Origin of the sequence: Streptomyces sulfonofaciens (assembly GCF_014656295.1) — a bacterium.
Taxonomy (GTDB): domain Bacteria; phylum Actinomycetota; class Actinomycetes; order Streptomycetales; family Streptomycetaceae; genus Streptomyces; species Streptomyces sulfonofaciens.
Window position 1 is genome coordinate 228,896 of record NZ_BNCD01000006.1, and the last position, 57,671, is coordinate 286,566.

General features: G+C 73.7%; 44 protein-coding genes and 3 pseudogenes (2 of these 47 running past the window's edge). 26 read left to right on the forward strand and 21 right to left on the reverse strand.

From position 1 onward, the window contains the following. Positions 1-124: the 3' portion of a nucleoside triphosphate pyrophosphatase gene (locus IE313_RS12715; RefSeq protein WP_189931377.1), read on the forward strand. The gene continues 488 nt to the left of window position 1, outside the view; only the last 124 of its 612 coding nucleotides appear in the window; its start codon lies off the left edge, out of view; its stop codon occupies positions 122-124. On the opposite strand, the gene IE313_RS12720 is transcribed toward IE313_RS12715, so the two are convergent. Beyond that, positions 105-581 carry a hypothetical protein gene (locus IE313_RS12720; RefSeq protein WP_189931379.1) on the reverse strand — a complete coding sequence of 159 codons (477 nt, stop codon included), beginning with the start codon at positions 579-581 and terminating at the stop codon, positions 105-107. The genes IE313_RS12715 and IE313_RS12720 overlap by 20 nt on opposite strands. A 618-nt stretch (positions 582-1,199) precedes the next feature. Here IE313_RS12720 and IE313_RS12725 point away from each other — a divergent pair. Next, positions 1,200-2,975 carry an acetyl/propionyl/methylcrotonyl-CoA carboxylase subunit alpha gene (locus IE313_RS12725; protein ID WP_189931381.1) on the forward strand — a complete coding sequence of 592 codons (1,776 nt, stop codon included), beginning with the start codon at positions 1,200-1,202 and terminating at the stop codon, positions 2,973-2,975. Between the two features lie 447 nt (positions 2,976-3,422). Then, complete coding sequence (locus tag IE313_RS12730; RefSeq protein ID WP_189931608.1) at positions 3,423-3,977, forward strand: TetR/AcrR family transcriptional regulator; 555 nt, start codon at positions 3,423-3,425, stop codon at positions 3,975-3,977. A gap of 289 nt (positions 3,978-4,266) precedes the next feature. On the opposite strand, the gene IE313_RS12735 is transcribed toward IE313_RS12730, so the two are convergent. Further along, positions 4,267-5,235: a DeoR/GlpR family DNA-binding transcription regulator gene (locus tag IE313_RS12735; protein WP_189931382.1), complete on the reverse strand. Its 969-nt coding sequence runs from the start codon at positions 5,233-5,235 to the stop codon at positions 4,267-4,269. 192 nt (positions 5,236-5,427) lie between these two features. Beyond that, positions 5,428-6,876, reverse strand: a complete 1,449-nt coding sequence (locus IE313_RS12740; protein ID WP_189931384.1) for an NAD(P)H-quinone dehydrogenase — start codon at positions 6,874-6,876, stop codon at positions 5,428-5,430. A gap of 122 nt (positions 6,877-6,998) precedes the next feature. Here IE313_RS12740 and IE313_RS12745 point away from each other — a divergent pair, with 122 nt between their 5' ends. The 4 genes from IE313_RS12745 (at position 6,999) to IE313_RS36205 (ending at position 13,207) form a co-directional block, all read left to right on the forward strand. Beyond that, positions 6,999-7,436: a gamma-glutamylcyclotransferase family protein gene (locus IE313_RS12745; RefSeq protein WP_189931386.1), complete on the forward strand. Its 438-nt coding sequence runs from the start codon at positions 6,999-7,001 to the stop codon at positions 7,434-7,436. Positions 7,437-7,853: 417 nt separating this feature from the next. Then, positions 7,854-8,678, forward strand: a complete 825-nt coding sequence (locus tag IE313_RS12750; RefSeq protein WP_189931388.1) for a purine-nucleoside phosphorylase — start codon at positions 7,854-7,856, stop codon at positions 8,676-8,678. A gap of 368 nt (positions 8,679-9,046) precedes the next feature. Beyond that, the gene (locus IE313_RS12755; RefSeq protein ID WP_189931390.1) at positions 9,047-10,804 is read left to right on the forward strand and encodes a phospho-sugar mutase; all 1,758 of its coding nucleotides are present in this window, start codon (positions 9,047-9,049) and stop codon (positions 10,802-10,804) included. A gap of 795 nt (positions 10,805-11,599) precedes the next feature. Further along, entirely contained in the window at positions 11,600-13,207 is a 1,608-nt protein-coding gene (locus tag IE313_RS36205) for a putative hexosyltransferase (RefSeq protein ID WP_308439168.1), read from the forward strand. Positions 13,208-13,677: 470 nt separating this feature from the next. Here IE313_RS36205 and IE313_RS35145 read toward each other — a convergent pair whose 3' ends face one another. Continuing rightward, positions 13,678-14,445, reverse strand: a complete 768-nt coding sequence (locus IE313_RS35145) for a PH domain-containing protein (RefSeq protein WP_373316979.1) — start codon at positions 14,443-14,445, stop codon at positions 13,678-13,680. A 461-nt stretch (positions 14,446-14,906) separates the two neighbouring features. Here IE313_RS35145 and deoC point away from each other — a divergent pair, with 461 nt between their 5' ends. The 4 genes from deoC to IE313_RS12785 all read left to right on the forward strand — a co-directional run bounded on the left by deoC (position 14,907) and on the right by IE313_RS12785 (position 19,171). Continuing rightward, on the forward strand, positions 14,907-15,911 hold the full coding sequence (deoC, locus tag IE313_RS12770) for a deoxyribose-phosphate aldolase (RefSeq protein WP_189931610.1): 1,005 nt from the start codon (positions 14,907-14,909) through the stop codon (positions 15,909-15,911). Between the two features lie 7 nt (positions 15,912-15,918). Continuing rightward, positions 15,919-17,448, forward strand: coding sequence for an aldehyde dehydrogenase family protein (locus IE313_RS12775; RefSeq protein ID WP_229924578.1), 1,530 nt, complete (start codon positions 15,919-15,921; stop codon positions 17,446-17,448). Further along, complete coding sequence (locus IE313_RS12780) at positions 17,441-18,358, forward strand: aldehyde dehydrogenase family protein (protein ID WP_189931394.1); 918 nt, start codon at positions 17,441-17,443, stop codon at positions 18,356-18,358. The genes IE313_RS12775 and IE313_RS12780 overlap by 8 nt, the downstream gene beginning before the upstream one ends. 183 nt (positions 18,359-18,541) lie before the next feature. Then, positions 18,542-19,171: a uridine kinase family protein gene (locus IE313_RS12785; RefSeq protein WP_229924579.1), complete on the forward strand. Its 630-nt coding sequence runs from the start codon at positions 18,542-18,544 to the stop codon at positions 19,169-19,171. Positions 19,172-19,630: 459 nt separating this feature from the next. Here the strand turns inward: IE313_RS12785 and IE313_RS12790 are convergent, their stop codons facing one another. Then, a complete protein-coding gene (locus IE313_RS12790; protein ID WP_189931398.1) occupies positions 19,631-20,434 on the reverse strand; it encodes a SigE family RNA polymerase sigma factor in 804 nt (267 codons plus the stop codon). 104 nt (positions 20,435-20,538) lie between these two features. Between IE313_RS12790 and IE313_RS12795 the strand changes: the two genes are divergently transcribed. The 6 genes from IE313_RS12795 to IE313_RS12820 all read left to right on the forward strand — a co-directional run bounded on the left by IE313_RS12795 (position 20,539) and on the right by IE313_RS12820 (position 24,966). Further along, positions 20,539-20,694: a hypothetical protein gene (locus tag IE313_RS12795; RefSeq protein WP_189931400.1), complete on the forward strand. Its 156-nt coding sequence runs from the start codon at positions 20,539-20,541 to the stop codon at positions 20,692-20,694. 199 nt (positions 20,695-20,893) lie between these two features. Beyond that, a complete protein-coding gene (afsQ1, locus tag IE313_RS12800) occupies positions 20,894-21,571 on the forward strand; it encodes a two-component system response regulator AfsQ1 (protein WP_189931402.1) in 678 nt (225 codons plus the stop codon). A gap of 5 nt (positions 21,572-21,576) precedes the next feature. After that, entirely contained in the window at positions 21,577-23,340 is a 1,764-nt protein-coding gene (locus IE313_RS12805; RefSeq protein ID WP_189931614.1) for a sensor histidine kinase, read from the forward strand. Further along, entirely contained in the window at positions 23,337-23,972 is a 636-nt protein-coding gene (locus IE313_RS12810) for a hypothetical protein (protein WP_189931404.1), read from the forward strand. Before IE313_RS12805 ends, IE313_RS12810 begins: the two co-directional genes overlap by 4 nt. A gap of 106 nt (positions 23,973-24,078) precedes the next feature. Continuing rightward, positions 24,079-24,672 carry a VanZ family protein gene (locus IE313_RS12815; RefSeq protein ID WP_189931406.1) on the forward strand — a complete coding sequence of 198 codons (594 nt, stop codon included), beginning with the start codon at positions 24,079-24,081 and terminating at the stop codon, positions 24,670-24,672. A 93-nt stretch (positions 24,673-24,765) separates the two neighbouring features. After that, positions 24,766-24,966 (forward strand): PspC domain-containing protein, encoded by a 201-nt coding sequence (locus IE313_RS12820; protein WP_189931408.1) that lies wholly within the window; start codon positions 24,766-24,768, stop codon positions 24,964-24,966. A gap of 86 nt (positions 24,967-25,052) precedes the next feature. On the opposite strand, the gene IE313_RS35150 is transcribed toward IE313_RS12820, so the two are convergent. Both IE313_RS35150 and IE313_RS12830 read right to left on the reverse strand, forming a co-directional pair. Beyond that, entirely contained in the window at positions 25,053-25,352 is a 300-nt protein-coding gene (locus IE313_RS35150) for an ATP-binding protein (RefSeq protein ID WP_229924580.1), read from the reverse strand. Positions 25,353-25,484: 132 nt separating this feature from the next. Next, positions 25,485-26,648: an adenosine deaminase gene (locus tag IE313_RS12830; RefSeq protein ID WP_189931410.1), complete on the reverse strand. Its 1,164-nt coding sequence runs from the start codon at positions 26,646-26,648 to the stop codon at positions 25,485-25,487. A gap of 110 nt (positions 26,649-26,758) precedes the next feature. Between IE313_RS12830 and IE313_RS12835 the strand changes: the two genes are divergently transcribed. Next, positions 26,759-27,547 carry a prolyl oligopeptidase family serine peptidase gene (locus tag IE313_RS12835; RefSeq protein WP_189931412.1) on the forward strand — a complete coding sequence of 263 codons (789 nt, stop codon included), beginning with the start codon at positions 26,759-26,761 and terminating at the stop codon, positions 27,545-27,547. Between the two features lie 183 nt (positions 27,548-27,730). Here the strand turns inward: IE313_RS12835 and IE313_RS12840 are convergent, their stop codons facing one another. Then, positions 27,731-28,684: a LysR family transcriptional regulator gene (locus tag IE313_RS12840; protein WP_229924581.1), complete on the reverse strand. Its 954-nt coding sequence runs from the start codon at positions 28,682-28,684 to the stop codon at positions 27,731-27,733. A gap of 63 nt (positions 28,685-28,747) precedes the next feature. Here IE313_RS12840 and IE313_RS12845 point away from each other — a divergent pair. Continuing rightward, positions 28,748-30,154 (forward strand): annotated as a pseudogene (locus IE313_RS12845) (MFS transporter); the annotation flags it as partial. A gap of 378 nt (positions 30,155-30,532) precedes the next feature. Then, positions 30,533-31,537, forward strand: a pseudogene (locus tag IE313_RS12850) (sigma-70 family RNA polymerase sigma factor); the annotation flags it as partial. Between the two features lie 314 nt (positions 31,538-31,851). On the opposite strand, the gene IE313_RS12855 reads toward IE313_RS12850, so the two are convergent. The 8 genes from IE313_RS12855 to IE313_RS12890 form a co-directional block, all read right to left on the reverse strand. Next, a complete protein-coding gene (locus IE313_RS12855) occupies positions 31,852-32,448 on the reverse strand; it encodes a Uma2 family endonuclease (RefSeq protein ID WP_189931417.1) in 597 nt (198 codons plus the stop codon). A 106-nt stretch (positions 32,449-32,554) separates the two neighbouring features. Next, the gene (locus IE313_RS12860) at positions 32,555-33,853 is read right to left on the reverse strand and encodes a thymidine phosphorylase (protein ID WP_189931419.1); all 1,299 of its coding nucleotides are present in this window, start codon (positions 33,851-33,853) and stop codon (positions 32,555-32,557) included. 333 nt (positions 33,854-34,186) lie between these two features. Next, positions 34,187-34,669 carry a cytidine deaminase gene (locus IE313_RS12865; RefSeq protein WP_189931421.1) on the reverse strand — a complete coding sequence of 161 codons (483 nt, stop codon included), beginning with the start codon at positions 34,667-34,669 and terminating at the stop codon, positions 34,187-34,189. Beyond that, the gene (locus IE313_RS12870; RefSeq protein WP_189931423.1) at positions 34,666-35,958 is read right to left on the reverse strand and encodes an ABC transporter permease; all 1,293 of its coding nucleotides are present in this window, start codon (positions 35,956-35,958) and stop codon (positions 34,666-34,668) included. The genes IE313_RS12865 and IE313_RS12870 overlap by 4 nt, the downstream gene beginning before the upstream one ends. Next, complete coding sequence (locus IE313_RS12875) at positions 35,955-37,115, reverse strand: ABC transporter permease (protein ID WP_189931424.1); 1,161 nt, start codon at positions 37,113-37,115, stop codon at positions 35,955-35,957. The genes IE313_RS12870 and IE313_RS12875 overlap by 4 nt, the downstream gene beginning before the upstream one ends. Continuing rightward, positions 37,112-38,758, reverse strand: coding sequence for an ABC transporter ATP-binding protein (locus IE313_RS12880; protein WP_189931426.1), 1,647 nt, complete (start codon positions 38,756-38,758; stop codon positions 37,112-37,114). Before IE313_RS12880 ends, IE313_RS12875 begins: the two co-directional genes overlap by 4 nt. Before the next feature lie 285 nt (positions 38,759-39,043). Further along, a complete protein-coding gene (locus IE313_RS12885; RefSeq protein ID WP_189931428.1) occupies positions 39,044-40,102 on the reverse strand; it encodes a BMP family lipoprotein in 1,059 nt (352 codons plus the stop codon). A 373-nt stretch (positions 40,103-40,475) separates the two neighbouring features. After that, positions 40,476-41,756: an amidohydrolase gene (locus IE313_RS12890; RefSeq protein ID WP_189931430.1), complete on the reverse strand. Its 1,281-nt coding sequence runs from the start codon at positions 41,754-41,756 to the stop codon at positions 40,476-40,478. 283 nt (positions 41,757-42,039) lie between these two features. Between IE313_RS12890 and IE313_RS12895 the strand changes: the two genes are divergently transcribed. Together IE313_RS12895 and IE313_RS12900 are read left to right on the forward strand one after the other, a co-directional pair. Beyond that, the gene (locus tag IE313_RS12895) at positions 42,040-42,783 is read left to right on the forward strand and encodes a hypothetical protein (RefSeq protein ID WP_189931432.1); all 744 of its coding nucleotides are present in this window, start codon (positions 42,040-42,042) and stop codon (positions 42,781-42,783) included. 1,327 nt (positions 42,784-44,110) lie between these two features. After that, on the forward strand, positions 44,111-45,175 hold the full coding sequence (locus IE313_RS12900; RefSeq protein WP_229924582.1) for a nucleotide-binding protein: 1,065 nt from the start codon (positions 44,111-44,113) through the stop codon (positions 45,173-45,175). Between the two features lie 352 nt (positions 45,176-45,527). Here the strand turns inward: IE313_RS12900 and IE313_RS12905 are convergent. From IE313_RS12905 to IE313_RS12920, 4 genes and pseudogenes are all read right to left on the reverse strand, one after another. After that, positions 45,528-46,697: pseudogene (locus IE313_RS12905) on the reverse strand (hypothetical protein); the annotation flags it as partial. Positions 46,698-46,722: 25 nt separating this feature from the next. After that, positions 46,723-47,667: an N-acetylneuraminate synthase family protein gene (locus tag IE313_RS12910; RefSeq protein WP_189931435.1), complete on the reverse strand. Its 945-nt coding sequence runs from the start codon at positions 47,665-47,667 to the stop codon at positions 46,723-46,725. A 14-nt stretch (positions 47,668-47,681) separates the two neighbouring features. Further along, on the reverse strand, positions 47,682-49,061 hold the full coding sequence (locus tag IE313_RS12915; RefSeq protein ID WP_189931437.1) for an acylneuraminate cytidylyltransferase: 1,380 nt from the start codon (positions 49,059-49,061) through the stop codon (positions 47,682-47,684). Positions 49,062-49,205: 144 nt separating this feature from the next. Continuing rightward, positions 49,206-50,525, reverse strand: a complete 1,320-nt coding sequence (locus IE313_RS12920; protein WP_189931439.1) for a DUF6716 putative glycosyltransferase — start codon at positions 50,523-50,525, stop codon at positions 49,206-49,208. A 198-nt stretch (positions 50,526-50,723) separates the two neighbouring features. On the opposite strand from IE313_RS12920, the gene IE313_RS12925 reads away from it, so the two are divergent. The 4 genes from IE313_RS12925 (at position 50,724) to IE313_RS12940 (ending at position 56,210) form a co-directional block, all read left to right on the forward strand. Next, the gene (locus tag IE313_RS12925; RefSeq protein WP_189931440.1) at positions 50,724-51,704 is read left to right on the forward strand and encodes a glycosyltransferase family 2 protein; all 981 of its coding nucleotides are present in this window, start codon (positions 50,724-50,726) and stop codon (positions 51,702-51,704) included. Beyond that, positions 51,701-53,074 carry a polysialyltransferase family glycosyltransferase gene (locus IE313_RS12930; RefSeq protein WP_229924583.1) on the forward strand — a complete coding sequence of 458 codons (1,374 nt, stop codon included), beginning with the start codon at positions 51,701-51,703 and terminating at the stop codon, positions 53,072-53,074. Before IE313_RS12925 ends, IE313_RS12930 begins: the two co-directional genes overlap by 4 nt. Positions 53,075-53,508: 434 nt before the next feature. After that, the gene (locus tag IE313_RS12935) at positions 53,509-54,609 is read left to right on the forward strand and encodes an acyltransferase family protein (protein ID WP_229924610.1); all 1,101 of its coding nucleotides are present in this window, start codon (positions 53,509-53,511) and stop codon (positions 54,607-54,609) included. 668 nt (positions 54,610-55,277) lie between these two features. After that, positions 55,278-56,210: a class I SAM-dependent methyltransferase gene (locus IE313_RS12940; protein WP_189931442.1), complete on the forward strand. Its 933-nt coding sequence runs from the start codon at positions 55,278-55,280 to the stop codon at positions 56,208-56,210. A gap of 220 nt (positions 56,211-56,430) precedes the next feature. Here IE313_RS12940 and IE313_RS12945 read toward each other — a convergent pair whose 3' ends face one another. Next, positions 56,431-57,671: the 3' portion of an acyl-CoA mutase large subunit family protein gene (locus IE313_RS12945; protein ID WP_189931444.1), read on the reverse strand. The gene runs 343 nt beyond the window's last position; the window shows 1,241 of its 1,584 coding nt (coding positions 344-1,584); the start codon falls outside the window, past its right edge; it ends in the stop codon at positions 56,431-56,433.

Below are 57,671 nucleotides of genomic sequence, written 5' to 3' on the forward strand. Positions count from 1 at the left end.
CCGCTCGGCACCGTTCATCGAGCGCATCGAGGGCGACCACGGCAACGTCATCGGCATCAGCCTCCCGCTGTTGCGCCGGCTGCTGGGCGAACTGGGCGTGGCGATCACGGACTTGTGGGCGTAGCGCCGCCGGTCTGCTTCTGCCGGCCGGTCCACCTGGGCCGGCCGGGCCACCACGGCCGGTCGGCACCCCGCTCGTCGTAGGCGACGAGGCTGAGCACGATCAGGCCGAGGACCACCATCATGCACAGGAACGCGAACCAGCCGACCAGGCCGATCGCGAAGGCGCCCAGCAGCCCGTGCACCACGGCGGCGCTGATCAGCAGGATCCGCCAGAAGCCGGCCGGGCCGCGGTCGCGCACCGCCGCACGCAGCAGGACGGCGGCGTTCAGCAGCAGGTAGAGGCCGACGACCCCGCCGGCGATCCAGGTCGACACGGTCATCGCGTGGGGGGCCAGGCCCGCCAGGGACATGTCCTGCCGGTCCACGACCAGACCGAGGAACCAGTTCAGCAGCGCCATGCCGAGCGCCTCGAGAACGAGCACGATCGCCGCCACCAGCGCCACCGGTCTACGTGCCACGGCGCCCACCCACTTTCGCTGCCGTCACCACGTCGGAGGTACCTTCCAGGCCGCCTGGGCACGGGGAAGGTCCGGAACACCGCGCAGGCTACTTCCGGGTACACCCCTGGGCAAGGTCCGGGCACCGAGCCATGGCCAACGCTTCGCGCCACGCCCGGGGTGCACCCGGGGCACACCCGGGCCGAGGCACCGTCCGCCGGGCACCGCGCACGATCCCGCCGGCGGCTTCCCGTACGAAGACGCACGACACGCCGCCGGGCGGGCTGGAGGCTACGCACAGAAAACCGCAGCGTCGTAGTAGGGACCCCACAAAGAAACCCGATCAGCCGCAGCACGCTCTCACAGAGACCCCGGCCCCGTCAGACGGCTAAGGTTCCCCACAGGGAGCCTCGATACCAGGCGGGACAAGGGATTTCACGGCTGGAACGAGAGGCGCTTCACGCTCCGTGTGGGAAACCTCACCCTTGGGGACGGGTCGAAAGCCCGTGTCGGCAGTCCCTAAAATCAGTGTGTTGCAGCGACGTCTTCGGCACGATGATCCGCCGGGCACCCGCTCGGGTGCACCGAGCCGGGGGCCTGGGGGTGTACCCCGGAATACAGAGCAAGGAGGGAGCCATCGTGCGCAAGGTGCTCATCGCCAACCGTGGCGAAATCGCGGTCCGCGTGGCCCGGGCATGCCGGGACGCGGGCATTGCGAGCGTGGCCGTGTACGCGGAGCCGGACCGGGACGCTCTGCATGTCCGGGCCGCGGACGAGGCGTTCGCCCTGGGCGGTGACACCCCGGCGAGCAGCTACCTGGACATCGCGAAGGTGCTCCAGGCGGCGAAGGACTCCGGCGCGGACGCCGTCCACCCCGGCTACGGCTTCCTCTCGGAGAACGCGGAGTTCGCGCAGGCCGTGCTGGACGCCGGCCTGACCTGGATCGGCCCGCCCCCCGCGGCGATCCGGGACCTCGGCGACAAGGTGGCCGCCCGGCACATCGCCCAGCGCGCCGGTGCGCCGCTGGTCGCCGGCACGCCCGACCCGGTGAGCGGTGCCGAGGAGGTCGTGGCCTTCGCCAAGGAGCACGGCCTGCCCATCGCCATCAAGGCCGCCTTCGGCGGCGGCGGCCGGGGCCTGAAGGTGGCCCGCACCCTGGACGAGGTCCCGCACCTCTACGAGTCGGCGGTCCGCGAGGCGGTGGCGGCCTTCGGCCGCGGCGAGTGCTTCGTCGAGCGCTACCTGGACCGGCCGCGGCACGTGGAGACCCAGTGCCTGGCCGACCGGCACGGCAACGTCGTCGTCGTCTCGACGCGCGACTGCTCGCTCCAGCGCCGCCACCAGAAGCTCGTCGAGGAGGCCCCGGCGCCGTTCCTCACCCCGCAGCAGGAGGAGCAGCTCTACACCGCCTCCAAGGCGATCCTCAAGGAGGCCGGCTACGTCGGTGCCGGCACCGTGGAGTTCCTGGTCGGCAATGACGGCACCATCTCCTTCCTGGAGGTCAACACGCGCCTCCAGGTGGAGCACCCGGTCACCGAGGAGGTCACCGGCATCGACCTGGTCCGCGAGATGTTCCGCATCGCGGACGGCGAGGAGCTGGGATACGACGACCCGCCGATGCGCGGCCACTCCTTCGAGTTCCGCATCAACGGCGAGGACCCGGGCCGGGGCTTCCTCCCGGCCCCCGGTACCGTCACCGCCTTCGTCCCGCCGTCCGGCCCGGGCGTCCGGCTGGACGCGGGCGTCGAGTCCGGCAGTGTGATCGGCCCGGCGTGGGACTCCCTGCTGGCCAAGCTGATCGTCACCGGTGCCACGCGCCGGCAGGCCCTCGAACGGGCGGCCCGCGCGCTGGACGAGTTCCGGGTCGAGGGCATGGCGACGGCCCTGCCCTTCCACCGGGCCGTCGTCAGGGACCCGGCGTTCGGACCCGAACTGACCGGCTCGAAGGATCCGTTCACCGTGCACACCCGGTGGATCGAGACCGGCTTCGTCAACGAGATCAAGCCCTTCGCCGCCGCTGTGGACACCGCCGAGGCCGATGAGGACACGGGCCGCGAGACGGTGGTCGTGGAGGTCGGCGGCAAGCGCCTCGAAGTGTCGCTGCCGGCCAGCCTCGGCATGTCGCTGGCCAGGACGGGCCTGGCGGCCGGCGCCCGGCCCAAGCGGCGCGCGGTCCGCAAGTCCGGCCCCGCGGCGTCCGGTGACACCCTGGCCTCGCCGATGCAGGGCACCATCGTCAAGGTCGCGGTGGAGGAGGGCCAGGAGGTCAAGGAGGGCGACCTCGTGGTGGTGCTGGAGGCCATGAAGATGGAGCAGCCGCTGAACGCGCACCGCTCGGGCACCGTCAAGGGCCTGACGGCCGAGGTCGGCGCCTCGCTCACGTCCGGCGCCGTGATCTGCGAGATCAAGGACTGACACCGGGCGGCCCCGTCCCCCTCCGCCTCGGCGGCGCGCGCTGCGGCGCACGCCGCCGGTGGTGTCGCGCCCCACGGGCACGGGCCCGGCACCGCCCGGAGACGGTCCTCCCCGCGGTGGACGGGGAGGAGGGGCCTTTCGCCCACGAGGGCCGCTCGGGAGAGCCGCCCACGAAGTCGGCCCGGGACGGCCGTTCGGGGCGGCTCGCGGACCTACCGGACCGGCTACCGTGGAGGGCGCACGCGCCGGGGCGCCGGGTGGAACCGGCGAGCCCCGCGCCCCTGTCTCCCGACCACCGATGAGGACCCCGCGGTGAGCAACCAGGTCCGCGAGCAGAACGCCGATCACGGCGCCGCCCCGCGCATCCCCCCGGGCACCGGCATCCCCGCCGGCCGTCCCGCCGGTGCCGCCCGTGCCCTGGACCCCGGTCCCGCGCGGCGCGGGCCGATGCGCGCCGACGCGCGCCGCAACTACCAGCGGCTGCTGGCCGCGGCGCGCGCCGCGTTCGCCGAGCACGGCACGGACACACCACTGGAGGACGTCGCGCGCCGTGCCGGTGTGGGCATCGGCACGCTGTACCGGCACTTCCCGAACCGCCATGCGCTGATGAGCGCGGTCTTCGAGGACGCCGTCGCCGACCTCCTGGCCCGCTCCCGTGCGCTGCTCGACGACCCGCGGCCGTGCCAGGCGCTGGTCACCTGGCTGCGCGCCATCATCACCCATGCGAGCGAGTACCGCGGCCTGTCGCACGCGCTCATGTCGGCCTCGCACGACGACAGTTGCGCGCTGCGGCAGTGCAGCAACCCGATGCGGTCGGCGGGCCAGGCACTGCTCGCCCGGGCCCAGCGGGCGGGAGCGGTGCGCGAGGAGGTCTCCATCGGCGACCTGCTCCAGCTCACCAACGCGATAGCGCTCGCCGCGGAGGAGACCCCGGACGACCCCGCCCTGGCCGACCGCCTGCTGACCCTCACCCTGCGCGGTCTGACCACCGAATCCTGCTGACCCGTCCCTGCCCGGGGGCCGCGGGGGCGCGGGGCACGGCTGGCACGACGCACCGCGGGGGCGCAGGGTACGGCTGGCACGACGCACCGCAGGGGCGCGGGGCACGGTTGGCACGGCGCCCGGTCGGCACGACGCACCGCAGGGGCGCGGGGAACAGCGCGAGCAGCCCGCGGCGCGCTCGCGCCCACCCACCGGCCGCGGCCCAGCGGCTCCCCGGCCCGCCCGGGGGCCCCGGAAACCCGTAGGGCCACGGATCCGGCAAAGGGCCGGGGCGCAGGGCCCCGGCCGCTCAGCGACGCCGCAGATCCGCCACCCGGGCCCGCTCACCACCCGGCGGCTCGCCACCGATGACCGGCGGGGCGCTGCGCAACTGGGCGCCGGTGCCGGGCACCTGGCGGCGCGGGCCGGGCAGCGAGACGTCACGGCGCGGCCGGCGGGCCGCGGTGGCGGACGCGGGCGGCGCCGGGTCGGACTCCGCACTGCCCGCGACGGTGATCTGGACGCCCTGGTCGGCCAGCGCCTGCAACTCGGTGGCGGCGCGGTCGTCGTGCGCCGGCGGGTCGTCGGTGACCAGCCGGGTGATCACATCGGTGGGGACGGTCTGGAACATGGTGTCCGTGCCGAGCTTGGTGTGGTCGGCGAGGACCACGACCTCGCCCGCCGCCTGCACCAGGGCGCGGTCGACACTGGCGGAGAGCATGTTCGAGGTGGACAGTCCGCGCTCGGCGGTCAGACCGCTGCCGGACAGGAACGCGCGGGACACCCGCAGCCCCTGGAGCGACTGCTCGGCCCCGCTGCCGACCAGCGCGTAGTTGGAGCCGCGCAGGGTGCCGCCGGTCATCACGACCTCCACGCGGTTGGCGTGCGCGAGGGCCTGCGCCACCAGCAGGGAGTTGGTGACGACGGTCAGGCCAGGCACCCGGGCGAGTCTGCGGGCGAGCTCCTGGGTGGTGGTGCCGGCGCCCACCACGATGGCCTCGCCCTCGTCGACCAGGCCGGCGGCGAGATCGGCGATGGCCGTCTTCTCGGCGGTGGCCAGGTGCGACTTCTGGGGGAAGCCGGACTCGCGGGTGAACCCCCCGGGCAGGACCGCACCGCCGTGCCGGCGGTCCAGCAGTCCTTCTGCCTCCAGGGCACGCACGTCCCGCCGTACGGTGACTTCGGAGGTCTGGACGACGCGGGCGAGCTCACGGAGCGACACCGCTCCGTTGGCCCGCACCATTTCAAGGATCAATTGGCGACGTTCTGCAGCGAACACGAAACTGACAGTAACCCCGTCGACCGTCTGGTTTCAGCAGTTTCCGCCGAATAACAGAAATTGTTCGCACGGCATGTCAAGGAATGGTATAAGCCCTCGGCAGGGTGCTGCGCCGCGGCAGGGACCCGGCCGGTACGCGCCGCAACCCGGCGGGCACGAGGCGCCCTTGGCCCCGTCCGGACCGGTGGGCCGTCAGCCGCCGTCCGCCACCTTGCGGGTGTGCAACTGCCGCGCCACCTCCGCGATCGACCCGGACAGCGACGGGTAGACGGTGAAGGCGTTGGCGATCTGCTCGACCGTCAGGTTGTTGTCCACCGCGACCGAGATCGGGTGGATCAGCTCGGAGGCGCGCGGGGCGACCACCACGCCGCCGACCACGATCCCCGTGCCGGGGCGGGAGAAGATCTTGACGAAGCCGTCCCTGATGCCCTGCATCTTCGCACGGGGGTTGCGCAGCAGCGGCAGCTTGACGGACCGGGCGTCGATCCGGCCCTCGTCGACGTCGGCCTGGGTGTAGCCGACGGTGGCGATCTCGGGGTCGGTGAAGACGTTCGACGAGACCGTCTTCAGGTTCAGCGGCGCGACCGCGTCCCCCAGGAAGTGGTACATGGCGATGCGGCCCTGCATCGCGGCCACCGAGGCGAGCGCGAAGACACCGGTGACGTCGCCCGCGGCGTACACGCCTGGCGCGGAGGTGCGGGAGACCTTGTCGGTCCAGATGTGGCCGGACTCCTCCAGGCGGACGCCGGCCTCCTCCAGGCCCATTCCCGAGGTGTTCGGCACCGCGCCGACGGCCATCAGGCAGTGCGTGCCGGAGATGACCCGGCCATCCGCGAGCGTGACCTCCACCCGGTCGCCCGACCGCTTCGCCGACTGGGCGCGGGAGCGGGCCATGACGTTCATGCCGCGGCGCCGGAAGACGTCCTCCAGGACCGCGGCGGCGTCCGGGTCCTCGCCAGGCAGCACCCGGTCGCGGCTGGAGACGAGCGTGACCCGGGAACCGAGGGCCTGGTAGGCGCCGGCGAACTCGGCACCGGTGACGCCGGAGCCGACCACGATCAGCTCCCGGGGGAGCTCGTCCAGGTCGTAGACCTGCGTCCAGTTCAGGATCCGCTCGCCGTCCGGGCGGGCGTCGGGCAGCTCGCGGGGGTGACCGCCGGTGGCGATCAGCACGGCGTCGGCGTGCAGGGTCTCCTCGCCGCCGTCGGCCACCCGCACGATCACCCGGCGCGAGCCGTCCATGGCCTGCTGCCCGTCGAGCCGTGCGCGCCCGCGCTTGACCCGCGCGCCCGCACGGGTGACGGAGGCCGCGATGTCGTGCGACTGGGCGAGCGCGAGGCGCTTGACGCGGCGGTTGACCTTCCCGAGGTCCACGCCCACGACCCGCGCCTTCTGCTCCAGCGGCGCAGTGTCGTCCTCGACGATGATCCCCAGCTCCTCGTAGGAGGAGTCGAAGGTGGTCATCACCTCGGCCGTGGCTATCAGGGTCTTCGAGGGCACGCAGTCCGTGAGCACGGAGGCGCCGCCGAGGCCGTCGCAGTCGACCACGGTCACCTCCGCGCCGAGCTGCGCGGCCACCAGGGCCGCCTCGTATCCGCCGGGTCCGCCACCGATGATCACGATCCGAGTCACGTACCCCATTGTTCCGCACTCCCCCGCGCGGCTCGTCCCGGGGCCCGCTCCCGCCGGGGAGCGGTCGTGCCGGGCGCGACGGCGGCCGTCCGCGCGAGGGGCCCGCCTCCCGGCTGCCGTACTCTCGTCGCATGTCGCTCTACGCCGCCTACGCGGGCAATCTCGATGCGCGGCTGATGTCCCGCCGCGCTCCGCACTCGCCGTTGCGCGCCACCGGCTGGCTGAACGGCTGGCGGCTGACGTTCGGCGGCGAGCACATGGGCTGGGAGGGAGCACTGGCCACCCTCGTGGAGGACCCGCTGTCCCAGGTCTTCGTCGCGCTGTACGACATCGCGCCACCGGACGAGGACTCCATGGACCGCTGGGAGGGCGTCGGGCTCGACATATACCGCAGGACACGCGTGCGCGTGCACACCCTGGAGGGCGAGGAGCCGGCCTGGACGTACGTGCTCAACGGCTATGAGGGCGGACTGCCGTCGGCCCGCTACCTCGGGGAACTGGCGGATGCCGCCGAGTCCGCGGGCGCGCCGTACGACTATGTGATGGAGCTGCGCAAGCGGCCCTGCTGAGGACCGCCCGCGCTGCGGTGCGGCCCGGCTCCTGGCCCGGCTCGGCGTGCCTCGGAGGCGGCTCGACCCGGCCCGGAGGCGGCTCGACCCGGCTCGGCGTGGCTCTGAGGGGGCTCGGTCCGGCTCGGGAAGACGGTGCGGCCCGGACCGGGGAGAGCGGTGCGGCCCGGGGCAGTGCGGCCCGGCTCGGGGTGCGGCCCGGCTCGGGGTGCGGCCCGGCTCGGGGTGCGGCCCGGCTCGGGGTGCGGCCCGGCTCGGGGTGCGGGTCCCGCCGTGGGCGGTCCCGCGGTCCCGCCGCGGCGGGTCGCGCGGGCGGCCGCACGCCGCCGAAGCGGCCGGAAACAGCCTGGAAAACGGAGCAAGCCTCGACTGTCCCGCATCTACGCGCGTAGGCTCCGACCGGCTACCCTCGACCCCGTGAACGCATCTCTTCTCCCAGACGACATCCAGGGCGACCCCCGACAGGCCGCCGGCGCCGCAGCCGCGCGCCTGCGCGAGCTGACCGGTGCCGACACCCATGACGTCGCCCTCGTGATGGGCTCTGGCTGGACCCCGGCGGTCGACGCGCTCGGCACCGCCGAGTGCGATTTCGCCGTCACCGAGCTGCCTGGGTTCCCCCCGCCGACCGTCGCGGGACACGTCGGCACCGTCCGTTCGTACCGCATCGGTGAGAAGCGGGCCATGGTCTTCCTCGGCCGCACCCACTTCTACGAGGGCCACGGCGTGGCGCCCGTAGCGCACGGCGTGCGGACCGCCGCCGCGGCCGGCTGCAAGACCATCGTGCTGACGAACGGCTGCGGCGGGCTGCGCGAGGGCATGTACCCCGGCCAACCCGTGCTGATCAGCGACCACATCAACCTCACGGGCGCCTCGCCCATCGTCGGCGCCAACTTCGTGGACATGACCGACCTCTACTCCCCGCGGTTGCGCACGCTCTGCAAGGAGATCGACCCCTCCCTGGAGGAGGGTGTGTACGCGCAGTTCCCGGGGCCCCAGTACGAGACCCCGGCCGAGGTGCGGATGGCGCGGGCGATGGGCGCGGACCTGGTGGGCATGTCCACGGCCCTGGAGTCGATCGCCGCGCGTGCGGCGGGTGTCGAGGTGCTCGGCATCTCGCTGGTCACCAACCTCGCCGCGGGGATGACCGGGGAGCCGCTGAACCACGAGGAGGTCCTGAGGGCCGGCCGCGAGGCGGCGACCCGGATGGGGGGCCTGCTGGCGCAGGTACTGCCGCGGATCTGAACGCGGCGGATCACGCGCTCGGGCGGATCACGCGGGGGCCCGTGCCCCTGCCGTCCCGGCGGCCTCGGGCAGCGCCCGACGGGGTCCGGGCGGCATCCCGGGCGGCGCCCGGGAGCATCGCCCGGGTCGCGGGCAGCGCTCGGGCCGGGCGGCAGTCGGGCGCGTGCAACGGCAGTCGGGCGCATGGAGCGGCAGTCGGGCGCGCGGCGTCCGGCACGGGCGGCGTCCGGCACGGGCCGCGTCCGGCACGGGCGGCGCCACCCCCGCGGCCGCCGGCTGCCGGGGATACGGCAGTCTGCGTACAACGCCGGAACACGTCGGAACACGTCGGAGCCGGCCGCAGGTTACGGACGAGAGGCTGAGAAGTGGTGCAGGACGAACTCATCGCACGGGCCGAGGCCTGGCTCGCCGAGGATCCCGACCCGGCCACCCGCGAGGAGCTGGCCGCGCTGATCGAGGCCGGCGACCGCGAGGAGCTGGCCGCGCGGTTCGCCGGCACGCTCCAGTTCGGCACCGCCGGACTGCGCGGTGAACTCGGCGCGGGCCCGATGCGGATGAACCGCGCGGTGGTGATCCGGGCGGCCGCCGGCCTGGCCCGCTACCTCACCGCCCGGCGCCCCGGGGGTTCCGGCGACGGCCCCGGCGACCTGGTGGTGATCGGTTACGACGCCCGCCACATGTCCGCCGAGTTCGCGCGGGACACCGCCGCCGTGGTGACCGGTGCGGGGCTGCGCGCCGCGGTCCTGCCCCGCCCGCTGCCGACACCCGTGCTGGCCTTCGCCATCCGGCACCTGGGCGCCGTCGCCGGGGTGGAGGTCACCGCGAGCCACAACCCGCCGCGCGACAACGGCTACAAGGTCTACCTGGGTGACGGCGCGCAGATCGTGCCCCCCGTCGACGGCGAGATCGCGGCCGAGATCGCCGCGGTCGGCCCGCTGGCCCGGGTGCCCCGGCCGGACGGCGGCTGGCTGACGCTCGGCGAGGAGGTCCTGGAGGCGTACCTCACGCGGGCCGGCACGGTCCTCGCCGCCGACTCGCCGCGTACCGCCCGGGTGGTGTACACGCCGATGCACGGTGTCGGCAAGGAGACCCTGCTCGCCGCCTTCGCCCGGGCCGGCTTCCCGGCCCCGCTGCCGGTCGCCGAGCAGGCCGAGCCCGACCCCGACTTCCCCACCGTCGCGTTCCCCAATCCCGAGGAGCCCGGCGCGATGGACCTCGCCTTCGCCACGGCACGCGCCGCGGCGGGCACGGACGCCGGGGCCCCCGACCTGGTCATCGCCAACGACCCCGACGCCGACCGCTGCGCCGTGGCGGTGCCCGACACCTCCGTGGCGGCCGGCTGGCGGATGCTCAGGGGCGACGAGGTGGGCGCCCTGCTCGCGGCCCACCTGGTGCGGCGCGGGGTGGGGGCGCGGGACGGCGCGCAGCAGCGCGGGGCAGAGGGGGCGGCCGAGGGCGGCCGGGACGCCTTCGCCGCCTCCATCGTCTCGTCGTCGCTGCTCGGCAGGATCGCCGCGGCCGCGGGCCTGCGGCACGAGGAGACGCTCACCGGCTTCAAGTGGATCGCCCGCGTCCAGGGCCTGCGCTACGGCTACGAGGAGGCGCTCGGCTACAGCGTGGACCCCGAGGGTGTCCGCGACAAGGACGGCATCACCGCGGCGCTGCTGGTGACGGAGCTGGCCTCACAGCTCAAGGCGGAGGGACGCACCCTCCAGGACCTGCTGGACGACCTGGCGGTCGAGCACGGCCTGCACGCGACCGACCAGCTCTCGGTCCGCGTCGACGACCTGACCGTCATCTCGGACGCGATGCGGCGGCTGCGCACCCGGCCGCCCGCGGCGCTCGCGGGCCTGTCCGTCACCGCGGCCGAGGACCTGGCGGAGGGCGCCTCGGGCCTGCCGCCCACGGACGGACTGCGCTACACCCTCAAGGGCGCCTACCAGGCCCGGGTCATCGTCCGCCCGAGCGGTACGGAACCCAAGCTCAAGTGCTACCTGGAGGTCGTGGTGCCCCTCGCCGCCCGCGCGCATCTCCCGCAGGCGCGCGCCACGGCGGCCGAGCTCCTTGCCGCACTGAAGGCCGACCTGGCGGCCGCGGGCGGCCTGCCAGCACCCGCGCACCACTGACGCGCCACCCGCATGGGCGCCCGGGCGGGCCGCTGGGGCCGGGACCGGCCGGGGCCCGCCCGCCTGCGCACACCCCGGGCCCGTCGGCAACCCGCCGCGGGCGGACCACCGGGCCCGCGCTCGATCGCCGCTCGTCCCGAGCACCCCGGGCCGCCACCGGCCCCGCCCCGCCGCGCGGGGCCGGTGGCGGCCCGCGGCGCGAACCGGCACGGAGCACCGCGCGAACCGGCACGGAGCTCTTCGCGGAACGCCACGGAGCTCTTCACGGAACGGCACAGACCACGGCGCCAACACGCACGGACCGCGATGCGGAACGGCACGGACCACTCCGTGCACCCGCACGGAGCACGGCACGGCACTACCGACCGCGGTGCGGGCCGGCCGCCCCACGGGCGCCTGGTTCCCTCCTGCGGGTGATTTGCGCGCGGCAGTTGACGCAGCGTTCCCATAGGCGGGCGGGGGGCCGAGGAACCGTTCACCGGTAGCCCTCCCCCGCGCCCTGGAGCCGCCGCTGTGTCCACGCCCACGTCCCCGGCGGCTCCCGGTCCTTGCGGCCCGGCCGCCGCGGCTCCGGTATCCGCACCGCGCGCGTCGGCCCGGTCCGGCGCCCCGTCCGCACCCCGCCCACGGCCCCCCGGCCCTGCGGGAACACGTCTGTCGGGGCTCCTGCCGGGCTCGCGGCGCCGTCGTCCGGCCCCGTCCGCCCCACCGCGCTCGTGCCCGCCCCGGCCCGGGCCCACGGCGCCGGCCGCACCGGCAGGAGGCGGGCGCGGCGGGCGCGGCGGGCCCGGGCGGATGGGCAGGAGCCTGCGGCGGGCCCTTCCCGCGCTCTGCTGCTACGCCGCGGTACGCCTGGTGGGGCTCGTGGTGCTGGCGAAGTGGGCGCACCAAAGGCACCTCGACGTGTGGCCGATGCTCAGCAGCGAGTGGGACTCCGCCTGGTACCTGCGGATCGCGGAGCACGGCTACGCGCACGTGGCACACGGCCCCGCGGACCTGGTGCACGGCCACCCGGACGGGCTCGGCAGACAGGCACGGGACCTCGCCTTCTTCCCGTTGTACCCGATGCTGGTGAGGGCCCTGGCCACCGTGCTGCCGGGCCCAGCGGCAGCGGCGGGCGTCGTCCTCGCGGTGCTGGCCTCACTCGTCGCCGCCTGGGGCGTCTTCGCGGTCGGCGACCGGCTGTACGGCCGCCGGGCAGGCGTCCTGCTCACCGTGCTGTGGGCGGCCCTGCCCACCGGCCTGGTGCAGTGGATGGGCTACACGGAGTCGCTCTTCACCGCCCTCGCCGCCTGGTCCCTGCACGCCGTCCTCACCGGCCGCTGGCTGTGGGCCGGCGCGCTCGCGGCCCTGTGCGGCCTCACCCGTCCCACCGGGGTGGCCCTGGCGACCGCGGTGACCGCGGCGGGCCTGGTGACGCTGTGGCGGCAGTGGCGAGCGGGAGCGACGGCGGCCCGGGCAGCCCGGCACGGGGGCAGCCGCGGGGCCGTGTGCCACGTGCGCGTAGCCGTGGCCCACGGCCGCGGCACACCGCGGGGCCCGGCCCTCGTGACGCCCCGGGCACGCCCCCGCGGGACGGCCGGGCGCGGCCGGTGGCGTCCGGCCGAGCCCGGCGCGCCCCGGCCGGAAGCCGCCGCCCGGACCGTTGCGGGCGGCGGTGCGGACGGCACGGGCGCCCACCCGGGCGGCGCCGGTACCGCATCCGGCAGCCGTCACGGCGCCGGCGCCGCGTCAGGCGGCCCTCACGGTGCCGGTGCCCGTCGCGATGCCGGTACGGGCCCGGGTGCCGTTGCCGGAACCGGTGCCCCGGGCATCGGTACCGGTCGCCATGCCGGTGCGGGTGCCAGCGCCAGCGCCGGTGCCGGTGCCGGTCCCGGTCGGGCAGTACGGGTGCGGGCCTGCTCGCCCCGGGTCCTCGCCGGCACCGTGCTGGCACCGGCGGGCTGGCTCGGCTTCCTCGGCTGGGTCGGGGTGCGTACCGGGCGCTGGGACGGCTACTTCGCCGTCCAGCGGCTGTGGCGCAACCAGTGGGACGGCGGGGAGGAGACCTGGCGCCGCGTCCGCGAGCTCTTCTCGCACGATCCGACGCCCCAGTTGCACCTGGTGCTCGTGACGGTCACCCTGCTGGTCTCCACGGTGCTCTTCGTGCTGTCCGCCCTGGACCGCCAGCCGCTGCCGCTGCTGGTCTTCACCGGGGTGCTGCTCGCCATCACGCTGGGCAGCGGCGGTGTCTACCCGCCCCGGGCGAGGTTCCTGCTGCCCGGCTTCCCGCTGCTGCTGCCGGCCGCCCTGGTGCTCGCCCGCGCCAGACCCCGGTGGACGGCCCTCACCGTGACGGCGGCGGTGGCCGTCTCGGCGTACTGGGGCGCCTACATGCTGCTGGTCTGGCGCGGCGCACCGTGACCGGACCGGACCGGCGGCGCGGTCCGAAGGCAGCGGAGTCCGGACGCGACAGAGTTCCGGACCCGACAGAAATCCGGACGCGACAGAAATCCGGACGAGCACGTCCGCACGCGGCGCGTCCGTACGCAGCACACTGCGAACGCGGCGCGGCGCGGCGCGGCCCACCCACCGCGGCACCGGGTCGCGGTTCCGGGGCGGCGCCGGGATCCGGCGCCGTCGGCACCGCGGCGGGCCAGACCTGCGAACCGGACACAGCCGGTCGCAGCCGGACGCACCCGGGCGCAGCCAGCCCCAGCCGTAGGCAGCAGGTCTCACACAGTCCCAGCCGGACAGAGCAGGTCTCAGCCGGACACAGCAGGTCTCACGCGCTCCCAGCCGGACACGGCCGGACAGAGCAGGTCTCAGCCGGACACAACCAGCACCAACCAGCACCAACCAGCCCCAGGGGACACACCCGGTCTCAGCCGGTCTCAGCCGACGGCGAGCAGGACCGCCAGCAGCACCAGTCCGGCGAGGGCCGGGGCCATGACCTCGTAGGACCAGCGGACCTCGGGTTCGCCCTGTGCGAGGGGCTCTTCCGCTCGGGTCTCGGCGAGCTCGCGCAGATCGTCCATGGTCCGGTCGGCCGGCGCACGCACCGGTCCCGAGGCCCCGGGACCGGTGGGGCGGCCCCGCCGGGCGCCCGCGGCCCCGCCGAACGCCCCGGTGAGCCCACGGGGGCGAGGAGCGCCGAAGACGCCCCCGCCGCCCTGCCCCGACTCGGCCGCTGCGGCCCGTACCTGCTCGTGCCCGGCCTTCTTGCGGGCCCGCAGCGAGACGGGTATGGCCCATAGCTGGTACTTGGCGCCCGCCCTGTCCAGCACCTCGTTCGAGTAACCGGACCGCAGCGCGGAGACGGCCGCCCAGGGCAGCGTGATGGTGCGGAAGGGGTTGCGGACCCGCAGCCGTTCGTCGTTGGCGTACACCGCGGGACGCACCGTGAACGCCGATACCAGCGGCACCACCAGCAGCATCGTCGCCAGCGCGAGCCAGGGCGTGCGGCCCTGCCCGCGGATCAGCGCGTCTATCCCGAGCCACGCCACGAGCGCCAGCAGGAGGACGCCGCCGGCGATACCGGCGGCCGACCGGAACACCCGGTCCGGGGAGGAGCTCCGCTCGGGCCCCGCCGCCGGCCGGGCGGGGTCGGGGACGCCCCCGACGGAGGCGTCCTCCCCGGCGTTCGGTTCCCGCTCCGGCACCGTGCGCCCGGCGCCGTCCGGCCCGTCCGGCCCGTCCGCCGCGCCCGGGAGTTCCTCGGACGCGCCCGGGAGCCCCTCGGACGCGCCCGCACCGGACGCCCCGCGCGCCTCGTCCTCCGACTCCGCACGCCCCGCGCCACCGCCCACGTCCCCCTCCGGCACCGCACGCCCCGCGCCAGTGCGCACCCCGCCGCCCGGCGCCCGCGCGCCGGCCTCACGCTCCTCGGGTGCGTCGCCGCCCTGCGCACCGCGCACGTCGTCGCCCTGCGATGGGTCCTGTTCGCGCGGCTCGGGCCGGGGGCCGGGGTCGGAGGTCGTCATACCGCGATTCTGCCTGACACCCGCCACCCGCCTGAATCACGCCCGGGTCACGCCCCCATCACGCCTCATATGCGGCCATCTCCTCCGGACCCGCTCCCCTGTACCGCCGCTACGCGTGTAGATATGCTCCCCTCGTGACCATGTCCACCACCGCACACGACGCACCGGCCGCGCCTCCGCCCGACCCCGCCACCACGCTCCCGTCCGTCCCCGAGCAGTTCGCCGGCGCCACCGCCTCCAACCGCGCCCTGACCCGCTTCCTGCACGGCCTGCCGGGCGTCGACCCGGTCGGCCTCGAAGCACGGGCCGCGGCGCTCGGCACCCGTTCGATCAAGACCACGGCCAAGGCGTACGCCATCGACCTGGCCATCTCGATGATCGACCTGACGACCCTGGAGGGCGCGGACACCCCGGGCAAGGTGCGGTCGCTCGGCGCCAAGGGGGCGCAGCCCGACCCCACCGACCGCACGGCCCCACGGGTGGCCGCGGTCTGCGTGTACCCGGACATGGTGGCCACCGCGAGGCAGGCCGTCGCCGGCACCGGCATCAAGGTCGCGTCCGTGGCCACCGCCTTCCCGGCGGGCCGCGCCGCGCTCGACGTCAAGCTGGCGGACGTGCGCTCCGCGGTCGCCGCGGGTGCCGACGAGGTCGACATGGTCATCGACCGCGGCGCCTTCCTGGCCGGCGACTACCTGAAGGTCTACGACGAGATCCGCGCCGTGAAGGAGGCGAGCGGCACCGCCCGCCTGAAGGTGATCTTCGAGACCGGCGAGCTGTCGACGTACGACAACATCCGCCGCGCCTCCTGGCTCGGCATGATCGCGGGCGCCGACTTCATCAAGACCTCCACCGGCAAGGTCGCGGTGAACGCCACACCGGCCAACACCCTGCTGATGCTGGAGGCGGTGCGCGACTTCCGGGCCCAGACCGGTGTGCAGGTCGGCGTGAAGCCCGCCGGCGGCATCCGCACCTCCAAGGACGCGATCAAGTTCCTGGTGCTGGTGAACGAGACCGCCGGCGAGGACTGGCTGCACCAGGACTGGTTCCGTTTCGGCGCCTCGTCGCTGCTGAACGACCTGCTGATGCAGCGCCAGAAGCTGACGACCGGGCGGTACTCCGGCCCCGACTACGTGACGGTGGACTGACGCTCTCATGACCACGAACCAGACCAAGGGCAAGAAGAAGCAAGAGCCGGCGGCCGAGCGGCCCGGCACGGCGGCGGCCCGTCCGGGGCGCTCCGGCGGCCCTTCGCCCCTGTTCGCCTACGCCCCCGCGCCCGAGTCCCGTACGGTCGTCGACATCGCCCCCTCCTACGGGCTGTTCGTCGACGGGGAGTTCACCGAGGCGGCGGACGGCCGGGTGTTCAAGACCGTCAGCCCGGCCACGGAGGAGGTGCTCTCCGAGGTGGCGCGGGCCGGTGCCGCGGACGTGGACCGCGCGGTGGGGGCGGCCCGCAGGGCCTTCCCCGCGTGGTCCGCGCTGCCGGGCGCCGAGCGCGCCAAGTACCTCTTCCGGATCGCGCGGATCATCCAGGAGCGCTCGCGCGAGCTGGCCGTCCTGGAGACGCTGGACAACGGGAAGCCGATCAGGGAGACCCGCGACGCCGATCTGCCCCTGGTCGCCGCGCACTTCTTCTACTACGCCGGCTGGGCCGACAAGCTGCGGCACGCGGGCTTCGGCCCCGAGCCGCGCCCGCTGGGCGTCGCCGGCCAGGTCATCCCCTGGAACTTCCCGCTGCTGATGCTGGCCTGGAAGGTCGCCCCCGCCCTCGCCACCGGCAACACCGTCGTACTGAAGCCCGCCGAGACCACCCCGCTGTCCGCCCTGTTCTTCGCGGACGTCTGCCGCCAGGCCGGGCTGCCCAGGGGCGTGGTCAACATCCTGCCCGGCTACGGCGACACCGGCGCGGCGCTGGTCGCGCACCCGGACGTGGACAAGGTCGCCTTCACCGGGTCCACGGCGGTCGGCAAGGAGATCGCCCGCACGGTCGCCGGCACCCGCAAGAAGCTCACCCTGGAGCTGGGCGGCAAGGGCGCCAACATCGTCTTCGACGACGCACCGGTCGACCAGGCCGTGGAGGGCATCGTCGGCGGCATCTTCTTCAACCAGGGCCAGGTCTGCTGCGCGGGCTCCCGGCTGCTGGTGCAGGAGTCGATCGCGGACGAGCTGCTCGCCTCCCTCAAGCGCCGCCTGACGACGCTGCGCCTGGGCGACCCGCTGGACAAGAACACCGACATCGGGGCGATCAACTCCGCCGAGCAACTGGCCCGGATCACCGCGCTCGCCGAGACCGGCGAGGCGGAGGGCGCGGAGCGCTGGACGGCGCCCTGCGACCTGCCCTCGTCCGGGTACTGGTTCGCGCCCACGCTCTTCACCAACGTCACCCAGGCGCACACCGTCGCCCGTGACGAGATCTTCGGCCCGGTGCTCTCGGTGCTGACGTTCCGCACCCCGGACGAGGCCGTCGCCAAGGCCAACAACAGCCAGTACGGCCTGTCGGCAGGTGTGTGGACCGAGAAGGGCTCCCGGATCCTGGCCGTCGCGAACAAGCTGCGCGCGGGCGTCGTCTGGTCCAACACGTTCAACAAGTTCGATCCGACCTCGCCGTTCGGCGGCTACAAGGAGTCGGGTTTCGGCCGCGAGGGCGGCCGTCACGGTCTGGAGGCCTACCTCGATGTCTGAGCCGTCCGCCGGGACACGCCTGGGTGTCCTCAAGACCTACAAGCTGTACGTCGGGGGCAGGTTCCCCCGGAGCGAGAGCGGCCGGGTGTACGAGGTGACGGACTCCAAGGGCGCATGGCTGGCGAACGCGCCGCGCGCCTCGCGCAAGGACGCCAGGGACGCGGTGGTAGCCGCCCGGAAGGCGTTCGGCGGCTGGTCGGGCGCGACGGCGTACAACCGCGGCCAGATCCTGTACCGCATCGCCGAGATGCTGGAGGGCCGGCGCGAGCAGTTCGTCCGCGAGGTCGCCGACGCGGAGGGACTGACGAGGCCGAAGGCCGCCGCGCAGGTCGACGCGGCCGTCGACCGGTGGGTCTGGTACGCGGGCTGGACCGACAAGGTGGCCCAGGTGTTCGGCGGCGGCAACCCCGTCGCGGGCCCCTACTTCAACCTCTCCACCCCGGAGCCGACGGGTGTGGTGGCCGTCCTCGCACCGGGGACCCCGGCGTTGCTGGGTCTGGTGTCGGTGCTCGCGCCGGTGATCGCGACCGGCAACACCGCCGTGCTGGTCGCCGGCGAACGCGCACCGCTGCCCGCCCTGACGCTCGGCGAGGTGCTGGCCACCTCCGATCTGCCGGGTGGCGTGGTGAACGTCCTGTCGGGCCGCACCGCGGAGATCGCGGCACCGCTCGCCGCGCACCAGGACGTCAACGCGCTCGACCTGACCGGCGCCGACGCGGACCTCGCGAAGGAGCTGGAGACCGCGGCCGCGGACAACCTCAAGCGGGTGCTGCGTCCACAGCCTGTGGACGGCCCCGGCGCCGCGGACTGGACGGCCGATCCGGGCACCGCCCGGCTGACCGCCTTCCTGGAGACCAAGACGGTGTGGCACCCGACGGGCGCACTGGGCGTGTCCGGCAGCTCGTACTGACCGCGGAAGCGCCCCGCAGCCCGCACCGGTCCCGGAAAGGGCCGGTGCGGGGTCCCGGGCGCCCCGCACCCTCCGTCCCATCCGGCGCGCTCGGCGCACACGGCGCACACGGCACCGCGCCCCGTGCCGAATTGCCGCGCACGGGGTCGGCGCCGCCGCCCGGATACCGCACACTGGACTCTCGTGACCTCGCATCCTCCGATACCCGCCCGGGTCGTGCTGCTGTGCGGCCCCTCGGGCTCAGGAAAGTCGTCGCTCGCCGCGCACGTCGGCCTGCCCGTCCTCTGTCTCGACGACTTCTACAAGGAGGGCGACGACCCGACGCTGCCGCAGGTGGCCGGCACGTCGGACGTCGACTGGGACGCGCCGGCGTCCTGGGACGCCGCGGCGGCCGTCGCCGCGATCGAGGAGCTGAGCCGCACCGGGCGCGCCCGGGTGCCGGTGTACGACATCGCGAGCAACGCGCGGGTCGGCGAGCGGACGCTGGAGCTGCGGGGCGCACCGCTGTTCGTCGCGGAAGGCGTCTTCGCCGCGGAGGTCCTGCGGGAATGCCGGGCGCTCGGGGTGCTCGCGGACGCGCTCTGCCTGCGCGGGCGGCCGTCGACGACGTTCCGGCGGCGGCTGCTGCGGGATCTGAAGGAGGGCCGCAAGTCCGCCGCGTTCCTGCTGCGCCGGGGCTGGCGGCTGATGCGCGCGGAGCACTCCGTGGTGGCCCGCCAGACGGCCCTGGGCGCCCATCCGTGCGACCGGGACGAGGCTCTGGGACGGGTCGCGACGGCGGCGGGCGGACGGGTGGGGACGGCTTCGGCGTAGCGGAAGGAGCGGGGACGGCACGGGGCTCACGGCCGCGAAGGGCCCTTGCCGCACGCACGGCGCGCATCCGGCCGCCGGGCCCGCGCAACACAGGAGGCCCACACATGCGCGCGAGCCCACGCATGCACGCGGAGCCCGCTCAAGACACGTGACCCGCACCACGCACATGATCGGCACAACACACGGGAACCACACCACGCACGGGCACCGCACAGCACGCGGAGCCCGCACAGCACGCGGAGCCCGCGCAGCACGCGGGACCGGACGGGCCCCCCGGCCCTCCGGTCCCACGCTTTCCCCCGGTTGTTACCTGTTCCCCCGTGCTCCCGGACGGTTTCCCCGAACCTTCCGGTCCCCTTCCCCCGTGCTCCCGGACGGCTCCCCCGAGCCCCCGGGCCCCCGTGAGGCCCGCCGCTCCCCCCGGAACGGCGGTCCCCCGTCCACTTTCCCCCCTGACCTTCAGGCGACCAGTTCGCCGAAGGACTCCTCCTGGTCACGGCCGAAGCTGAGGACCTCGTCCTCGCGCAGTCGGCGCAGCGAGCGCCAGATGCTGGACTTCACCGTGCCCACGCTGATGCCGAGGATGTCCGCGATCTCCGGGTCGGTGCGGCCCTCGTAGTAGCGCAGGACCAGCATGGTGCGCTGGAGTTCGGGCAGCCGTGCCAGCGCCTGCCACAGCACCGCACGGAGTTCCGTGCCGCGCATCGCGTCCGTGTCGCCGGCGGTCTCCGGCAGTTCCTCGGTCGGGTACTCGTTGAGCTTGCGCCGCCGCCACGCGCTGATGTGCAGATTGGTCATGGTGCGGCGCAGGTAGCCGCCGACGGCGGCCTTGTCGCTGATCCTGTCCCAGGCCCGGTACGTCGAGAAGAGGGCGCTCTGCAGCAGGTCCTCGGCCTCGAAGCGGTCCCCGGTCAGGTGGTAGGCGGTGGCGTAGAGGGAGGCACGGCGCTCCTGGACGTAGGCGGTGAACGCCGTTTCGGCGTCGGACGCCTTCGCCCCGGTGCCCCGCTCCCCCGGTGCCTCCCCGTTCGCGGCTCCCCCCTGAGCCTCTCCTCCGCGGGCGTCGACCACCGTCATGTACCCGGTGTGCTGACGCCCGGTGCCGCGCGCGCACCCCCGACCCGCCCCGGGCTCGCGGCCCCGGTCGAGCAGGGAGGCGGCCCCGACGGCACCCGGCTTGTCGTGCTTGCCGGTACTCCGCGGCACGGCGTCGTGCAGACGCGTGACAACTGCGCTTGTGGCGGTGCTGTGCAGCGTTTTCATCTCGCGCCCCCCGTCGAGTCCCGGTCCCTTGCGATGTCCAAAAGACTGCCGTCGGGACTTCATGGCGGTGTCCGCCGACTGTCACAGGCCTGTCACAGCGCAGGGTGGGAACCGGAGCACGCGGCGCGGACCCGGTAGTGCGGGAGGGGAGGGAGAGAAAGGGAGAGAAGAAGAGGAAGAAGGAGGACGAGGGGACGGGGAACGACGGGGGAAGGACGAAGAAGGACGGGGAGAAGGACGGGGAGGAGGATATGGAGTGACAAGAACACCCGTCGGCCGACCAATCGAACAATCAGGACCAAAGGGATATAGGGCTGCGGGAAGCGGGCCGGGCACGAGGCCGGGACGAAGGGCCCCCCGGTCGCATCGTGGCAGGTGAGGGGCCTGCCACGTGTGGGTCGGGTGTGGGAGCGCTACAACGGTCGAAACCCCACCGCCCCATAGGCCAGAATGACATCTGTGCCTTCCCTGTTGCTGATCGAAGACGACGACGCCATCCGCACGGCCCTGGAGCTGTCGCTGACGCGCCAGGGGCATCGTGTGGCCACCGCCGCCACCGGCGAGGACGGTCTGAAGCTGCTGCGCGAGCAGCGGCCGGATCTGATCGTTCTGGACGTGATGCTGCCCGGGATCGACGGATTCGAGGTGTGCCGTCGCATCCGGCGCACCGACCAGTTGCCGATCATCCTGCTGACGGCACGCAGCGATGACATCGACGTGGTCGTGGGGCTGGAGTCGGGTGCCGACGACTACGTCGTCAAGCCCGTGCAGGGCCGGGTGCTCGACGCCCGGATCAGGGCGGTGCTGCGGCGCGGCGAGCGGGAGGCCAACGACTCGGCCGCGTTCGGGAACCTGGTCATCGACCGGGCCGCGATGACGGTCACCAAGAACGGCGAGGACCTCCAACTGACACCGACCGAGCTGCGTCTGCTGCTGGAGCTCAGCCGCCGGCCCGGGCAGGCGCTGTCCCGCCAGCAGCTCCTGCGGCTGGTGTGGGAGCACGACTACCTCGGCGACTCGCGCCTCGTCGACGCCTGTGTGCAGCGGCTGCGCGCCAAGGTCGAGGACGTGCCGTCCTCGCCGACCCTGATCCGCACGGTGCGCGGTGTCGGCTACCGGCTGGACACGCCTCAGTGACCGATCTGCGGGACCGCGTCCGGGGCGCCGACCCGGCGGCCGACGGCGGGCCCGGCCAGGACCGCGGCGAGCAGGCCGCGCGGCGCACCCGCCGAAACCGCCGCCGCAGTTCCAGCCTGCGGCTGCGGCTCGTAGTCGTCTTCGCCCTCGTGGCGCTCACCGCGGCGGTCTCGGCGTCCGGCATCGCGTACTGGCTCAACCGTGAGGCGGTGCTGACCCGTACGCAGGACGCGGCGCTCGGCGACTTCCAGCAGGAGATGCAGAACCGCGCCGGGGTCCTGCCGCCGAGTCCCACCGAGGACGAGTTGCAGCACACCGCGGGACTGATGGCCGACAGCGGCCAGCACTTCAGCGTGCTGCTGCTGGCCGAGGACGAGCACGGCAGGCAGCTCGTGGGCGACTCCGACCTGGACAGCTTCACCCTCGGGGACGTCCCCCGAACGCTGCGTGACGCCGTGAACGAGCGGCAGCCGGTCGGCTCGCACAACGCGTACCCGTACCACATGTACTGGCAGCGGATCGTCGTCCATGACACCCCGTACCTGGTCGGCGGGGCCAAGGTGATCGGCGGCGGGCCGACCGGGTACATGCTGAAGTCCCTGGAGCCGGAGGCCAAGGACCTCGACTCGCTGGCCTGGTCGCTGGGGATCGCCACCGCCCTGGCGCTGGTGGGCGCCGCGCTGCTCGCGCAGGCGGCCGCCACGACCGTGCTCAAGCCGGTGCACCGGCTCGGGGTGGCGGCGCGGCGGCTGGGCGAGGGCAAGCTCGACACCCGGCTGCGGGTGTCCGGCACCGACGAGCTGGCCGAGCTCTCGCGAACGTTCAACCGCACCGCGGAGGCACTGGAGAAAAGGGTCGCGGACATGAGCGCGCGGGACGAGGCATCGCGCCGCTTCGTCGCCGACATGTCGCACGAGCTGCGCACCCCGCTGACCGCGATCACCGCGGTCACCGAGGTGCTCGAAGAGGAGCTGGACGCCGAGACCGGCGGCATCGACCCGATGATCGAACCGGCGGTGCGGCTGGTCGTCAGCGAGACCCGGCGGCTGAACGACCTCGTGGAGAACCTGATGGAGGTGACCCGCTTCGACGCGGGCACCGCCCGTCTGGTGCTGGACGACGTGGACATCGCCGACCAGATCACCGCCTGCATCGACGCCCGCGCCTGGCTGGACGCCGTCGAGCTGGACGCGGAGCGCGGCATCGTGGCCCGGCTCGACCCGCGCCGCCTCGACGTGATCCTCGCCAACCTGATCGGCAACGCCCTCAAGCACGGCGGTTCGCCGGTGCGCGTCTCGGTGCGCACCGAGCGCCGCCCGCTCGCCGAGCACGCCGGAGGCGCCGCAGGCTACGACGGCGCGCAACAGGACGGCTCGCTGCCGCACGGCGCCGCGGCCGGGGACGGCACGGGCGCCGCGCTGAGCGCGGAGGATCTGGTCATCGCGGTACGGGACCACGGGCCCGGTATCCCGCAAGCGGTCCTGCCGCACGTGTTCGACCGGTTCTACAAGGCCAGCGCCTCCCGGCCGCGCTCGGACGGCAGCGGTCTCGGCCTGTCCATCGCCCTGGAGAACGCCCACATCCACGGTGGCGGGATCACCGCGAGCAACGCGCCGGAGGGCGGCGCCGTCTTCACCCTGCGCCTGCCCCGGTACACGGTCCCGCCCGAGGAGCGGGAGGCGCACGGTCAGGACGGCGACCCTGCGGAGCGCGAGGCGCAGGGACCCGACGACGACGCGCAGGCGGACACCGAAGGGGGCGGGCGATGAGGGCGGAGCGTACCGGCCGGGCACGGGGACGGGCACGGGGCCGGACCGTGGCGGGCGCGGTGGCACTGCTCCCGGTGCTGCTGGCCGGGTGCGGGATACGGTCCACCGAGGTGCCCACCGACGCCGGGCCCGCGCCGTCCCGGGCGCCGTGCTCGGTGTCAGGACCCCGTCTTGAGGCGGACCCGGCGCAGGCGGTACCGGTGCAGGTCTTTTTGGTGTGCAGTTCCCAACTGGTGAACGTGGACCGGACCGTGCGGATACCGTCCGGGCTGGCCGACGACCGGGTGCGGGTGGCGCGGACGCTCCTCGACGAGTTGCAGAAGCGGCCGCGGGCCCAGGAGCGCGGTGCGGGGTACACGACGGACGTACGGGCGGGAACGACCGTCGAGGGCGGCCGCGGGGGCGATCCCGAGGAAGCGCTGCGGCTCGGCACGCCGCCGGGCGAGCTGACGGCGTACGCGCTGGCGCAGATCGTGTGCACGCTCGCGAACTCGGCCGCCGCGGCCGAGGACGGCTCCGTCGTCCTCGGCGGTCCCGGCACCGGGCCCGTCAAGCGCTACAGGTGCACGCCCGAGGTCCGCTCCCGGCCCGGCACCACCGCCCCGCCGACCGCGCCCGTGGGCACTGGCTGACGCACGGGCGGGGCCGCCGGGCCGCACCGGGCACCGGCCGGCGGACCTGCCGCCGCGGGGTCCGGGGCGCGGAACCACCTGCACCCCGCTCGGCGTCCTTCGCTACGTGCAGCGTCAACCGTCCCGCGGCGGCAACATCCCGGCCCGCCTCCGTACGGCAGGAGGCATCCTCCTCGCCGTGCACCTCGTGCTCGTCGCCTGGATCACGCTGCGGCCGCTGGACGTGCCCTGGATGAGCCCCGCGAATCTGCATCCGCTCGCCGGGATCAGGGCGGACCTGGCGCTCGGCGCCGGCGAGGCCACCCTGCGGATCGGCGCCGGCCTGCTCCTGCTCGCGCCGCTGGGCGTGCTGCTGCCGCTGGCCGGGGGCCGGCTGGCCGTCTCGCCGCTCGGCTCGCTGGTCCGCACGGTCACGGCGGCCGCGCTGCTCTCGCTGGGCATCGAACTGCTCCAGACCGGAGTGCCCGGCCAGGTCGTCGACGTCGACGCGCTGCTGCTCAATCCGCTCGGTGTGGCGCTGGCGCACCTCGCCGTGGTGCCCGCGGTCCGTGCGAGGCTGCGCCGCAAGGCCGGCGCCCTCTCGCGGCCGTGCGACGACCGGCTTCCCGGTGCGGCTCCCGGTGCGACGCGGGACGCTCTCCCGGAGGACGGTTCTCAGGGGCCGGCCCCGACGATTCCCAGGGTTCGTATCGCACCGTAGCGCGACGTCGCGGGCCGATGCGCGGTCGTAGCGTGGAGGTAAGGAGGTCGGCCTTCGGGCCGCCTCGGCGCATCGGTTTGCGAAGGAGCCCTGATGACCGCCCTTGTACGCCCCACTCATGGACGGATGATCGGCGGAGTGTGCGCGGCGCTGGCGCAGCGCTTCGGCACGTCCGCCACCACGATGCGGGTCATCTTCCTCGTGTCCTGCCTGCTGCCGGGACCACAGTTCCTGCTCTACCTCGCGCTGTGGATCCTGCTGCCGAGCGAGGACAAGGTCCGCCACGCCTGGTGACCCACCGCGAACGGGGTGCCGCGGCCGTCCCTGCGGACGGCCGCGGCACCCCGTAGCCCGTACGGCCCCGGATGCTGCCGTGCCTCTCAGCCCAGGGGCAGGACCCCGGTGGACAGCGGCGTGTGCACCCGGTCGGTCGGCACGGCGCCGAGGATCTGACGGGCCTGCCTGACCGGGCCGGTGCCGGCCACCACCTTCTGCGCGGCCTGGGTGGTCGGGTTCAGGGTGGTGGCGAGCGCGGTCTGCGCGCCCGGCAGGTTCTTGGTGACGGCGCTGAGCGCGGCGGTCGGGTCCGGCGCGGCCGCCTCGGCCGCGCTCGTTCCCACGGCGGCGAAGACGGCGCCGAGCGCGGCGACACCGAGGGTCTTGATGGTGGACTGCTTCATGGTCACGTGCGTCCTTCGACAGGGGGTTGAGCGGCCAAAACGTATCCGACCACATCAAGCTCCGCAATCAATGAAACATCCGCCAATTCGCCCGGTTACCCCGTACGCGCCATGCGGTCGGACCGCGGGCGGTCAGCCGCCGGATCCGGCAGCGCCGCTGGTGGCGGGCGCGTCGGGGAACAGCCAGGCGGACTTCAGTTGGGCGAATCCCGGCTTGATGACGTCATTGATCATGGCCAGGCGTTCGTCGAAAGGGATGAAGGCCGACTTCATGGCGTTGACGGTGAACCACTGCAGGTCGTCGAGCGTGTATCCGAAGGCGTCGACCAGGTGTCCGAACTCGCGGCTGACACCGGTGCCGCTCATCAACCGGTTGTCGGTGTTCACGGTGACCCGGAAGTGCAGCCTGCGCAGCAGCCCGATCGGATGGTCGGCGTAGGACGCGGCCGCGCCGGTCTGGAGGTTGGACGTCGGGCACATCTCCAGCGGGACGCGCTTGTCGCGGACGTAGGCGGCCAGCCGGCCGAGCCGCACCCGGCCGTCGTCGCCGACCTCGATGTCGTCGATGATGCGCACCCCGTGCCCGAGCCGGTCGGCGCCGCACCACTGGAGCGCCTGCCAGATGGACGGCAGGCCGAATGCCTCGCCGGCGTGGATGGTGAAGTGGTTGTTCTCCCGCTTCAGGTACTCGAAGGCATCGAGGTGCCGGGTGGGCGGATAGCCGGCCTCCGCGCCTGCGATGTCGAAGCCGACCACACCGGCGTCCCGGTAGGCGTTGGCGAGCCGGGCGATCTCCAGGGCGCGGGCGGCGTGCCGCATCGCGGTCAGCAGCGCCCCCACCCGGATGCGGTTCCCCCGCTCGCGCGCCCGCCGCTCACCCTCGCGGAAGCCGTCGTTGACCGCCTCGACGACCTCGTGGAGCGCGAGACCGGCCGCCAGGTGCTGCTCCGGCGCGTACCGCACCTCCGCGTAGACCACTCCATCCGCCGCCAGGTCCTCCGCGCACTCCGCGGCCACGCGGACGAGGGCCCCCCTGGACTGCATGACACCGACCGTGTGCGAGAACGTCTCCAGATACCGCTCCAGCGAACCGGAGTCGGCGGCCGCCCTGAACCAGCGGTCGAGTTCCCCGGCGTCCGTCTCCGGCAGACCGCGGTATCCGGTGGTGCGCGCGAGGTCGGCGACGGTGCCCGCCCGCAGACCGCCGTCGAGGTGGTCGTGCAGCAGCACCTTGGGGGCCCGGCGGATCTGCTCCACGGTGGGAGCGGCACGGTTCTGGCGGGGCTCGCTGGTCATTTTCGCACTGTAACTCCTACGCGCGTAGAACGCCTGTCCACACGGGTCGATACGTAACAGTGATCGCGCAGACGGGTGGCATACACCGCCGCTTCTGACACTGTTCTGTCATGCCACAGCAAGCGACGCCGGCGCGCGAGGCCAGGCTGGGGAGGGCGATCGGACCGGAGCCGACGACGGTGGGCGGCGTGGTGCTGCTGCTGCCGCGCGGCGCCGAGTCCTCCGCCCGCAGGCCCGCGCCGCTGACCACGGCCTCCCTGCGCGCCCTGGGACGGACCCTCGCCCGAACGGGCCGCCGGGACGGCCTGGCCGCCCATGTCGTGCACTACCGCTACCGGGGGTGGAACGGCGCCCAGGCCCAGCTCGCGCACGACGCCTCCTGGGCCGCCGACGAGGCATTACGGCGCTATGGCGACGTACCGATCTGCCTGGCCGGCGTCGGGATGGGCGGCCGCGCCGCCCTGCACGCCGGCGGGCACGACGCGGTGACCTGTGTGGTGGCACTGGCCCCCTGGCTGCCCGAGGACGACGTCGCCGCGCCGCCGGAACCGGTCAAGCAGCTCTCCGGACGGCAGGTGCTCATCGTGCACGGCACCAATGACGAGCGGTCGGATCCGGAACTGTCCTTCCGGCTCGCGGCACGCGCGAAGAAGGCCAACCGCGACGTGTGCCGCTTCGAGGTGCACTCCGACGGGCACGGGCTTCGCCAGTACCGCTCCGAAGTGCTGGCACTGACCGCGGACTTCGTCCAGGGAGCCATGTTCGGCCACCCCTTCTCGCGTCCGGTCCAGGACGCCCTGGCCGCGCCTCCGCCACTCGGGCTGCGGATGCCGCTGGCGTCCGGTTTCCAGGGGGCGCGGCGGCGGCCGGCCAAGGCCCGCCCGTCGCGGACGGGGTGACGGCGGGGCACGTCGGCGAGGCTCCGGGGACCGCTTTCGCTCCGGGGACCGCTTCCGCTGCGGGGACCGCTTCCGCTCCGGGGGCGGGCCCGTCCACGGTGGTCGGGGCCCGCGGCGGCGGCAGCCGCCCTCGGCGGCGCCGCCGAGGGCGGTGCGGGCGTGGGGCAGGGCCCCGTCCGCCGCTCAGCGCGGCAGCAGCCGGCCCCTGCGCGACAACAGAAAGCTCTTGAAGGCCGCGACGGGAGGGGTGTCCTGGCGGCCTTCCAGCCAGGCCACACCGATCTCGCGGACCGCGCGCGGCGCCGTGACGGCCAGTTCCACGACGCCCGGCCGCGGCACCGGAGGCGGCGGCAGCAGCGCCACGCCGAGCCCCGCCGCGACCAGGCCGCGCAGCGTCTCGGTCTCCTCGCCCTCGAACGCGATCCGGGGCCGGAATCCCGCCGCACGGCACAGGTCGTCCGCGATCCGCCGCATGCCGTAGCCGGGCTCCAGCGTCACGAAGGACTCGTCGGCCGCCTCGGCGAGCCTGACCCTCCTGCGCCCGGCGAGCCGGTGGTCCTCCGGCACGACGAGGTGCAGCCGCTGCTCGTCGAGCCGCCGGAACACCAGGCCGGGTTCGCCCGGCACCGGCGAGGTGAGGCACAGGTCCAGATCGCCGGCGCGCAACCGCTCCAGCATGGCCTCGCTGTAGTTCTGGACCAGGCTGAAGCGGATGCCCGGGTGGTCCGCGCGAAAGGCCCGGATCAGCCCGGGCACCGTCTCGGAGCCCATGGTGTGCAGGAATCCGAAGGCGACCTTGCCGGAGGCGGGGTCGGCGTCGGCCCGCACCGCCTCCGCGGCCCGCTCCACCTCGCCGAGCGCACGCTCCACGGACACCAGGAAGGTACGGCCGGCGGGAGTCAGCGAGAGCGCCCGGCCGCGGCGGGCGAAGAGATCGACACCGAGGTCCCGTTCGAGACGGCCCAGGGCGCGGGAGAGCGTCGACTGCGGGATCCGCATCTCCTGTGCCGCGCGGGTGACGTGCTCCCGACGCGCCACGCCCACGAACTGCGCGAGCCGCGGTGCCAGCAGCGTCACGATGTCTTCCGGAACACCATCGGACGAACGGCGGGCCGGTGACCTGTCGTCATGCTTCATGGGAACGATTGAAGCAGTTCCATGCATTGGACGCATGAATGGGGACGGCCGTACGTTCGAAACATGCCTGCTGCTGATCCCGCCTCGGCCACCGGCTCCACCGCCTACGACACCTCCGGCTCGCCGGACGCCCCCGCCCCCACCCCTGCCTCCGCCGCCCTCCACCCGCGTGACGGGGGTCCCGACCCGCGGGACCCCGACGGCCACCTCACCCCCGACGACCGCCTCACCCCCGGCGGGCCGGGCTACCGCCGGATGAGCGTGGCACTGTTCCTGGCCGGGGTCGCGACGTTCGCACTGCTGTACTCCACGCAGGCGCTGCTGCCGCTCGTCTCGGCCGACTTCGGGGCCGGCGCGAGTGCCGCGAGCTGGACGGTCTCGGCGGCGACCGGCGCGCTCGCGCTGTGCGTGCTGCCCCTGAGCGCGCTGTCGGAACGGTACGGGCGGCGGACGATGATGACCGGCTCCCTGGCCGTCGCGGTGGCGGTCGGCCTGCTGGTGCCCTTCGCCCCCTCGATCGGGGCGCTGGTCGCGCTGCGCGCCGTGCAGGGCGCCGCGCTCGCCGGGCTGCCGGCGTCCGCGATGGCCTACCTCGCGGAGGAGGTCAGGCCGAAGGCACTGGTCGCCGCGGTGGGACTGTTCGTGGCCGGCAACAGCATCGGCGGCATGAGCGGACGCATCATCTCCGGCTGGATCGCCCAGGCGTACGGCTGGCGGTGGGCGGTGGGCACGATCGGGCTGCTCGCGGTGGTGTGCGCGGTGCTGTTCCGGGTCCTGCTGCCGACACCGCGCCGGGCACGCGGCGCGGACCCCCGCCGGACGGCCGGGCGCGGCGCGGACCCCCGTCCGGCGGCCGAACGGTCCACGGACCGCTCCACCGGGCCGCGGGCCCTGGTGCGCACCGTGCGCGGCCATCTGGCGAACCCCCTGCTGCGCCGGCTGTACGCCATCGGCGCGCTCTTCATGATGGTCTTCGGCGGCTCGTACACCGTCATCGGCTACCGCCTGAGCGAGGCCCCGTTCTCGCTGCCGCAGGGCGTGATCGGGTCGGTCTTCCTGGTCTACCTCGTCGGCACCGCGTCGTCGGCGGCGGCGGGGCGTCTGGTGACGCGGCTCGGCAGGCGGGGCGCGCTGTACCTGGCGGCCGGCACCACCGCGGCGGGCCTGCTGGTGTCGCTGGCGGACGCGCTGGCGGCGGTGCTCGGCGGGCTCGTCCTGATCACCGCGGGCTTCTTCGCGGGCCACGCGGTGGCGTCCTCCGCGGTCAGCCGCACCGCCGCGCACGGCCGCGCCCAGGCCTCCGCGCTCTACCAGTCCGGCTACTACATCGGCTCCAGCACCGGCAGCACCCTCGGCGCGGTCGCCTTCCGTGCCGCGGGCTGGGACGGCATGGTGGCACTCGGGCTGCTGGCCGTGGCCGGCGTCGTCACGATCACGCTGCTGGGCACCAGGGCGGCGGCCAGGACCCGGGAGACGTCCACGAACAGCACCACCGGGACCGCTGATCCCGCCGGGACCACCGATCCCACCGATCCCGCCGGGACCACCGATTTCACCGATCCCGCCGGGTCCACCGGATCCGCCGGTCCCACCGGGGCCACCGGAGGCACCCGGCGCTCACCCTCCGCCGCGAGCTCCTGACCCGCCGTCCCTGCGCTCGCCATGGCCCCGCGTCCCGCGTCACCATCGAGGGACGAGGAGCTTTTTGTACACAGATGTCGCTGTGCGAGGGTCGTTGTCAGTGGGCGGCTGTAGCTTCCGCAGTACGGGAGCCTCAGGTACCGCGGGGACCGTCCCGCGGCCCGCCCGCGGCTCCCTCACACGGTGGAAAGGGCACAGGGGTGGGCGATGAGCGACACGACGGCGACGACGACAGAGCTGGACAGCCGGCTTGAGCAGTACCGGACCGAGCTGACCGGGTACTGCTACCGGATGCTCGGCTCCTCCTTCGAGGCGGAGGACGCGGTACAGGACACCATGGTGCGCGCCTGGCGCGCCCACGACCGCTTCGAGGGCCGTTCCTCACTGCGCTCCTGGCTCTACCGGATCGCGCACAACGTCTGCCTCGACCACCTCGGCGCCGGCAACCGCAGGGCCCGCCCGATGGATCTGACCGAGCCGGGCACCGCGGCATCGGCCGTGCTCAAGGAGCGCCCGGAGCCCGCCTGGCTGGAGCCGGTGCCGGACGGCCGGGTGCTGCCGGGCTCCGCGGACCCGGCGGAGGCCGCGGTGGCACGCGAGTCCGTGCGGCTGGCGTTCGTGGCGGCCCTTCAGCACCTGCCGCCCAAGCAGCGCTCCGTGCTGATCCTGCGGGAGGTGCTGGCCTGGCGGGCCGGTGAGGTCGCCGAGCTCTTGGGCACCTCGGTCGCCTCGGTGAACAGCGCCCTGCAGCGCGCCCGTGCCACCCTCGCCGCGGCCAAGGCCAAGGACACGGACCCCCTCAAGCCGATGGACGAGGAGCAGCAGAAGCTCCTGGAGCGCTACGTCCGGGCCTTCGAGGGCTACGACATGGACCAGCTCACCGCGCTGCTCCACGAGGACGCCGTGCTGTCCATGCCGCCCTACGACCTGTGGCTCAAGGGCCCCCGGGAGATCCGGGCGTGGATGCTCGGCAAGGGGTCAGGCTGCCGGGGCTCCCGCCTGCTGCCCACGGTGGCGAACGGCACGCCCGCGTTCGGGCAGTACCGCCCCAGCCGCAGCGGTTCCGGCCACGATGCCTGGGCGCTCCAGGTCCTGGAGACATCAGGGGGGAGGATCACCGGGCTCACCTCGTTCCTGGCCACCGCCCGGCTCTTCCCCGCCTTCGGCCTCCCGCTCCGTCTCGAACCGGAGACCGGCGAGGGACAGCAGGGCCCGCAGGTCGGGCGCGGCATCGCGGATCCGGATCCGGCCCCCGGCGCGGCGCGCCGCCAGCTCCAGCCGGGCCAGCAGCTCGACGGCATCGAGGCCGATCCCGCCGAGCGCCCGCGCATCGCAGACGACACTCCCTCCGCCGGCGTCCAGACGAGTGCGCACGAGGGCGCAGAGCCTGACCAGGTCGTCGGGGCCGGCCCGGGCGGGCAGGACGAGCGGGGCCGAGGTGAGGGCATCCACACCCGGTAGACCGACCGGGTGCGCCGCCCTCATCGGTGCCGGCGCGCCCCCGCCGCCCGAGGGCCCGTCAACTCTCAGCCGTCCGCGGGGAACACACTGGTGTCGAGGTCCAGTCCGAAGGGCGCGGGAAGCTTGATCGTGTCGCCGAACTTGACCGCGCTGAGCACACGGTAGACATCGCCCTTGGGCTCTCCGTACAGAGTGACGGTGGGGCCGCCCGGGGCCCAGCCGTCGACGAGGAGGTAGAGGGGGACGCCCGCTGCGGCGTAGGCGGCGGCCTTGGTGATGCGGTCCGTGCCGGCGTTGGACTTGGAGGTGATCTCCACGAGGAGTTCGGCGGCGGCGGCGGGGATGTAGTTGCCGTCCTCGGCTCGCAACGCCGCTCGGGGCGCAACGGTGAGGTCAGGCACGTAGAGCCCGTCCTTGGAAGGCAGGGCGGTGCCCTGGGTCTGGTACACGCCCCAGTCTTCGGGGATGACCTGGTACAGGCGGCGCTGTACGCAGTCAGCGATGTCGTTGTGGGCGTTGGACGGCGGTGGTGCCACGGTGACGATTCCCTCGATGATCTCCACCGTGCAGCCCTCGGGTGCGTCCGTCTCTTCCCAGATACGGACCAGGTCTTCCCACTCGTGACCGTGGCCTGTCGAGTGGTCGACGGTGAGTGCGCTCAAGGCGGTCTCCAATCAGTACGTCACCGACTACAGCATGCCGAAAAGGCGCACCGCCGGTCCACCGGTCTCCGTTCACCCGAAAGGGCTATATGAGGATGTATGAGGGTCAGGCGATACGTTCCCGCACAATCGGACCTACTCGGACCTCCGTGCCGTGCGGGGCGATGTCGTAGGACGTGGTCAGGGCCTCGGTGGCGTAGTCGAAGCGTTCCGGGGTGTCGGTGTGGAGGGTCATCAGGGGGGCGCCCTTGGTGACGGTGTCGCCGGGCTTGGCGTGCAGTTCGATGCCCGCCGCCGCCTGGACCGGGTCCTCCTTGCGGGCCCGACCGGCGCCCAGCCGCCAGGCGGCGACCCCGATGTCGTAGGCGTCGAGCCTGCTCAGCACCCCGGTGGTCGGGGCGGTCACGATGTGCTGGGCGCGGGAGGCGGGCAGCGGGGCGTCCGGGTCGCCGCCCTGGGCGGTGATCATCCGGCGCCAGGCGTCCATCGCGGAGCCGTCGGCCAGGGCCTTGGCGGGGTCGGCGTCCTCCAGGCCGGCCGCGTCCAGCATCTCGCGGGCCAGTGCCAGGGTGAGTTCCACGACGTCCGCGGGGCCGCCGCCCGCCAGCACCTCCAACGACTCGCGGACCTCCAGGGCGTTGCCGGCGGTCAGACCGAGGGGGGTGGACATCTCGGTGAGCAGGGCGACGGTCCTGACGCCGTGGTCGGTGCCGAGGCCGACCATGGTGGTGGCGAGCTCGCGGGCGTCCTCGACGGTCTTCATGAAGGCGCCCGTGCCGACCTTGACGTCGAGCACCAGGGAGCCGGTACCCTCGGCGATCTTCTTCGACATGATCGACGAGGCGATCAGCGGGATCGACTCCACGGTGCCCGTGACGTCCCGCAGTGCGTACAGCTTGCGGTCGGCCGGAGCGAGGCCGTCGCCGGCGGCGCAGATCACGCAGCCCGCCGAGCGCAGGACGTCGAGCATCTCGGCGTTGGAGAGGCGGGCCCGCCAGCCGGGGATGGACTCCAGTTTGTCGAGGGTGCCCCCGGTGTGGCCGAGGCCCCGGCCAGAGAGCTGCGGGACGGTCGCGCCGCAGGCGGCGACGAGCGGGGCGAGCGGCAGGGTGATCTTGTCGCCCACGCCGCCCGTCGAGTGCTTGTCGGCGGTGGGGCGGGGGGCCGCCGCCGGGTCCGCGAGGGCGCCGGTGATGTCCAGGCGCTCGCCCGAGGCGATCATGGCGGCCGTCCAGCGCGCGATCTCCTGGCGGGTCATGCCGTTCAGGAGGATGGCCATGGCCAGGGCGGACATCTGCTCGTCCGCGACGGTGCCCCGGGTGTAGGCGTCGATGATCCAGTCGATCTGGTCGTCGGTGAGGGCGCGCTTGTCGCGCTTGTCGCGGATGATCGAGATCGCGTCCATGGGGGGTCCCTCCTGGTGCTGCGGGTGTCGTGGTGGGGCGCGCGCAGGTCCCCGCGTCCCTTCGGGGCTTCGCCCGGTGCTACGTGGCCCGGCGAAGGCCGCCGTCCGACCGCTCGGCCGGGTGGTCCTGCGGTCCGGTGGTCCGGTGCGGGTGGGTCGTGGTGGGGCGTGCGGGTCCCCGCGCCCCTTCCGGGGCCCCTGCCCTCCCAAGGCCGACCGGGACCGCCCGACCACTCGGCGCGGTGGTCCACCGCCAGTGCGTCGTGGTGGGGCCCGCAGGCCCGCGCGCCCCCTTCGGGGCGGGCACCGACCGCCGGCCGGGTCGGGCGGAGGTCACCTCAGTTGGTCCGGGCCGAATGCCTCCGGCAGGAGTTCACCCAGGGTGCGGAAGCCCGTGGGGGTCTCCAGGACGAGGGCGGGACCGCCGAACTCGTACAGGAGCTGGCGGCAGCGGCCGCACGGCATCAGGATCTCAGCGTCGCGGTTGACGCAGGTGAAGTGGGTGAGGGTGCCGCCGCCGGTGCGCAGCAGTTCGGAGACGAGGCCGCACTCGGCGCAGAGCCCGAGCCCGTACGAGGCGTTCTCGACGTTGCAGCCGGAGACCGTGCGGCCGTCGTCCACCCGGGCCGCGGCACCGACCGGGAAGCCGGAGTACGGCGCGTAGGCGTGGGACATGGCGTCCCGGGCGGCCGCGCGCAGGGCGGGCCAGTCGGCCTCCGCCGCATCGGGGCCGCCGGCGGGGGCGGTACCGGGTTCCCGCGCATCCCGCCCGCCGTGGGCCGTGTCCCTCGCCTCCCGGTCGCCGCCCTGCGTCACGTGCCCTGTCCCTTCCGGTAGCGCATGCCGTCGGCCCTGGGCATCCGCAGGCGCTGCGCGGAGAGCGACAGCACCAGCAGGGTGACGACGTACGGGGTGGCGCCGACGAAGTCGCCGGGCACCGTGTCCGTCAGCAGGTACCAGACCAGGACGGCGGCCGCGACGACCGCGCTGGTCAGGCCCTGCCACAGGGCCTTGCGGTACAGCTTCCAGCCCGCGAGCAGCGCCAGCAACACGACGAGCAGGAGCAGCAGGGCGTGCACGGTCTCGCCGCCGTTGCGCAGTTGGAGCGCGTCGGCGAAGCCGAACAGTCCCGCGCCCATGGCGAGGCCGCCGGGCCGCCAGTTGCCGAAGATCATCGCGGCGAGGCCGATGTAGCCGCGCCCGCCGGTCTGGCCCTCCAGGTAGATGTGCGAGTTGACCAGTGCGAGGAAGGCGCCGCCGAGTCCGGCGAGGCCGCCGGAGATGGCGACGGCCGCGTACTTGTACGAGTAGACGTGCACACCGAGGGACTCTGCGGCGATCGGGTTCTCACCGCAGGACCGCAGCCTCAGTCCGAAGGAGGTGCGCCACAGCACCAGCCAGCTCCCGGCGAACAGCAGCACGGCGATGACGGTGACCACGGAGAGGTCGGTGACCAGGCCGCCGAGGATGCCGGCCAGGTCGGAGACGAGGAACCAGTGGTGTTTCTCCAGCGACGCGAGACCGTCGGACAGGCCGGGCACGGTGATGTCGCCGAGCGACGCGGACGGCGGGGACTGCTTGGGGTTGCCGCCCTTGGCCGCGACGTCGCCGGTGGCGAAGGCGAGCTTGGCGAGGTACTGGGTGGCACCGAGCGCGAGGAGGTTGAGCGCCACACCGGAGACGATGTGGTCGACGCCGAAGGTGACGGTGACGACGGCGTGCACCAGGCCGCCGAGCACGCCGAAGGCGACGCCGCAGAGCAGGCCGAGCCATGGGTTGGTCTGCCACCCGAGCCAGCCGGCGCCGAACGTGCCGAGGATCATCATGCCTTCGAGGCCGATGTTGACCACACCGGCCCGCTCCGACCACAGCCCGGCGAGGCCGGCGAGCCCGATCGGCACCGCGAGCCCGAGCGCGGCGCCTATCTGGCCCTCGGAGGTCAACTGGTCGGAGCCGGTGACGATGCGCACCAGGGAGACCAGGACGAGTGCGCCGCCGACGACCAGCAGTACCCGGGCGAGCGACCAGCGGCCGCCCCGTCCGCCGCGCTCCGCCGCCGGGGCCGCGGGCGGCGTCTTCGGCGCCGTCGTGGTGTGGGTGGTCATCGCGCCACCTCCTGCTTCTCGGTGGGTACGGCGGTGACGGTGTCCGGCGCGGTGCCCGCGGCCTGGGCGACGGCCAGTTCGGCCCCGACGCGCTGCTGCTGGCGCCTGAGCCCGTAGCGCCTGACGAGTTCGTAGGCGATGACCACGCACAGCACGATGACCCCCTGGATGACGCCGAGGATCTCCTTGTCGTAGCCCTGGAACTCCAGGTGGTTCGTGGTGCGCTCCAGGAAGCCCCAGAGCAGCGCGCCGAGCGCGATGCCGACCGGGTGGTTGCGGCCGAGCAGGGCGATGGCGATCCCGGTGAAGCCGACCCCGGTGGGGAAGTCGCTGCTGAACTGGTGGCTGTCGTTCAGCAGGGTCGGCATGCCGATCAGGCCCGCCACCGCACCGGAGATGACCATGCTGGTGGCGACCATCCGCTTCACGCTGACGCCGCTCGCCGCGGCGGCCGAGTCGGACCGGCCGACGGTGCGCAGGTCGAAGCCGAACCGGGTGCGGCCGAGCACGAACCAGTAGACGACGCCGACCAGCGCCGCGATCACGATGAAGCCCCACAGTTCGCCCGCGGGCCCGGCGTCGAAGCTGAAGAAGTACGACGACTTGGGCAGCGGCCTGGTGGAGACGAGGGTGCCGGCCTGGTCGAGCTGGCCGAGCTGCCCGGGTTGCAGGAGGTAGCCGATGACCGCGGTGGCGATGGAGTTGAGCATGATCGTGGCGATCACCTCGCTGACGCCCCGGGTCACCTTGAGGATGCCCGCGATCGCCGCCCACAGTGCCCCGGTCACCATCGCGCACAGGATGATCAGCGGCACGGCCACGATGCCGGGCAGGGTGAGCGCCCCGCCGAGCACGGCCGCGAAGAACGCCGCGAGCCGGTACTGCCCGTCGACGCCGATGTTGAAGAGGTTCATCCGGAAGCCGACGGCCACCGCCACGCCCGCGAGGTAGTACGTCGTCGCCTTGTTGAGGATGTAGACCTGGCTGTCGCTCGCGGAGCCGTAGGACACCATGTCGCTGAAGGCGGCGACGGGGTCCTTGCCGGTGGCCATGATCACCAGGGTGGTGACGACGATGGCCGCGACGATCGCGAGGACCGGCGCCGCGAGTGCGAGGAACAGGCGCTCCTTGTCGATCCGTGAGGTCAGGTTCTTCATCGGCGCTCGTCCTTGCTGGCGGCGGTGTCCTGCGGGGCGTCCGCGGTCCGCCGCGCCGGGGCGTCGGCGGTGCCGTCCGGGCGCGGGCCCTCGGCCGGGCCGGGCGGGGCTTCCTCGGCGGGGTGTTCCAGATGGCCGGTGGCCGCGCCCGTCATGGCCGAGCCCAGTTCCTCGGGGGTGATGGTGCCGGGGTCGGCGTCGGCGACCAGCCGTCCCCGGTACATCACGCGCAGGGTGTCGGAGAGGCCGATGAGCTCGTCCAGGTCGGCGGATATCAGCAGCACCGCGAGGCCGTCGCGGCGCGCCCTGCGGATCTGGTCCCAGATCTGCGCCTGCGCGCCGACGTCCACACCGCGGGTGGGGTGGGCGGCGATGAGCAGTTTGGGCCGGTGGCTCATCTCACGGCCGACGATCAGCTTCTGCTGGTTGCCGCCGGACAGCGAGGCGGCGGTCACGTCGATGCCGGGGGTGCGGACGTCGTAGTCGGCGATGATGCGCTCGGTGTCGGCGCGGGCGGCCTTGATGTCGAGCAGGCCGCGGCGGGAGTTGGGCGGCTCGGTGACGTGGCCGAGGATGCGGTTCTCCCACAGCGGTGCTTCGAGCAGCAGGCCGTGGCGGTGGCGGTCCTCGGGGATGTAGCCGACGCCGCCCTCGCGGCGGCGCCGGGTCGGCGCGTGCGACATGTCGCGTCCGTCCAGGACGACGGTTCCGCTGTCGGGGTCGCGGATCCCCATGACGGCCTCGACGAGTTCGGACTGCCCGTTGCCCTCCACGCCCGCGATGCCGAGCACTTCGCCGTGGTGGATCGTGAACGAGATGTCGTCGAGGATGACCCGCTCGACGCCGTCGAGGTCGGTCTGCGTCAGCCTCAGCCCCGCCACCTGGAGCATCGGGGTGTCCGCGGCGTGCCACGCCGGGGCCTCCTCCGTCTGCGGCGAGGGCAGTTCGCTGCCCACCATCAGCTCGGCGAGCTGCTTGGACGTGGTGGTTCTCGGGTCGGCGGTGCCGACGGTGGTGCCGCGTCTGATGACGGTGATCTCGTCGGCGACGGAGAGCACCTCGCCCAGTTTGTGCGAGATGAAGATGACGGTCAGGCCCTCGGACTTCAGCTCGCGGAGGTTGGCGAAGAGCGCGTCGACCTCCTGCGGGACGAGGACGGCGGTCGGCTCGTCGAGGATCAGGGTGCGCGCGCCGCGGTAGAGGACCTTGAGGATCTCCACGCGCTGGCGGTCGGCGACGCCCAGTTCCTCGACCAGGACGCCGGGGCGCACCCCGAGCCCGTACGCGTCGGAGATCTCGTTGATCTTCGCGCGGGCCCGGGCGCCGATGCCGTACAGCTTCTCCGCGCCCAGGACGACGTTCTCCAGGACGGTGAGGTTCTCGGCGAGCATGAAGTGCTGGTGCACCATGCCGATACCGCGGGCGATGGCGTCCGCGGGGGTGTGGAACGAGGTCTGTTCGCCGTCCACGGTGATGGTGCCCTCGTCCGGTTTCTGCATACCGTAGAGGATCTTCATCAGGGTGGACTTGCCGGCGCCGTTCTCCCCGCAGAGGGCGTGCACGGTGCCGCGGTGGACGGTGATGTCGATGTCCCGGTTGGCGACGACGCCGGGGAAGCGCTTGGTGATCCCGCGCAGTTCCACGGCGGGAGGGCTTGACGCGTTGATGGCGCACACTCCATCAGAGGGGGCAGCGGGTGGGACGGCTCGTCCGGAGGGGGCGAGGGCTCTCGGAGGGCGGACGGTGGCGTCGGTGAACGCTAGCGCGCGGACCGGGGACGACTCACGGGGTGTTGGCACATTGTTATGGCCCGGCGCGGTGGCCGGGCGCTTCCCGCTCGGGCGGGACGCAGGGACTCCCGGGCCCGGGGGCCGCGGTCCCGGCGCGGTGGCCGGGACCGGAGCGCGCCGGGCGTCCGGGAGCGGACCTCACGGTGTGGTCTTGACCTTGATGTCGCCGTCGACGATCTTCTTCTTGGCCTCGTCCAGCTTGCCCTGGATGTCCTTGATGAAGCCGCCGCTGGTGGCGAGGGAGACGCCGTTCTTGGCGAGCGAGTAGGTGTTGGTGCCGGTCAGCGGCTTGCCGTCCTTCACCGACTTGATCAGGTCGAAGACGCCGATGTCGACGTTCTTGACGACCGAGGTCAGGATCGAGCTCTTGTACTGCGCGAGGCCCGGGATGTTGTACTGGTCGGAGTCCACGCCGATCGCCCAGGCACCCTTGACGCCGTGCACGGCCTCGGTCGCGCCGTTGCCGGAACTGCCCGCCGCGCTGTAGATCACGTCGGCGCCCTTGTCCAGCATGCCCTGGGCGGCTTCCTTGCCCTTGTCGGGGCTGCTGAAGCCGGAGGTGTCGGAGCCGTGGCTGAGGTACTGCCGCTCGATCTTGATCTTCGGGTTGGTGTCCTTGACACCCTGGAGGTAGCCCGCCTCGAACTTCTTGATGAGCGGGACGTCCACGCCGCCGATGAAGCCGACGTGGTCCTTCTTGGTCTTCAGCGCCGCGGCGACACCGGCCAGGTAGGAGCCCTGCTCCTCGGTGAAGACGATGCTGTTGACGTTCTTCGCGTCCACCACGGAGTCGACGATGCCGAACGTGGTCTTCGGGTACTCCTTGGCCGCCTTGGTCATGGCGGATGCGTACGCGTAGCCAACTCCGATGACCGGGTTGTAGCCTGCCGCAGCCATGTCGGTCAGACGCTGCTCGCGGTCGGCCTCGGTGTCGGTGTCCTTGGCGGTCAGCTCCCGTATCTGCCCGCCGAACTCGGACTTCGCCCGCTCGCCGCCACGGGCCGCGGAGTCGTTGAAGGAGTGGTCACCACGGCCGCCGACGTCGAAGGCGATGCCGACCTTCAGGCCGCCCTTGCCCCCGGATGCCTTGTCCGAACCGGACTCCTTCTGGGTGGAGGTACTGCCACAGGCGGTGGCGGACACTGCGAGGGCCGCGGATGCGAGGCACGCAGCGGCGATTTTGGCTACCCGGCGCAAGGAAGGCTCCTTCAACCTGACCTGAAGCGCCACTTCACGGCGCTGGCTTCCGCGGCATCGTAACGCGCGTAGATGCCAGATAAGGCGGTCTTTCGAAGCCGTTACCGGATCGACGCGAACACCATCGGGAACGCACGAGGAGTGGCCGAAGACGAGTGGGTGAACTCCGTCCGAGAACCGGTGGTTCCAGCCGGCGGAATGGGGGTGACCGGAATCACAGGACGGCGGGAGGACACCCGGCGACGGACGGCCCCGGGCGCCGAAGTCCCGTTGCGATGGCTGGAACCGGACCCTGTGGCCGGGATGGCGCCCCGCGGCCGGAGGCGCTCCCGTGACCACGGTGGTGTGCTGCGTCCGATCGCGGGTCCCATGGCTAGAAACGGGAGGCGTCCAGGAGCGCGGCGGCCGTGAAGAGCTCCACGCCCACGTCGATCGCCGACTCGTCCGCGTCGAAGTCGCCCTGGTGCAGGTCGCGGGCGACGCGGTCGCCGGGGGTGCGCACGCCGAGCCGGGCCATCGCGCCGGGCACCCGCTCCAGGTACCAGGAGAAGTCCTCGCCGCCCAGGCTCTGGGTGGTGTCCTCCACGGAGTGGGTACCGCGCCGGGCGGCCATCGCGTCGTGCAGCAGCTCGGTGACGAGGGGGTCGTTGACGACGGGCGGTACACCGCGGATGTAGTTGATCTCCGACTTGGCCCGGTAGAGGCTCGCGACCTCGTCGATCGCCGCGTGCACCAGGTCGGGCGCCATCCGCCAGGCGTCGAGGTCCAGGCAGCGCACGGTGCCGGAGAGCTCGGCGTGCTGCGGTACCACGTTGCACGCGTGACCCGACTCGATGCGGCCCCAGGTGACGGCGAGGCCCGAGCGTGCGTCGACGCGACGGGCGACGAGCGTGGGGACGTCGGTGGCGACCCGGGCGGCGGCGGTGACCAGGTCGGTGGTGAGGTGCGGGCGCGCGGTGTGCCCGCCAGGGCCGTCGAGCGCGATCTCCAGCCGGTCGCAGGCCGAGGTGATCGGCCCGTGCCGCAGCCCGATGCGGCCCGCGTCGACCTTGGGGTCGCAGTGCACGCCGATGATCCGCCCGACGCCCTCCAGCACTCCGGAGTCGATCGCGTCGGGCGCGCCGCCGGGCAGCACCTCCTCGGCCGGCTGGAAGATCAGCCGTACCGGCCGCGGCAGGGCGCCCTGGCGGTGCAGTTCGGCGAGCACCAGGCCGGCACCGAGGACGACGGTGGTGTGCATGTCGTGGCCGCAGGCGTGCGCGCGGTCGGGAACCGTGGAGCGGTAGACGCAGCCGATCTTGGTGTCCGGGATCGGGAGCGCGTCGATGTCGGCGCGCAGGGCCAGCACCGGGCGGGCGGGGCCGCTCCCGGGATCGGCCGGTGCGGCGCCGATGTCGCAGACGAGGCCGGTGCCGGTGGCCAGCACACGGGGCGCGAGGCCGGCCAGTTCGAGCCGGGCCTTGAGGGCCGCGGTGGTGCGGAACTCCTGGTTCCCGAGCTCGGGGTGCATGTGCATATCACGCCGAAAGGCGATGAGCTCGGCGCGCAGCTCCGCGGACAGCGTGCCGGGCAGTGCGGCGCCGGGCAGCACTCCTGGCTGGACGGCTTCCCCTGGCAGATCGGCCGGAGACTCGGAGGACGTCAGCTCGTTCACCCTTTGAAGGGTAGGCCCCTTTGGGGATCGATCACCTCTCGATCACCGTAATTTCGGCCATGCAGCGCCGAAGAATCGTCTCTGCCCTGCATGATCTTCGGAGAGAACGGGTATAAAAGCTTATTTTCGCCCCAGAGGGCCGTTGGGGTGCCGTCCTGAAGTCCTCGGCCGCCCGGAAGGTCCGCGCCGGGCGGCGGGAACCGGGCCCCGGGGTTCCGGCGTGCTCATGAGGGCGAGGCCGTGTCAGGCACTCGCTCGGGGCTTCGGGGGGAGGGGTCCGGGCGTGGACGGTGTACGAAGCGGTGGACGGGCGCGCAGGCCCGGGCGGGCGGCGCGGTTCGGGCGGGCGGCGCGGTTCGGGCGGCCGCTGCGGCCCTGGCTGCGGCTGCCCCTGCTGGCGGCCGCGGTCTACGGTCTCGTGCTGTGCTGCTCATGGGCGGCGGACGCCTACGAGCAGACCGTCGCCTACCGGCACGCCCAGCCCTGCACCGCGGCGCGGAACGCGGCGGGCGACACCGCGGACTGCGTGGCGCGCTCGTCGGGCCGCGTCACGGGCAAGGAGACCGGCGAGAACTGCACCACCGACAGCGACGGCAGCCGCAGTTGCACCAGGTACTACGACGTGTCGCTCCGCCGGGCCGGGGGCTCCACCGACGAGTTGGCCGTCGGCCCCGGCACCTACGACGACGTGCGCCGCGGCGACCGCGCCGCACTGCGGACCTGGCACGGCTCGGTGGTGCGCATGGCGGTGCACGGCCACACCGAGACCTACTCCCCGCCGTCCGAGGACTCCCTGCGGCTGCGGATCGTCGTGACGTGGCTCGTCCTCGGCCCGACGCTCTGGCTCGCGTTCAGCGGCCGGCCCGGCCGGCTGGTGGCGTTCGGCAACTTCGGCTGGCTCTGGCTCGCCTTTCCCGTGTCGGTGCTCGCCCATGCCGCACTGCTCGGCGCGGGCGTGGGGCAGTGGCTGATGGGCACGCTGTTCGCCGCGTTCGGCGCCGGGTGGATGATCGTCGCCCGGCGATGAGGGCCGGGCCGGGTGCGGCGGGCGGTCGCGGCCCCGGCCCGGCGGGCCCCGTGCACACGGGTCGTGACGGGGCGCCACCGGTGCGGGTGTCCTGCCGCCCCTGCCCACCTGCGGTCTGCGGGTTCACAACAGCCCGCGGGGGCCGTGGGGTTCGGTCCGCCGGTGCGGCATGATCCTAGGGCGCGTACGGGGGCCGGCGTCGTGCGCGCGCGACCGGGCCGTACGGTACGCAGCGCTCGTAGGGCGCCGGCCGGGGCACGCACGGGGTCATGGAGGGGAAATCCGCATGGGGCAGGAAGCCAGGGCGCAGCACGAGGAGTCGCGGACGCCCGGAGAGGACTCCGGTGCCGGGGCGGCGGATCCGTGCGGGGCCCTCCGGCGGACGGCGCCGCAGCCCACCGGGGCGTCCGACGGGCCCGCCGCCGCGCCGCCCGCCCAGCCGCCCGCCCCGGTGCCGGGCGAGGGCGGGCCCGACGGCGAGACGGTCCCCGGCGGGACCGGCGTCATGACGGCCCCCGGCGGGCCCGAGGGTGCGGCGCGCGCCGTGGCGTCCGCCGGTCCCGAGGACGCCCGGCCGGGGAGTGCCCCGGCCCGGCCGCAGGACGGCCCCTCCGCGCGGCCGTCCCCCGCGCCCGGCGAGGAGCCCGGCGCGCAGCGCCCCACCGGGGCGCAGGACCGCCCGCCCACGCAGCCGCCGCCCGCCTCGCGGGCTGCGAGGTCCGCAGGACCGCAGGAGAGGCCACCCGCCGAGACCGAGAACCGGCCACCGGCCGGTGCGCAGGGCGGCGCGGACGACGCACCGCCCTGCGAGCCCCTGGCCGGGACCGGGGACGGGACGGCCGCCGGAACCGGGGGCGAGCCCGCCGTCGAGCCCCGGGACGCGCCGCCCGCCGCGCCGTCCGGGGCACTGCCCGAGCCCCAGCACAGCCCTGGGCCCCCCGCTCCCCTCGACGCCGGGTCCCGGCCCCGGACGCCGGCCGCAGCCCCTCCCCCAGCCGAAGCACCGACCCCGGCCCCGGCTCCGGCCCCGACACAGGTCCCGGTCCCGGCCCCAGCCCCAGTTCCGGCCCCCACACAGCGACCGGCCCCCGCTGCGGCTCCGCCCCACGTGGGGGCCGAGCCCCAGCCGGATGCGCAACCCCAACCCCGAACGGCCGCACAAGCCCGGCCCCAGCCCCTGCCGGCCCTCCCGGCCACCCCTCCGCCCGCCGCGACCACCGCCCCACCAGCCGTCGCGACCACCGCCCCGCCGCCCGTCGCGACCACCGCCCCGCCGCCCGTCGCGACCGCGGCCCCACCGGCCGCGACCACCGCCCCAGCGCCCGTCGTGACCACCGCCCCACCGCCCACCGCGACCGCCGCCGAGGTGGCGCCCGCGGTCGGTCGCGCCCCCTATGCGGCGGCACCCCACCAGGCTGCCCCGGGCGGCACCGGTGCCGTGCAGACGCAGCGCGGTGCCACGCACGTGTCCCTGCCCGCCCCGAACTCCGTGCCGACCGTCGATCCGCGGCTGGCCATCGCCCTCGGGCGGCCGCAGCACGGCGACTCGGTGGCGCGGCGCACGGGGCGTTCGCTGCGCCGGCTGGCGCAGACCGACCAGGAGCGGACCGAGCAGGCCCGGCTCGCCGTACAGCTCCAGTTGCCGGTGACCACCGGACGGGTGGTCGCGGTCACGTCCATCCGGGGCGGGGTCGGCAAGACCACGGTCTCCGCGCTGCTGGGCCGGGCCTACAACCGCTACCGGCACGACCCGGTCCTGACCCTGGAGGCCGACGCCGCGCTCGGCACGCTCCCGGTGCGGATGGGTGCCGAGTCGGTGCGCTGGTCCTGCACGGACCTGGTGCACCTCGTGTATCCGGGCATGCAGTTGACCGACCTCACCGGATACCTGGTGCCGGTCACCGACGGCGGCTGGCTGCTGCCCGCGAGCCAGGGCCGGGTGGGTGCACCGCTCGACGTGCCGACCTACGTCCGGATCACCCAGACCCTGCGGCACTACTTCGCGGTGACGGTGGTGGACTGCGAGACGCTGCCGGGGGAGGTGGCCCGTACGGCGATGGACACCGCGCACGCCCGGGTGGTGGTCGCGCCGATGACGCCGGAGGGCGTGAACAGCACCCGGGTCGTCCTGGACTGGCTGGCCGCGCTGCCGCAGTCGGCGCTCAGCACCACGGTGGTGGCCCTGACCGCCCACTCCCCCGACACCACGCTCGACGCCGAGGCCGCCCTCGCCCATCTGCGGGAGAGCGGGGTGCCCGTCTTCCCGATCCCCTACGACCGGCACCTGGCCCAGGGAGGCCCCATCCACGCCCCCATGCTGGCCGAGTCCACGCGCGACGCCGCGGTGCGCATGGGGGCCGAGGTGATGCGGCGGGCCACGGCGACCCGCTGAGCAGGTGCAGCGCCGGCCCGTACCGGCGCGGGTGCGCGCCGGTACGGGTGTGCGCCGGTACGGGTGTGGCAGCGCGGCCTGCGCGACCGGCCTGCGCGACGCCTCCGCGTCGGGCCGGGCCCGTGCGGGGCGCCGCTCAGACCCGCGGCGGCGTCAGACGGCCCGTCCTTCGGCGCGCGTCCTCCTGGCCGGGGATCGCCCCCGGCTCCCCCGTTCCCCCGCGGCCCTTGCGGCCCTCGGGCGCCGGGGTGCCGTTCCTGCCGTCCGGGACGCCGGCAGCGCCCCTCCTGTCCTGGCCGGGCACGCCCGCCCGCGGCCCCTCCCGCAGCGTCTGCGGCCCCTCCGCCGTGCCCAGCCGCTCGACGCCGCGGGCCGTTCCGGTGACGTCCGCGAGGAAGCCCTCGGCGCGGGGGGAGGCGTGGTCGGTGAGCCAGGCGCGGTCGACGTCGCAGACCGCGACGCGTACGCCGGTGCCGGTCAGGGCCAGCGGCAGGGTGTGCACGACCGTCGAGGGGAAGCTGACGATCGTGGTGCCGATGGGGCCCCGGCGGGCGACGAGTTCGAGCGGCAGGTCGGGACGGACGATCTGAAGGCCGGTCTCGGTGGCCAGGCGGTGCAGCTTGACGGTGTCCTCGCGGCGGTGCGCGAAGTACCGGACGGCGCCGTGGTCGCGGGCCAGGGCGGCGACCGCCTCCAGATACCGTTCGAGGTCGACGACGCCCGTCTCGACGAGCGAGGTGCCGACCAGGTCGGCGCCCTCGGTGATCCGGGGCGGGCCGAAGCGCGCGCGGGTCCAGCCGAAGTCGTTGGCCGTGACACGGACACCGTCGGGAGCGGTCTCGATGGGCATCGAGGAGAAGACCTCGACGGCACGCCGGCGGCCCGGGGTGAGCCGGCGGCGGGCGGCAGCGGAGACCGGCGCGAAGACCAGGTCACGCGCACCGGGGCGGCCGCCACGGCGGTGCCAGCGCACCAGGCGCTCCCCGCGCGCCAGTTGCGCGATGAACTCCATGGTGGCCGTGCCGTCGTCGACGACCACGAGGTCGCGGGCCCGGGTGATGGTCAGCAGTAGCTGCACGTAGCGGGAGAAGGGGTCGCCGATGACGATCCGCCGCGCGGCCCTCAGCAGCGGTGCGAGACCGCGGACGGTGGCGAGCGGTGCCGTGCTGGCGCCGCGTGCCTCCTCCCACCGCACGTGGTGGCCCTCGTCCCGGGCCAGCTCCGCCATCCGGCGCAACTGCCCGCGGGTCATCGGATCGGTGGGAGAGAGCACGACGACGGTGAGCGCGGCATCGAGCCCCCGGCCGCCGGGCGGCCCGCTCCCCCGCGCGTCCCCCCGCCCCGCGCCGTGCTCGTCGTCCCGCCCCGTGTCCGGGGCGTGCCGGTGCGCCCACTCCAGGACGTTCAGGAGCTGGACGGGGCTTTCGACGAAGGCGAGGGCGGGGGTGAGGGCGGCGCGGGCGGCGGTGCGGGTGTCGGCGGGTTCGGGACCCGCCTGCCCGGTGCGGGGGCTCGTGTCCACGGCGAGACCGTCGGCAGCCGGGCGGTCAGACGGCCGCGGGCTGACGCTCGGGGGCCCCGGCCGCGGTGGCCTCCTGCTCGGCGACGACGCCCGCGACCCGGCGGAGCTTCTTCATCGGGCCGCGCTCGGACTCGTACACCTTCTTGATGCCGTCGCCCAGCGACGCCTCGATGGTGCGGATGTCGCGGACCAGCCGCTGGAGGCCCCCCGGCTCCACGGAGGCGGCCTGGTCGGAGCCCCACATGGCGCGGTCGAGGGTGATGTGGCGCTCCACGAAGGTGGCGCCCAGGGCGACCGCCGCGAGCGTGGTCTGCAGGCCGGTCTCGTGCCCCGAGTAGCCGATCGGGACGTTCGGGTACTCGGACTGCAGGGTGTTGATCACGCGCAGGTTCAGCTCCTCGGCCTTCGCCGGGTAGGTGGACGTGGCGTGGCAGAGCAGGATGTTGTCGGAGCCGAGCACCTCGACCGCGTGCCGGATCTGGCGCGGCGTCGACATGCCGGTGGACAGGATGATCGTCCGGCCGGTGGCGCGCAGGGCGCGCAGCAGTTCGTCGTCGGTGAGGGAGGCGGAGGCCACCTTGTGGGCCGGCACGTCGAACTTCTCCAGGAAGGCGACGGCCTCGGTGTCCCACGGGGAGGCGAACCAGGCGATGCCCTTCTCCTTGCAGTGCTCGTCGATGGCGCGGTACTCGTCCTCGCCGAACTCGACGCGGTGCCGGTAGTCGATGTACGTCATCCGGCCCCAGGGGGTGTCGCGCTCGATGTCCCACTGGTCGCGGGGGGTGCAGATCTCCGGGGTGCGCTTTTGGAACTTGACGGCGTCGCAGCCGGCTTCGGCGGCGGCGTCGATCAGCTTGAAGGCGTTGTCGAGGTCACCGTTGTGGTTGATGCCGATCTCGCCCGTGATGTAGACGGGGCGGCCGGGACCTGCGGTCTTCGAACCGAGGGTGCGCAGACGGGAGTTGCTCATGACAGGAGGGGTCCTTACTTGTCGAGGGAGTCGAGAGAAGGGCCGAGGATCCAGGTGGCGATCTCTCGGATCGCGCCGTCGCCGCCGGCGCTGGCGGTGACCGCGCGTGCGGCGCCGCGTACGACGTCATGAGCGCTCGCGACCGCCACGGGCCAGCCGACGAGGCCGAAGCACGGGAGGTCGTTGACGTCGTTGCCGGCGTAGAGCACGCGCTCCGGCGCGATGCCCTGCTCCTCGCACCACTGCTTGAGTGCGAGGTCCTTTCGGTCGATGCCGTGCAGCACGGGGATCTTGAGTTTCCGTGCCCGGGCGGCGACGACCGGGTTCTGCTCCGTGGACAGGATCAGCATGTTCAGGCCCGCCCTGCGCAGGGCGGCGATGCCGAGTCCGTCGCCGCGGTGCACGGAGACGAACTCCCGTCCTTCGGAATCGATCAGCACCCTGTCGTCGGTCTGGGTGCCGTCGAAATCGAGTACGACCGCGTCGATGTCCTCGCGGGTCGGGAGGTGCCCGGCCGGTGCGTCCGCCCGGCCGGGGACGCCGGCCGCGGCGGTCGGCACCGCGGCGGCCGGGTGCACGGCGGCCGGGGCGGGGCGGCCCGCGTCGAAGAGCGCCGCGAGCGCCCGGGCGCGCGCCAGGTCGTGCGGGTCGTCGACCTCCAGGACGCGCGCCGGGTCGGTGCGCACGAGTTCGGTGTGGCCGAAGAAGCGGTGCTGGTGCTCGCGAAAGGCGGCCGCGTCCATGCCGTAGACGGCGCCGGTCTCCAGCAGGTCCTGGGGGCGGTCCTGGCGGCGCGGCCGGAAGGACTTGTCGTGGTTGACGCCGTAGCCGCCGCGGGTGGCGGTGGAGTCGGCCACGGCCGTCGTGGTGCCGCCGACCGCGCCGGTGCGCCGGGCGCCGATGACGGAGGGGTCGTCGGCGGCGTCGCGCCAGACGAAGCCGTGGAAGGGCGCGACGGTGAGGGCCGTGTCCGCGCCGTGTTCGGCGATCGCCGCGACCACCTGGTCGATGTCCTCGTGGATCAGGAAGGGGCTGGTGCACTGCACCAGCAGCACCAGGTCGACGCGCGCGCCGTGCAGGGCCTCGTGGGCGTCCATGGCGTGCAGCACGGCCGCCTCGCTGGTGGCGGTGTCACCCGCGATGGCCGCGGGCCGCAGTACGACCTCGGCACCGGCCTCGCGGGCGGCGTCGGCGATCGCGGGGTCGTCGGTGGAGACGACGACGTCGGTGACCTGCCGTGCGGCGCGGCACTCCCGTACGGCGCGCACCACCAGCGGGGCGCCGCCGACCGGGGCGAGGTTCTTCGCGGGGACGCCCTTGGAACCGCCGCGCGCTGGGATCACGGCGAGTACACGGCGCACCGGCGCCGAGGTGCCCGCTTGCGGGTGGGGCATGGGAGGACTCCTAGAGGGGACAGGGGGTGAGCGACGAACAGGCCGGTCCTGCGGCGGGGTGCGGGCGGGGCGGGCGCACGCCCGTCCGGCGCACCGGGGCGGGCCCGCACGGCGGTCTTCGGCGCCCGGGGCCGGACGGCCGCCTCACAGCTCGCCCATCCGCCGGATGACCGGCGCCACCCGCTGGACCCCGTGCCGGTAGGCGCCGCGGGCGGCCCGCCGCACCACCTGGCGGACCGGCCCCGGACCCTTGTCCGCGCCGGGCGCGCCGGGCAGCGGGCTGCCGTCCGCGGCCAGATGGTGGCGGGTGAGGATGCCGGGCAGGTAGCCGGGCGCGGTGGTGGTCGTGTAGTAGGGCCGCAGCGGCGGCAGCTCGCCGCGCGCGAGCAGGGTGGCGACGCGCTCCCGGGCGGCGTCGAAGGACTTCTCGTAGGCCCCGTCGGCGGCCACGCCCTGGCGGGCGAGCCAGGTGGGCTCGGGCTCGGGCAGTTCGCCCGCGTCGAGGCGGTCCCAGGAGGTGAGGCAGCCGGAGCCGAGGAAGTGGTGGTTGCCGAGCTTCTCGCGCACGCCGACGTCGGTCAGCACGGCCGTGGGGACGCGGCGGTGCAGGGACTCCAGGGCGGCCGTGGAGGAGACGGTGACCAGCAGGTCGGTGCGGTCGAGCACCTCGCCCATGTGGCCGTAGACCGTCCGGAAGTTCTCGGGCAGCGCGCCGGCACGCTGGGCGAGCCGCTGGTAGGGCAGCTCCTCGATGTGCGTGGTGTGCTCGCCGGGCTTGCTGCGCAGTTTGAGCAGCACCTCGCGGTGCGGATGCTTCCTGGCGTGCTGGATGAGGCGGTCCAGCAGGTAGGTGCGCTCGGCGCGGGTCTCGGGCACCGAGGGCTGGGCGGCGAAGACGACCGTGTACGGGTCGTGGGGTGCCGTGTAGGGCTCGCCGTCGAGGAAGGGCAGCGCGGTCTCGACGACGGAGGAGTCGTCGGCGCCGACGCCGGCGTAGACGCCGCGGAAGCGCTCGGCGTCCTGGGCGGAGTTGGCGAGCACCAGGTCGGCACCGTGCCGCAGCAGCAGGCCGTCGGCGAGCTTCTCGTAGACGACCCCGACGTAGCCGGTGACGACCACCGGGCGGCGGGCGCGGCCCTGCCAGGCGCGGGCGAGGCCGTGCAGGATCGCCTGCACGCCGCCGCCCACCAGCGCGAGGACGACCACGTCGGGCAGCCGGTCCGCCTCGGGCGCGGCCGCCATCTCCCTGAGGAACTCCACCGCGGTGACCTCGCGCAGGGAGTCGGCGCGGATGCCGACCTCCTGGAGCTGGCGGGGCGTCGGGGTGGCTCGGCCACGCAGGAGGCAGCCGTCGAGGCGGGGGTCCGACATGATGCGGGAGGCGGTGAGCGCGCCCCACTTCCACCGGGTGTCGGAGTCCGCGAGCACGACGGCCCGCAGGGGGTTCGGGGTACTTGCTGGCACGTAGGCGACGCTAGGAAGGCATTCGTATCCGCAGCCCAACCTGATGCCAACAAACGGTTAACAGCACATCGACGAATGGGGAGCCGGCGTTCGGACGATAAGGAGAACAGCTCGGTTCACCAGACCGCCACGCGTCGTTCACCTTCCATCTCACCGCGGGTCAAGACGAATGCCGGGGCGACACCTAACGTCACCCGCGTGGTTAAGCTCTCCGTCATTGTGCCGTTCTACAACGTGCAGCAATATGCGCCCGACACACTGAGAAGTCTGCGCGCGAACGCGCGCGAGGACTTCGAATTCATTTTCGTCGACGATTGTTCGAAGGACGGAACTCCGGACGTTCTGGAACGGGCCGCGCGGGACCTGCCCGGCGCCAGGCTCATCAGGCACGAGCAGAACGGCGGCCTCGCGACCGCGCGGAACACCGGCATCGACGCGGCACGCGGCGCGTACCTGACCTTCCTGGACGGCGACGACTGGCTGGCGCCCGGCTACTACCCGCGGCTGGTCGCGGCCATCGAGGCCCTGGACTGCGACTTCGTCCGTACGGACCACGTGCAGTGCACGGCCAGGGCGCGGTCCGTCTTCCGGGTGCCGCACGGCCGGCGCGGCGAGGTGATGCGCCCGCGCGACGCGATCCTGCCGGCCCACCGCTCCACCTCGGTCGACTACGCGTACGCCTGGGCGGGGATCTACCACCGGCGGCTGCTCGACGCGGGCCTGCTGCACTTCAGGGACGGGCTGCGCACCGCGGAGGACCGGCCGTGGATCTGGCGCCTGCACCGCGAGGCGAAGTCCTTCGCGGCGGTCAGCCTGCTCGGCGTCTTCTACCGGCGCGGCGTGGCGTCCTCGCTGACGCAGATCGGCGACGTGCGCCAGCTCGACTTCATCCGGGCGTTCGACCAGGTGGTCCAGGAGACCGCGGAGGACCCCGACGCGGACAGCCTGCTGCCGAAGGCGGTACGCACCTACTGCGCGATCATCTCCCACCATCTGGGTTCCATCGAAAGGTTCGAACCACCCGTGGCGCGCAAACTGAAGGCCATGAGCACCGCGGCGCTCAAGCGGATGCCGCAGCCGATCCTCGAGGAGGCGCTCGACTCGATGGACATCCAGCGCGCCACCCGGCTGCGCCGGCTGCGCCGGCGTCCGGTGCCGGCCGGGGAGGCCGCCGCGTGAGCACCACGGCCCTGCCGGGCGCCGCCCGCGTCCGCACGACCCGGATCTACTGCGCCTCCACGCTGTACGGTGCCGCGACCCTCGCCGCGGCCATCGACGCGGACTGCTTCACGGCGGCCGACCGCTCGATCCTGCTCGTCCTGAACAACGCGGCGACGCCCGAGACCACGCCCCCGCTGGACGAGTCGGTGGGCTTCGAGCGGCTGCGGCACCGCTTCGACGACGTCCTCTCCTGGAACGAGACGATCTTCCCGTTCCACCCCGGCGGCTGGTCACCGCGCCCGGACGACACCCCCCTGTGGGAACGGTTCCTGCGGCTCGCCTGGGGCCTCGGCGACGACGCCGTGGAACTGGTCGTGGAGTCGATCCAGGTCAACCCGGCCCTGGCGATCACCCAGATCTTCACCGGCGCCCCCATCGACGTCTACGCGGACGGGCTGATGAGCTACGGCCCCACCCGCAACAAGCTGGATCCGCTGGTCGGCACCCGGGTGCGGCGGCTGCTCCACCTGGACCTGGTGCCGGGCCTGGAGCCGCTGCTGCTCACCGAGTTCGGCGTGCCCCCGCAGATCGTGCCCACCGAGGTCTTCGTGAAGGTCCTCTCCGAGCTGGGCGACGCGGCCGCCACCGGGCTTCCGGAGCTGCGCGGGCCCGCGCTGCTGCTCGGCCAGTACCTGTCCGCACTGGAGATCCTCACCGCCGAGGAGGAGGAGGACCTGCACGCGCGGATGGTGCGCGGTGCCGTCGGCCTCGGCCATACGAAGATCGTCTTCAAGCCCCATCCGATGGCGCCCGCGCGCTTCTCGCGCCTGCTGGAGCAGGAGGCCCAGAAGCTGGGCGCGGAGCTGACCGTGCTGGACACCCCGGTACTCGCCGAGGTGCTCTACCAGCGGATGCGGCCCGCCCTGGTCGTCGGCTGCTTCTCCACGGCCCTGTTCACGGCCGCCGCCTTCTTCGACCTGCCGGTCGCCCGGCTCGGCACCGAGGTGCTGCTGGAGCGTCTGACGCCGTACCAGAACAGCAACCGGGTGCCCGTCACGATCGTCGACGCGCTGCTGCCCGAGCTGACCGACCGGGCGATGGTCGAGGCGCAGCTCATCGACCCGGCCGAGCACGATCTGACCGGTCTCGTCACGGCGGTCGGCTTCGCCATGCAGCCGAAGATCTACCCCGACCGGCGGGGGGCCGCGGAGCAGTACCTCTCCCGGCACCTGGACGCCCGCACGTGGCGCTACTTCAAGCGCCGCAGGCTCACCGCGCTCGCCCTGCCGGGCGCCGTGCCCGCCCAGCTCGCCTTCATCCCGCGCAACGCACGGCTGCGCCGGGTGGTGCGCCAGGCGCGGGCGCTGCGGCGCACGGTACGGCGGTAGGGCCCGCGGCAGGGCCCGGCAGACGGCGAGGGGGTGCGCACGGTGGCGCGGCGGGCCGGTGCGCACGGTGCTGCGGCGAGGGGGTGCGCACGGGTCCCGGGTGCGTCGCGGCGCACGCGCGGTGGCGTCCGGGCAACGGCCCGGGAAACGGGACCGGACGCCAGGTGAACTCATGGTGTAGAGCCCGGAAACGGAATATTTTCGTACCGGTTTTCGGGTTGTGCGGGTTTTAGGCTGGCCGCTCCGAGCGCGCGCCTGCGCGCCTCAAAAGTCGAGCGCACGCCCCCGAAGGGACACCCGTGACGATCACTCCCGAGGACTCGCGCGGTCCGCTGGCGCAGGACACGCCGGACAGCCCCGGGACCACGGCGGTGCGGCCCCCGGACCGGCCCCGGGCCCGGCGCGCCGGCCACCTCGTGCCCCCGTCGCGCCCCCTGCCCGCCACCGCCGGCGCGCGGGGACCCGCGGAGCGCGGCGGCGGCCGGCTGCGCGCCCTGGACGGCCTGCGCCTGGTCGCGGCGCTGATGGTGGCGCTGTACCACTACGGCGGACGCGACGGCGACGTCACGAACGCCTGGGGCCGCTCGCCGCAGCACCAGTTCCCCACGCTGCACGGCTGGTTCGCCTACGGCTGCCTCGGGGTCCAGATCTTCTTCGTGATCAGCGGCTTCGTCATCTGCATGAGCGGCTGGGGGCGCCCGCTGCGTTCCTTCTTCGCCTCCCGGGCCTCCCGTCTGATGCCCGCGTACTGGGTGGCGGTGGTCCTGGTCACGGCGGTCTTCGCGCTGCCGCCCGTGGTGTACCACGCGGTGTCCCCGAGTGACGCGCTGGTGAACATGACGCTGCTCCAGCAGCCGCTGGGCGCCGAGCGCGTGCTCGGCGTGTGCTGGACGCTCTGGGTGGAGATCAGGTTCTACGCCCTCTTCGCGCTCTGCCTGGTGCTGCCCGGCGTCACCCGGCGCCGGGTCGTGCTGTTCTGCGCGGTGTGGACGATGGCGGCCGCGATCGCCCAGGCCGCGAACGAGCCCCTGCTGAACCTGGTGCTGATGCCCGAGTACGCGTCGTACTTCATCGGCGGCATGGGCCTCTACCTGCTGCACCGCAACCGCCGCGACACCCTGGCCTGGGGGATCGTGGTGGTCAGTTGGCTGACAGGGCAGCACTACGCGGTCGCGGGGCTGTGGCACGCGCCCGACCCGCACTTCTTCTCGTACCGCTCCACCTCGGTGATCGTCCTGATCGTCACGGCCGGCTACGTGCTGGTCGGCGCCATCGCCCTCGGCGCCCTGAGGTGGGCCGACTGGCGCTGGCTGACGGTCGCGGGGGCGCTCACCTACCCGTTCTACCTGGTGCACGAGCACCTGGGCTGGGTCGTCATAAGAGAGCTGCACCGCGGCCTCGGCGTGCCCTCCTGGGCGACCTTCGCCCTCACCCTCGCCGGCATGCTGCTGCTGGCCTGGCTGCTCAACCGGTACGTGGAGAAGTGGGCGACCCCGCTGCTGCGCAGGTCGCTCTCCGCCCCGGCCCCCCGCTGAACCGGCCGTCGGCGCACCACGCCCATCGGGAGGTGCAGGCACGCCGCCCATCGGGACGTGCACACGCGCCGCGAGCCGGACAGGGCACGCGCCGCCGAGCCGGACGGGAACGCACACCGCCGGGTCGGACAAGGAGACACACCGCCGAGCCGGACAGGAGAGCGCGCCTGCAACCGGACGGAGCGCGCCCGGGTGATCCGGCCGCGAGCCCGGAGAGCGGACTCGATCGGAAAAGCGCCGGTGGCCGATAATTCCTCTCCCGCTCCGCGGCCCCTGCGACCGGTTCTCCGGGCGGCGTCCCGACGGAAAACACTTTCCGGAACGCCAAGGAGGACGCCACCGGCCCGAGGCGCCGTCGGATAAATGAATTCCGCGTGACGCGGTCATGAATCATTTCTTCATCCGCCGGCCCTCGGAAGGCCATCGGGCGGGCGGCATAGTCGGACGCACTCCGGGAAGCCGCTGCCGCAGCGGAGAGAAGCCGGCGGCGCCCGACCCGGACCGCGGGAGCGGCCCGGTGCCCGGTCCCATCTCCACCCGAACGATCCACGCGACACCGGGCGTACCCGATATACCGACTACATACTTGAAACACATCCATTGTCGCGTCCGTCCCCCACCGGTCCGATCCGCATGGCCCCACCCATCCGCATCGCGAAGGTTCGCCCATGACAACAGCGCACGAGACCGCACCCCTCCCCCGGGAACTCAGCGACGTCCGCGGCTGGTTCCCCGCCCTCGACCAAGTCCTCTTCGAGTGGCTGCTGACCCGGCAGGAGAGCCACGGCCAACGCGGTGACCTGCTGGAACTCGGTGTGTTCATGGGCAAGAGCGCGATCTTTCTGGGCCGGCACGTCCGGGCGGGCGAGTCCTTCACGGTCTGCGACCTCTTCGAGTCCGACGCGCCCGACCTGGCCAACGGCAGCGAGATGCGCAAGTCGTACTCGATGCTGACCCGGGACGCCTTCGAGCGGAACTACCTCTCCTTCCACGACGCGCTGCCCACCGTCCTCGCGGGCCCCAGCTCGCTGGCCGCCGACCACGTGGCCCCCGGCTCCTGCCGCTTCGTCCACATCGACGCCTCGCACCTGTACGAGCACGTGCACGGTGACATCGCCACGGCCCGGAAGGCGCTGGCGCCGGGCGGCGTGGTGGTCCTGGACGACTTCCGCTCCGAGCACACCCCCGGTGTGGCCGTCGCCACCTGGGAGGCGGTCCTCAACCGCGGGCTGCGGCCCATCTGCCTGAGCACCCAGAAGCTCTACGGCACATGGGAGGACCCGGGCCCCGTGCAGGACGAGCTGATCGCCATGGCGAACGCCCGCGACGACTGCGGAGTGAGCCTCCAGGAGGCCGCCGGGCACCGCCTGGTCCGGCTGCGCTCCCGGGGCATGCGGGCCCCGGACTTCCCGCACTCCCGGCACGGTGCGCCCGCTCCCGCACCCCAGCCGGCCATGGCGCCCGGCGGTCCCGCCGGCTCCCGGGGCCCGGGCAAGAAGGGCACGCGCTCCTCCGCCGCCCGGATCGCCGCCGACGTACTGCCGCCGGTCATCACCCGTGCGGTGCGCCGCAGCAGGGCGCGGCGGCGCGGCGGCGCCTGACGGGCGCCCAGGGGCGCTGCGGGAGGGCGGGCGGTGGTCGCCGGCGCCCGGCAGTGCCGCTGCCGGTCGGCGGTCCCCCGGCAGCCCGGCCCCGGCCACCGCGGGAGCCCGCTGTGCACGCAGCCCCGTGCGGGCACCTCCCTCGAAGGCGCGGCCCGTCCCGGTGGGCCGGGGGCCGGACCGGCCGTCCGGCCCACCGGGACGGGCCGCGCCCGGTCCTTCAGAACACGTCGCGGGGGACGTACGCGCCCCACACGTCCCGCAGCGCGTTGCACACCTCGCCGACGGTGGCGCGGGCCCGCAGCGCCTCCCTCATCGGGTAGAGCACGTTCTCCGTCTCGCTCTCCGCCGCCTTCTTCAGCGCGGAGAGCGCCGCGTCCACCGCGCCCTGGTCGCGCTCGGCGCGCAGCCGGGCGAGCCGCTGCGCCTGCTGCCGCTCGATGGCCGGGTCGACGCGCAGCGGCTCGTAGGGCTCCTCCTCGTCGAGGGTGAAGCGGTTGACGCCGACCACGACGCGTTCGCCCGCGTCGGTCTCCTGGGCGATGCGGTAGGCACTGCGCTCGATCTCGTTCTTCTGGAAGCCGTGCTCGATGGCGTCGACGGCCCCGCCCAACTCCTCGACCCGGCCCATCAGGGCGAGGATGGCGGCCTCCAGGTCGTCCGTCATCCGCTCTATGACGTAGGAGCCGGCGAAGGGGTCGACGGTCGCCGTCACATCGGTCTCGTGGGCCAGCACCTGCTGGGTGCGCAGCGCGAGCCTGGCGCTCTTGTCGGTGGGCAGCGCGATGGCCTCGTCGAAGGAGTTGGTGTGCAGCGACTGGGTGCCGCCGAACACCGCCGCCAGGCCCTGCACGGCCACCCGGACCAGGTTCACCTCGGGCTGCTGGGCGGTGAGCTGGACGCCGGCGGTCTGCGTGTGGAAGCGCAGCATCTGCGACTTCGGATCGCGGGCGCCGAACTCCTCGCGCATCAGCCGCGCCCAGATCCGCCGGGCCGCGCGGAACTTGGCGACCTCCTCCAGGATCGTCGTGCGCGCCACGAAGAAGAAGGAGAGCCGGGGCGCGAAGTCGTCCACGTCCATACCGGCCGCGACGGCCGTGCGCACGTACTCGATGCCGTCCGCGAGGGTGAACGCGATCTCCTGCGCGGGCGTGGCACCGGCCTCCGCCATGTGGTAGCCGGAGATCGAGATCATGTTCCAGCGCGGGATCTCCGCCTTGCAGTACTTGAAGATGTCCGCCACCAGGCGCAGGGACGGCTTGGGCGGGAAGATGTACGTGCCGCGGGCGATGTACTCCTTGAGGACGTCGTTCTGGATGGTGCCGGTGAGCCTGTCCGCGGGTACGCCCTGCTCCTCGGCGACGAGTTGGTACAGCAGCAGCAGGAGGGCCGCGGGGGCGTTGATCGTCATCGACGTGGACACCTTGTCCAGCGGGATGCCGTCGAACAGCACCCGCATGT

Excerpts from the sequence above, each read along its gene's own strand:
- IE313_RS12730 (WP_189931608.1), top strand. The coding sequence starts at position 3,423 with ATGCGCGCCGACGCGCGCCGCAACTACCAGCGGCTGCTGGCCGCGGCG.
- IE313_RS12740 (WP_189931384.1), bottom strand. The coding sequence starts at position 6,876 with ATGGGGTACGTGACTCGGATCGTGATCATCGGTGGCGGACCCGGCGGA.
- IE313_RS12745 (WP_189931386.1), top strand. The coding sequence starts at position 6,999 with ATGTCGCTCTACGCCGCCTACGCGGGCAATCTCGATGCGCGGCTGATG.
- IE313_RS36205 (WP_308439168.1), top strand. The coding sequence starts at position 11,600 with ATGGGCAGGAGCCTGCGGCGGGCCCTTCCCGCGCTCTGCTGCTACGCC.
- deoC (WP_189931610.1), top strand. The coding sequence starts at position 14,907 with ATGTCCACCACCGCACACGACGCACCGGCCGCGCCTCCGCCCGACCCC.
- IE313_RS12775 (WP_229924578.1), top strand. The coding sequence starts at position 15,919 with ATGACCACGAACCAGACCAAGGGCAAGAAGAAGCAAGAGCCGGCGGCC.
- IE313_RS12780 (WP_189931394.1), top strand. The coding sequence starts at position 17,441 with ATGTCTGAGCCGTCCGCCGGGACACGCCTGGGTGTCCTCAAGACCTAC.
- IE313_RS12790 (WP_189931398.1), bottom strand. The coding sequence starts at position 20,434 with ATGAAAACGCTGCACAGCACCGCCACAAGCGCAGTTGTCACGCGTCTG.
- IE313_RS12810 (WP_189931404.1), top strand. The coding sequence starts at position 23,337 with ATGAGGGCGGAGCGTACCGGCCGGGCACGGGGACGGGCACGGGGCCGG.
- IE313_RS12820 (WP_189931408.1), top strand. The coding sequence starts at position 24,766 with ATGACCGCCCTTGTACGCCCCACTCATGGACGGATGATCGGCGGAGTG.
- IE313_RS35150 (WP_229924580.1), bottom strand. The coding sequence starts at position 25,352 with ATGAAGCAGTCCACCATCAAGACCCTCGGTGTCGCCGCGCTCGGCGCC.
- IE313_RS12830 (WP_189931410.1), bottom strand. The coding sequence starts at position 26,648 with ATGACCAGCGAGCCCCGCCAGAACCGTGCCGCTCCCACCGTGGAGCAG.
- IE313_RS12835 (WP_189931412.1), top strand. The coding sequence starts at position 26,759 with ATGCCACAGCAAGCGACGCCGGCGCGCGAGGCCAGGCTGGGGAGGGCG.
- IE313_RS12840 (WP_229924581.1), bottom strand. The coding sequence starts at position 28,684 with ATGAAGCATGACGACAGGTCACCGGCCCGCCGTTCGTCCGATGGTGTT.
- IE313_RS12860 (WP_189931419.1), bottom strand. The coding sequence starts at position 33,853 with ATGGACGCGATCTCGATCATCCGCGACAAGCGCGACAAGCGCGCCCTC.
- IE313_RS12870 (WP_189931423.1), bottom strand. The coding sequence starts at position 35,958 with ATGACCACCCACACCACGACGGCGCCGAAGACGCCGCCCGCGGCCCCG.
- IE313_RS12875 (WP_189931424.1), bottom strand. The coding sequence starts at position 37,115 with ATGAAGAACCTGACCTCACGGATCGACAAGGAGCGCCTGTTCCTCGCA.
- IE313_RS12910 (WP_189931435.1), bottom strand. The coding sequence starts at position 47,667 with ATGAGCAACTCCCGTCTGCGCACCCTCGGTTCGAAGACCGCAGGTCCC.
- IE313_RS12915 (WP_189931437.1), bottom strand. The coding sequence starts at position 49,061 with ATGCCCCACCCGCAAGCGGGCACCTCGGCGCCGGTGCGCCGTGTACTC.
- IE313_RS12940 (WP_189931442.1), top strand. The coding sequence starts at position 55,278 with ATGACAACAGCGCACGAGACCGCACCCCTCCCCCGGGAACTCAGCGAC.